At 47.9% G+C, this 57671-nt stretch carries 60 protein-coding genes and 1 pseudogene (2 of these 61 cut by a window edge); 55 read left to right on the top strand and 6 right to left on the bottom strand.

Annotated features, from left to right (window positions below):
- Both bcp and KNP06_RS01195 read left to right on the top strand, forming a co-directional pair.
- Nucleotides 1-132: the 3' portion of a thioredoxin-dependent thiol peroxidase gene (bcp, locus tag KNP06_RS01200; RefSeq protein ID WP_214710935.1), read on the top strand. It extends 306 nt beyond the left edge of the window; 132 of the gene's 438 nt are visible here — the last part of the coding sequence; its start codon lies beyond the left edge, outside the window; its stop codon occupies nucleotides 130-132.
- 231 nt (nucleotides 133-363) lie between these two features.
- Nucleotides 364-1726: pseudogene (locus KNP06_RS01195) on the top strand (alanine/glycine:cation symporter family protein).
- 322 nt (nucleotides 1727-2048) lie between these two features.
- Here KNP06_RS01195 and KNP06_RS01190 read toward each other — a convergent pair.
- Nucleotides 2049-3752 (bottom strand): methyl-accepting chemotaxis protein, encoded by a 1704-nt coding sequence (locus KNP06_RS01190; protein ID WP_214710936.1) that lies wholly within the window; start codon nucleotides 3750-3752, stop codon nucleotides 2049-2051.
- A 216-nt stretch (nucleotides 3753-3968) separates the two neighbouring features.
- On the opposite strand from KNP06_RS01190, the gene gatC reads away from it, so the two are divergent.
- The 47 genes from gatC (at nucleotide 3969) to KNP06_RS00955 (ending at nucleotide 49101) form a co-directional block, all read left to right on the top strand.
- Nucleotides 3969-4259: an Asp-tRNA(Asn)/Glu-tRNA(Gln) amidotransferase subunit GatC gene (gene gatC, locus KNP06_RS01185; protein ID WP_021066487.1), complete on the top strand. Its 291-nt coding sequence runs from the start codon at nucleotides 3969-3971 to the stop codon at nucleotides 4257-4259.
- Nucleotides 4260-4270: 11 nt separating this feature from the next.
- A complete protein-coding gene (gene gatA / locus KNP06_RS01180) occupies nucleotides 4271-5713 on the top strand; it encodes an Asp-tRNA(Asn)/Glu-tRNA(Gln) amidotransferase subunit GatA (RefSeq protein WP_214710937.1) in 1443 nt (480 codons plus the stop codon).
- A gap of 12 nt (nucleotides 5714-5725) precedes the next feature.
- A complete protein-coding gene (gene gatB / locus KNP06_RS01175) occupies nucleotides 5726-7156 on the top strand; it encodes an Asp-tRNA(Asn)/Glu-tRNA(Gln) amidotransferase subunit GatB (RefSeq protein WP_214710938.1) in 1431 nt (476 codons plus the stop codon).
- A 61-nt stretch (nucleotides 7157-7217) separates the two neighbouring features.
- A complete protein-coding gene (locus tag KNP06_RS01170; protein ID WP_214710939.1) occupies nucleotides 7218-8186 on the top strand; it encodes a diacylglycerol kinase in 969 nt (322 codons plus the stop codon).
- A gap of 129 nt (nucleotides 8187-8315) precedes the next feature.
- A complete protein-coding gene (gene rlmD, locus KNP06_RS01165; protein WP_214710940.1) occupies nucleotides 8316-9680 on the top strand; it encodes a 23S rRNA (uracil(1939)-C(5))-methyltransferase RlmD in 1365 nt (454 codons plus the stop codon).
- A 160-nt stretch (nucleotides 9681-9840) separates the two neighbouring features.
- On the top strand, nucleotides 9841-11055 hold the full coding sequence (locus KNP06_RS01160; protein ID WP_214710941.1) for a hypothetical protein: 1215 nt from the start codon (nucleotides 9841-9843) through the stop codon (nucleotides 11053-11055).
- Between the two features lie 60 nt (nucleotides 11056-11115).
- Complete coding sequence (locus tag KNP06_RS01155) at nucleotides 11116-11526, top strand: phage holin family protein (RefSeq protein ID WP_214710942.1); 411 nt, start codon at nucleotides 11116-11118, stop codon at nucleotides 11524-11526.
- A 2-nt stretch (nucleotides 11527-11528) separates the two neighbouring features.
- On the top strand, nucleotides 11529-12467 hold the full coding sequence (locus tag KNP06_RS01150) for a GH25 family lysozyme (protein WP_214710943.1): 939 nt from the start codon (nucleotides 11529-11531) through the stop codon (nucleotides 12465-12467).
- Nucleotides 12468-12606: 139 nt separating this feature from the next.
- Nucleotides 12607-12825 carry a hypothetical protein gene (locus KNP06_RS01145; RefSeq protein ID WP_073127413.1) on the top strand — a complete coding sequence of 73 codons (219 nt, stop codon included), beginning with the start codon at nucleotides 12607-12609 and terminating at the stop codon, nucleotides 12823-12825.
- Nucleotides 12800-13117 (top strand): rRNA biogenesis protein rrp5, encoded by a 318-nt coding sequence (locus KNP06_RS01140; protein ID WP_214710944.1) that lies wholly within the window; start codon nucleotides 12800-12802, stop codon nucleotides 13115-13117. Before KNP06_RS01145 ends, KNP06_RS01140 begins: the two co-directional genes overlap by 26 nt.
- Nucleotides 13110-14246, top strand: coding sequence for a DUF2800 domain-containing protein (locus tag KNP06_RS01135; RefSeq protein ID WP_214710945.1), 1137 nt, complete (start codon nucleotides 13110-13112; stop codon nucleotides 14244-14246). The genes KNP06_RS01140 and KNP06_RS01135 overlap by 8 nt, the downstream gene beginning before the upstream one ends.
- A 5-nt stretch (nucleotides 14247-14251) precedes the next feature.
- Entirely contained in the window at nucleotides 14252-14803 is a 552-nt protein-coding gene (locus tag KNP06_RS01130) for a DUF2815 family protein (RefSeq protein WP_003762660.1), read from the top strand.
- A 72-nt stretch (nucleotides 14804-14875) separates the two neighbouring features.
- The gene (locus KNP06_RS01125; protein WP_214710946.1) at nucleotides 14876-16816 is read left to right on the top strand and encodes a DNA polymerase; all 1941 of its coding nucleotides are present in this window, start codon (nucleotides 14876-14878) and stop codon (nucleotides 16814-16816) included.
- 55 nt (nucleotides 16817-16871) lie between these two features.
- Entirely contained in the window at nucleotides 16872-17087 is a 216-nt protein-coding gene (locus KNP06_RS01120; protein WP_214710947.1) for an SHOCT domain-containing protein, read from the top strand.
- Between the two features lie 61 nt (nucleotides 17088-17148).
- On the top strand, nucleotides 17149-18711 hold the full coding sequence (locus tag KNP06_RS01115) for a recombinase family protein (protein WP_214710948.1): 1563 nt from the start codon (nucleotides 17149-17151) through the stop codon (nucleotides 18709-18711).
- Complete coding sequence (locus KNP06_RS01110; RefSeq protein ID WP_046391878.1) at nucleotides 18712-19128, top strand: recombinase; 417 nt, start codon at nucleotides 18712-18714, stop codon at nucleotides 19126-19128. It begins immediately after the preceding gene.
- Between the two features lies 1 nt (nucleotide 19129).
- Nucleotides 19130-20692, top strand: a complete 1563-nt coding sequence (locus tag KNP06_RS01105; RefSeq protein ID WP_483299229.1) for a recombinase family protein — start codon at nucleotides 19130-19132, stop codon at nucleotides 20690-20692.
- A 385-nt stretch (nucleotides 20693-21077) separates the two neighbouring features.
- On the top strand, nucleotides 21078-22295 hold the full coding sequence (mef(A), locus tag KNP06_RS01100; protein WP_214787669.1) for a macrolide efflux MFS transporter Mef(A): 1218 nt from the start codon (nucleotides 21078-21080) through the stop codon (nucleotides 22293-22295).
- 120 nt (nucleotides 22296-22415) lie between these two features.
- Nucleotides 22416-23879, top strand: coding sequence for an Msr family ABC-F type ribosomal protection protein (gene msr(D) / locus KNP06_RS01095; protein WP_214712888.1), 1464 nt, complete (start codon nucleotides 22416-22418; stop codon nucleotides 23877-23879).
- Between the two features lie 49 nt (nucleotides 23880-23928).
- Nucleotides 23929-24531 carry a GrpB family protein gene (locus tag KNP06_RS01090; protein ID WP_251129781.1) on the top strand — a complete coding sequence of 201 codons (603 nt, stop codon included), beginning with the start codon at nucleotides 23929-23931 and terminating at the stop codon, nucleotides 24529-24531.
- A gap of 35 nt (nucleotides 24532-24566) precedes the next feature.
- A complete protein-coding gene (locus KNP06_RS01085; protein ID WP_137206853.1) occupies nucleotides 24567-25205 on the top strand; it encodes a Vat family streptogramin A O-acetyltransferase in 639 nt (212 codons plus the stop codon).
- A gap of 166 nt (nucleotides 25206-25371) precedes the next feature.
- Nucleotides 25372-25866 carry a nucleotidyltransferase domain-containing protein gene (locus tag KNP06_RS01080; RefSeq protein WP_137206851.1) on the top strand — a complete coding sequence of 165 codons (495 nt, stop codon included), beginning with the start codon at nucleotides 25372-25374 and terminating at the stop codon, nucleotides 25864-25866.
- Nucleotides 25867-26092: 226 nt separating this feature from the next.
- Nucleotides 26093-26971, top strand: a complete 879-nt coding sequence (locus tag KNP06_RS01075; protein WP_214712886.1) for an AraC family transcriptional regulator — start codon at nucleotides 26093-26095, stop codon at nucleotides 26969-26971.
- 557 nt (nucleotides 26972-27528) lie between these two features.
- The gene (locus KNP06_RS01070; protein WP_214712884.1) at nucleotides 27529-28956 is read left to right on the top strand and encodes an SIR2 family NAD-dependent protein deacylase; all 1428 of its coding nucleotides are present in this window, start codon (nucleotides 27529-27531) and stop codon (nucleotides 28954-28956) included.
- A gap of 788 nt (nucleotides 28957-29744) precedes the next feature.
- Nucleotides 29745-29999 (top strand): hypothetical protein, encoded by a 255-nt coding sequence (locus tag KNP06_RS01065; protein WP_214712883.1) that lies wholly within the window; start codon nucleotides 29745-29747, stop codon nucleotides 29997-29999.
- A 553-nt stretch (nucleotides 30000-30552) separates the two neighbouring features.
- On the top strand, nucleotides 30553-31581 hold the full coding sequence (locus KNP06_RS01060) for a tRNA dihydrouridine synthase (RefSeq protein WP_214712882.1): 1029 nt from the start codon (nucleotides 30553-30555) through the stop codon (nucleotides 31579-31581).
- A 122-nt stretch (nucleotides 31582-31703) separates the two neighbouring features.
- Complete coding sequence (locus tag KNP06_RS01055) at nucleotides 31704-32030, top strand: PadR family transcriptional regulator (RefSeq protein WP_214712881.1); 327 nt, start codon at nucleotides 31704-31706, stop codon at nucleotides 32028-32030.
- Nucleotides 32027-32557, top strand: coding sequence for a DUF2812 domain-containing protein (locus KNP06_RS01050; protein ID WP_021066499.1), 531 nt, complete (start codon nucleotides 32027-32029; stop codon nucleotides 32555-32557). Before KNP06_RS01055 ends, KNP06_RS01050 begins: the two co-directional genes overlap by 4 nt.
- A gap of 24 nt (nucleotides 32558-32581) precedes the next feature.
- Nucleotides 32582-33073, top strand: a complete 492-nt coding sequence (locus tag KNP06_RS01045; protein ID WP_214712880.1) for a hypothetical protein — start codon at nucleotides 32582-32584, stop codon at nucleotides 33071-33073.
- A gap of 97 nt (nucleotides 33074-33170) precedes the next feature.
- Nucleotides 33171-33851: a response regulator transcription factor gene (locus KNP06_RS01040; protein WP_214712879.1), complete on the top strand. Its 681-nt coding sequence runs from the start codon at nucleotides 33171-33173 to the stop codon at nucleotides 33849-33851.
- 1 nt (nucleotide 33852) lies between these two features.
- Nucleotides 33853-34857 carry a sensor histidine kinase gene (locus KNP06_RS01035; RefSeq protein WP_214712878.1) on the top strand — a complete coding sequence of 335 codons (1005 nt, stop codon included), beginning with the start codon at nucleotides 33853-33855 and terminating at the stop codon, nucleotides 34855-34857.
- An 85-nt stretch (nucleotides 34858-34942) separates the two neighbouring features.
- Nucleotides 34943-35626, top strand: a complete 684-nt coding sequence (locus KNP06_RS01030) for an ABC transporter ATP-binding protein (protein ID WP_214712876.1) — start codon at nucleotides 34943-34945, stop codon at nucleotides 35624-35626.
- Nucleotides 35623-38193, top strand: coding sequence for an ABC transporter permease (locus KNP06_RS01025; protein ID WP_214712875.1), 2571 nt, complete (start codon nucleotides 35623-35625; stop codon nucleotides 38191-38193). The genes KNP06_RS01030 and KNP06_RS01025 overlap by 4 nt, the downstream gene beginning before the upstream one ends.
- A 341-nt stretch (nucleotides 38194-38534) precedes the next feature.
- Complete coding sequence (locus tag KNP06_RS01020) at nucleotides 38535-38708, top strand: hypothetical protein (RefSeq protein WP_214712874.1); 174 nt, start codon at nucleotides 38535-38537, stop codon at nucleotides 38706-38708.
- 22 nt (nucleotides 38709-38730) lie between these two features.
- Nucleotides 38731-39153, top strand: coding sequence for a hypothetical protein (locus KNP06_RS01015; protein ID WP_214712873.1), 423 nt, complete (start codon nucleotides 38731-38733; stop codon nucleotides 39151-39153).
- Between the two features lie 19 nt (nucleotides 39154-39172).
- On the top strand, nucleotides 39173-39823 hold the full coding sequence (locus KNP06_RS01010) for an SIMPL domain-containing protein (protein ID WP_214712872.1): 651 nt from the start codon (nucleotides 39173-39175) through the stop codon (nucleotides 39821-39823).
- Nucleotides 39820-40242, top strand: a complete 423-nt coding sequence (locus KNP06_RS01005) for a hypothetical protein (RefSeq protein ID WP_131435423.1) — start codon at nucleotides 39820-39822, stop codon at nucleotides 40240-40242. Before KNP06_RS01010 ends, KNP06_RS01005 begins: the two co-directional genes overlap by 4 nt.
- Complete coding sequence (locus tag KNP06_RS01000) at nucleotides 40239-41147, top strand: SWIM zinc finger family protein (RefSeq protein ID WP_214712871.1); 909 nt, start codon at nucleotides 40239-40241, stop codon at nucleotides 41145-41147. Before KNP06_RS01005 ends, KNP06_RS01000 begins: the two co-directional genes overlap by 4 nt.
- Nucleotides 41148-41225: 78 nt before the next feature.
- A complete protein-coding gene (locus KNP06_RS00995; RefSeq protein ID WP_214712870.1) occupies nucleotides 41226-41696 on the top strand; it encodes a flavodoxin family protein in 471 nt (156 codons plus the stop codon).
- 110 nt (nucleotides 41697-41806) lie between these two features.
- Nucleotides 41807-42208, top strand: coding sequence for a hypothetical protein (locus KNP06_RS00990; protein WP_214711686.1), 402 nt, complete (start codon nucleotides 41807-41809; stop codon nucleotides 42206-42208).
- Between the two features lie 88 nt (nucleotides 42209-42296).
- Nucleotides 42297-43409 (top strand): M14 family metallopeptidase, encoded by a 1113-nt coding sequence (locus tag KNP06_RS00985; RefSeq protein WP_214711684.1) that lies wholly within the window; start codon nucleotides 42297-42299, stop codon nucleotides 43407-43409.
- Nucleotides 43410-43495: 86 nt separating this feature from the next.
- Nucleotides 43496-44296, top strand: a complete 801-nt coding sequence (locus tag KNP06_RS00980) for an alpha/beta fold hydrolase (protein ID WP_214711682.1) — start codon at nucleotides 43496-43498, stop codon at nucleotides 44294-44296.
- Nucleotides 44297-44700: 404 nt separating this feature from the next.
- Nucleotides 44701-45129, top strand: a complete 429-nt coding sequence (locus KNP06_RS00975) for a CBS domain-containing protein (RefSeq protein WP_131472909.1) — start codon at nucleotides 44701-44703, stop codon at nucleotides 45127-45129.
- A gap of 74 nt (nucleotides 45130-45203) precedes the next feature.
- A complete protein-coding gene (locus KNP06_RS00970) occupies nucleotides 45204-46457 on the top strand; it encodes a hypothetical protein (protein ID WP_214711680.1) in 1254 nt (417 codons plus the stop codon).
- A gap of 84 nt (nucleotides 46458-46541) precedes the next feature.
- Entirely contained in the window at nucleotides 46542-47387 is an 846-nt protein-coding gene (locus KNP06_RS00965; protein WP_214711678.1) for a pentapeptide repeat-containing protein, read from the top strand.
- 323 nt (nucleotides 47388-47710) lie between these two features.
- Complete coding sequence (locus KNP06_RS00960) at nucleotides 47711-48214, top strand: cupin domain-containing protein (RefSeq protein WP_214711676.1); 504 nt, start codon at nucleotides 47711-47713, stop codon at nucleotides 48212-48214.
- Complete coding sequence (locus KNP06_RS00955; protein ID WP_285800860.1) at nucleotides 48211-49101, top strand: aldo/keto reductase; 891 nt, start codon at nucleotides 48211-48213, stop codon at nucleotides 49099-49101. Before KNP06_RS00960 ends, KNP06_RS00955 begins: the two co-directional genes overlap by 4 nt.
- A 14-nt stretch (nucleotides 49102-49115) precedes the next feature.
- Here the strand turns inward: KNP06_RS00955 and KNP06_RS00950 are convergent, their stop codons facing one another.
- Nucleotides 49116-49556: an Lrp/AsnC family transcriptional regulator gene (locus KNP06_RS00950; protein ID WP_214711674.1), complete on the bottom strand. Its 441-nt coding sequence runs from the start codon at nucleotides 49554-49556 to the stop codon at nucleotides 49116-49118.
- A 117-nt stretch (nucleotides 49557-49673) separates the two neighbouring features.
- Between KNP06_RS00950 and KNP06_RS00945 the strand changes: the two genes are divergently transcribed.
- Nucleotides 49674-50102, top strand: coding sequence for a carboxymuconolactone decarboxylase family protein (locus KNP06_RS00945; protein WP_214711672.1), 429 nt, complete (start codon nucleotides 49674-49676; stop codon nucleotides 50100-50102).
- A gap of 11 nt (nucleotides 50103-50113) precedes the next feature.
- Here KNP06_RS00945 and KNP06_RS00940 read toward each other — a convergent pair whose 3' ends face one another.
- Entirely contained in the window at nucleotides 50114-51808 is a 1695-nt protein-coding gene (locus KNP06_RS00940; RefSeq protein WP_214711670.1) for a M3 family oligoendopeptidase, read from the bottom strand.
- Between the two features lie 206 nt (nucleotides 51809-52014).
- On the opposite strand from KNP06_RS00940, the gene KNP06_RS00935 reads away from it, so the two are divergent.
- The 3 genes from KNP06_RS00935 to KNP06_RS00925 all read left to right on the top strand — a co-directional run bounded on the left by KNP06_RS00935 (nucleotide 52015) and on the right by KNP06_RS00925 (nucleotide 53739).
- On the top strand, nucleotides 52015-52515 hold the full coding sequence (locus KNP06_RS00935) for a PTS sugar transporter subunit IIA (protein ID WP_214711668.1): 501 nt from the start codon (nucleotides 52015-52017) through the stop codon (nucleotides 52513-52515).
- An 86-nt stretch (nucleotides 52516-52601) separates the two neighbouring features.
- The gene (locus KNP06_RS00930) at nucleotides 52602-53201 is read left to right on the top strand and encodes a helix-turn-helix domain-containing protein (protein ID WP_214711666.1); all 600 of its coding nucleotides are present in this window, start codon (nucleotides 52602-52604) and stop codon (nucleotides 53199-53201) included.
- Between the two features lie 49 nt (nucleotides 53202-53250).
- The gene (locus KNP06_RS00925) at nucleotides 53251-53739 is read left to right on the top strand and encodes an SMI1/KNR4 family protein (protein WP_214711664.1); all 489 of its coding nucleotides are present in this window, start codon (nucleotides 53251-53253) and stop codon (nucleotides 53737-53739) included.
- Between the two features lie 38 nt (nucleotides 53740-53777).
- On the opposite strand, the gene KNP06_RS00920 is transcribed toward KNP06_RS00925, so the two are convergent.
- From KNP06_RS00920 to KNP06_RS00910, 3 genes are all read right to left on the bottom strand, one after another.
- Nucleotides 53778-54203 (bottom strand): hypothetical protein, encoded by a 426-nt coding sequence (locus tag KNP06_RS00920; RefSeq protein ID WP_214711662.1) that lies wholly within the window; start codon nucleotides 54201-54203, stop codon nucleotides 53778-53780.
- A 63-nt stretch (nucleotides 54204-54266) separates the two neighbouring features.
- Nucleotides 54267-55460 carry an ABC transporter permease gene (locus KNP06_RS00915; RefSeq protein ID WP_214711660.1) on the bottom strand — a complete coding sequence of 398 codons (1194 nt, stop codon included), beginning with the start codon at nucleotides 55458-55460 and terminating at the stop codon, nucleotides 54267-54269.
- Complete coding sequence (locus tag KNP06_RS00910) at nucleotides 55450-56340, bottom strand: ABC transporter ATP-binding protein (RefSeq protein WP_214711658.1); 891 nt, start codon at nucleotides 56338-56340, stop codon at nucleotides 55450-55452. The genes KNP06_RS00915 and KNP06_RS00910 overlap by 11 nt, the downstream gene beginning before the upstream one ends.
- Nucleotides 56341-56456: 116 nt before the next feature.
- Between KNP06_RS00910 and KNP06_RS00905 the strand changes: the two genes are divergently transcribed.
- Nucleotides 56457-57401: a VOC family protein gene (locus KNP06_RS00905; RefSeq protein WP_214711656.1), complete on the top strand. Its 945-nt coding sequence runs from the start codon at nucleotides 56457-56459 to the stop codon at nucleotides 57399-57401.
- Nucleotides 57398-57671 carry the 5' portion of an alpha/beta hydrolase gene (locus KNP06_RS00900; protein WP_214711654.1) on the top strand. Its footprint extends 326 nt past the window's final position, so only the first 274 of its 600 coding nucleotides appear in the window; its start codon is at nucleotides 57398-57400; the stop codon falls past the right edge of the window. Before KNP06_RS00905 ends, KNP06_RS00900 begins: the two co-directional genes overlap by 4 nt.

The raw sequence follows: 57671 nt of genomic DNA, 5'->3' as shown, positions 1-57671 counted from the left end.
TACGGGAAAGAGTACTATGGCATCGTCCGTTCGACGTTCCTCATCAACGAGGACGGCTATATCGAACAGGAATGGCGCAGTGTGAAAGTGAACGGACACGTCGACGAGGTCGTCGCGGCGCTCACGACATGAAACGAGACGGCTTCCAAAACGGGGGCCGTTTTTTTGTGCGCCTCGCATTACAATTTTATTTCAAATACTAAATTCAGAATCAGGGTAAGATAAAGCGCAAAAGTGGTATATTACAAAAATATTACACGACACCGGACCGGATTAATGCCTTGTCAACTTGACGAAGTTGAGAATGTTCTGAAAAATATGAAGGAACAGTGAACACCAGATTTACATAGGGGGCATAAGAGTATGGAGCAATTTGAATCATGGGTGACGAGTCTATCGAATCTCGTCTGGGGCCCACATCTATTGATTTTATTGATTGGGACAGGTGTTTATTTGACGTTCCGGCTCGGCTTTATCCAAGTGACGCGGCTCGGTTTCGGGCTGAAAGAAGCGTTCATCCCGAAACCGAAGACGGGAGCGGAAGCGGAGAAACAGAAAAAACAACGCGGGGACATCTCTCACTTCCAAGCGCTCATGACGGCGCTCGCGGCAACGGTCGGGACCGGGAACATGTCGGTGTCGCGACGGCGGTCGTCCTCGGGGGACCGGGCGCCATTGTCTGGATGTGGCTTTCGGGATGGCGACGAAGTACGCCGAGGCGATCCTCGCCGTCAAATATCGTGTCGTCGATGAGCGGGGCGAGATTGCCGGCGGGCCGATGTATTATTTGGAGCACGGCTTGAAGAAGAAATGGCTCGGGATGACGTTCGCCTTGTTCGCTGCGATCGCTGCGTTCGGCATCGGTAACGGTGTCCAGACGAATTCGATCAGTCTGGCGCTCAACACGTCATTCGGGATTCCGATGCTCGTGACGGGTATCGTGCTCATGGTGCTAACAGGATTCGTCATCCTCGGCGGTGTCAAATCAATCGGGAAAGTCGTCGGCGTATTCGTGCCGGTCATGATTTCCGCGTACGTCGGAGACGGTCTCGTCATTCTCGTCACGAATTACGAGTTGATCCCATCGGCGTTCGCGACCATCTTCTCGAGCACGTTCAGTGCGGAGGCCATCGGTGGCGGGGCGCTCGGTGCGGCCATCCGTTACGGGGTCGCCCGCGGCGTGTTCTCGAACGAGGCGGGTCTCGGCTCGGCACCAATCGCAGCGGCTGCGGCGAAGACCGATTTCCCGGGACGACAGGCACTCGTCTCGATGACGCAAGTATTGATTGATACGCTCATCATCTGTTCGATCACCGGGTTGACGATCGTCATGAGCGGTCAATATACGAGCGGGCTCCAAGGTATCGAGTTGACGCAAGCATCGTTCGCGTACTTCCTCGGGCCGATCGGAGAACTGATCGTCACGATTTCGCTCGTCTTCTTCGCCTTCTCGACGTTGATCGGCTGGTGTTATTACGGGGAACGGTCGGTCCATTACTTGCTCGGGGAAAAAGCGATCATGCCGTATCGTGTCGTCTATATCCTCGTCGCCGGACTCGGCGCGATGACGACGAATTTGAACTTGATTTGGGCCATCTCGGACGTCTTCAACGGGCTGATGGCGATCCCGAACTTGATTGGTCTCTTGTTCTTGTCGGGTGTCGTCGTCGCCGAGACGAAGCGTTTCGAGCTCGAACGGCAAAAAGAACTGCGGCAAGCGGCTTAACCAAAAGGAAGCATCCTCAAGCGAGGACGCTTCCTTTTGCCGATTCATACATGTTTTACGGCTCATCCTTTTTGGCGCCTCCGCTTTCCTAGGGGCGAGCAGGGAGCCGCATCGCTTAACGCTGCTGGGTCTCCCTTCGTCCGCTGGTCCCTCAGGAGTCTTCGGCGCCGTCGGATGAGCCACGCAAACGGTCGTTTTCGGGCGGCCGTTTGTCATGTTCTGAGGCGTCGAGAGACCGTGTTCCAATCATGACTGAAATGCTCACACCTAGACTGAAAAAAGATGCACCGACTCGCTGTTCGCGAATCGATGCATCAACCGTTTACACTTTGAATTGACCGATCAACTCGTTCAATTCATCCATTTTCTGTTGGGAGGCTTCGGTAACGCGGTTCAACTCGCTGAAGCGGTCGACGGACATGGTCACTTTTTCGGCGATTTCTTGTGTGCCAAGCGCCCCGTTGTTGACCGTGACGGCGACATCTTGGATGACCCCGATCATGTTCGACGTCAACTGTTCGAGTTCGACGGCGGCATCGGCGAATTCTGATGCGGTCGTCTCGAATCGGCCGGCGTCCTCACTGTAATGCTCGGCCGCTTCCTCAAGCTGGTCATAGTCTTTCAACACGTTCGTATCGAGGAAACCGAGCATCTCGCTCGACGTGTCATTTAAATGGTCGACGGAGTGGAGCACGGTCGTCGAGATGGCTTGAATCCGTTCGACGGTCGTCCGGCTCGTCTCCGCCAGTTTTCGAATCTCATCGGCGACGACGGCGAACCCGCGTCCCGCTTCACCGGCCCGAGCGGCTTCGATCGAGGCGTTCAAGGACAGGAGATTCGTCTGGGCGGCGATGTCGAGGATGTCATTCGTGAGTGTCGCGATTTCCCGGACGGCTTTGGCATCCTGCATCGCTTTCTCCAAATTGACACGTGTCGATGACAGGACACTGAGTGCGGACGCTTTCGCCTCGACGGCATGGTCACGCAGGGCGACGGCACGGGCATCGATTTGTGCGGCCTCGGCTTTTCGCTCGGCGGCCATCGTCACGATATGGTGGAGCGTCCGTTCCATGTCGGAAGCCGACGCGTTCATCTCTTGGGCACTCGCGGCCGTCTGTTGCATCCCGGCCGTCAAGTCCTCGGTCGTGGCGGCCGTCGTTGTCATGTACGTGTCGAGCTCGCGCAACTCGTCATACATGCGTGCCGACTGTTCGGTCACCCCGTGCGACACACCGTTCACTTGCAAAATCAATTGTCGAAGATTGGCGAGGAACTGGTTGAAGTCGCGGGCGAGTCCCGAGAACTCGTCGCGTCGCTTCACCGGGATGGCGGTCGTCAAATCGCCTTGGCTCGTGGCGAGTTCGCGCATCTTCAGTTTGAACTCTTTGAGCGGTTCGAAGATCGAACGGAAGATGAATACCATCATCAATACTGTAAAGACGACCGCCGCGGCCATGATGACCATGAGCGTGAACTGAACTTGCTCGAACAGCGCCGCACCGGATTCCGTGTCAGACCGAATCGCGTCGCGGTTCAAGTTGACGAGCAGACCGAGCGTGTTCGAGAAGGCATCGGCGGCCGGTGTCGCCGTGTCCCGGATATAGGCATCGGCTGCGGCTTGACCGTCCGCGTTCGAGATGCGGACGAGCTCTTCGATATTCGTTTTAAATGTCGTCCATTGGTCCGTCGCTTGATCGAACAGCTCCTGGTCGGCTTTCGTGATGATGGTCGACTCATAACCGCTCATCTGTTGCTCGAGAATCGTGATGCCCGTGTCGAGGTTCGTTTCGACGTTTTGCTTCGTCACCTCGTCTTCGACCAAGGCGTGACGCATCATCTGTTGGCGAATCTGAAGCAGCTGTTTATCGACTTGATGAATTTGGTCCATCCCCGGCACCCACGAGACGTTCATATCTTGCTGGGCGGCCTTGGACGCGTTCAATGCATAGAATGAGTAGCCGCTCACCCCGAGCAACAACACGAGCAAGACGGTGAAGGCGACGATTAGTTTATTACGGATTGACATAGGAATCCCCCTCGAAAAATAATGCTTCTTTCTAAGCATAATGAGATTAGGGGACGGACCGAATAGGCGTTTTTGGAAACGAGTCAATATTACAGGGACATTCCCTAAGTTTTCAAAAAAGACATCAAGATTGGTGAGATGGGATTTTCTTTTTTGTCTTATAAAAAAGTGGTATGATAATGGACGATGTATTGAAAACTGTTGGAGGTGGAACCTTTGGCTCGAATCACAGAAGCTGAAGTTCGGCACGTCGCCGGACTCGCCCGACTTGCGATCACAGAAGATGAAGTGACGCACTTCACGGAGCAATTGACAAAAATCCTCGAGTTCGCCGAGCAACTCGATGAACTCGATACGACGGGCGTCATCCCGACGACCCATGCCCTAGATTTGAAAAACGTACTACGCAAAGACGAGGTTCGTCCTTCACTTCCACGCGAGGAAGTCGAACGGATGGCACCTGATTGGGAGAACGGCCAAGTCCGTGTCCCAGCGGTCTTTGAATAAGGAGGCCCTTCATGAGTTTATTTGATCACGGTGTAGCCAAGCTGCATACGCTTATAAAAGAAGGCGAAGTCACGGTATCCGACCTCGTCAAAGAATCATTTGACCGCATCGAGGCGACCGACGAGAAAATCGGTGCCTTCTTGACGCTCAACGAAGACGCGTTCGAACAGGCGAAACGGATGGACGAGCTCGCCAAAACCTCGGGCAACCCGCTCTTCGGTTTGCCGATCGGCGTCAAAGACAACATCGTCACGAAAGGGACACGCACGACGTGTGCCTCGAAGTTCCTCGAAAACTTTGTCCCGGCCCATGACGCGACGGTCGTCGAGCGTCTCCATGACGCCGGTGCCGTCACAATCGGGAAGTTGAACATGGACGAGTTCGCGATGGGTTCATCAAACGAGAACTCGGCGTTCAAAGTCGTCCGTAACCCGTGGGACCCAACGCGCGTACCAGGCGGTTCGTCAGGCGGTTCAGCGGCAACGGTCGCGGCCGGCCAAGTCTTATTCAGCCTCGGCTCGGATACGGGTGGCTCGATTCGTCAACCGGCGGCCTATTGTGGCGTCGTCGGGATGAAACCGACGTATGGCCTCGTCTCACGTTACGGCCTCGTCGCATTCGCCTCGTCGCTCGACCAAATCGGTCCGCTCACACGTACGGTCGAAGATAACGCCTACTTGTTGAACGCGATTGCCGGTCATTGCGACATGGACTCGACGTCAGCAACGGTCGACCTTCCGGATTACACGAAATCGCTTCACGGTGATATCAAAGGCATGAAGCTCGCGCTTCCAAAAGAGTTCATGGCCGAAGGCGTGTCAGACGGTGTCCGTAAACAGATTGAACAAGCGGTCGAGACGCTCAAGTCGCTCGGTGCGACGGTCGAGACGGTCTCGCTCCCGACGGTGAAATATGCGCTCCCGACATACTACTTGCTCGCGTCATCGGAAGCATCTTCGAACCTTGCCCGGTTTGACGGCATCCGTTACGGACGCCGCGCCGAGGCCGATGCGCTCGAAGAAGTGTTCACGTACTCGCGCGAACAAGGTTTCGGGGAAGAAGTGAAACGCCGCATCATGCTCGGGACGTATGCACTCAGCTCGGGTTATTACGATGCGTTCTACAAGAAATCACAGCAGGTCCGCACGCTCATGAAGCAAGACTTCGCGAACGTGTTCGCCGACTACGATGCAATCATCGGACCGACTGCGCCGACGGTCGCGTTCAAACTCGGTGACCAGCTCGAAGACCCGCTCACGATGTATGCCAACGATATTATGACGATTCCGGTCAACTTGGCGGGCATTCCGGCCATCTCGGTACCAGCTGGCTTGTCAGAAGGCCTCCCGGTCGGTTTACAAATCATCGGGAACCATTTCAGTGAACCAACACTCTACCGCGTGGCCCATGCTTTTGAACAAGCAAACGGCGGTTTCAAGATGCCACAGCTCTAAGGAGGACGTACGATGAACTTTGAAACGATCATCGGGATCGAGGTGCACGCCGAGCTGAGCACGAAGTCGAAGATTTGGTGTGGCTGCTCGCGCACATACGGTGCCGAAACGAATACACAGACGTGTCCGATTTGTCTCGGACACCCGGGCGTCTTGCCTAAATTGAACGAAGAGGCGGTCAATCTCGCCATTAAGGCCGCGATGGCACTCAACTGCGAAATCGCGACCGACACGAAATTCGACCGCAAGAACTATTTCTATCCAGATACGCCGAAAGCGTATCAAATCTCGCAGTTCGACCAGCCGATTGGTTTCAACGGTCACGTCGACGTCGAAGTCGACGGTGAGATGAAGCGGTTCCGCATCGAACGCGTCCATCTCGAGGAAGATGCCGGGAAGATGAACCACACGGGCGAGAAACACTCGGTCGTCGACTTCAACCGGACCGGGTCACCACTCATCGAGATCGTCAGTGAGGCCGACATGCGTTCACCGAAAGATGCTGTCGCGTACCTCGAGCGCTTGAAAGAAGTGCTCTCGTTCGCGGGCGTCTCGGACGTCAAGATGGAAGAAGGGTCGCTTCGTTGCGACTGTAACATCTCGGTCCGTCCGTTCGGTCAAGAGCCGTTCGGCACGAAGACGGAGCTCAAAAACTTGAACTCGTTCTCGAACGTCTTAAAGGCGCTCGAGTATGAGGAAGAGCGTCACCGCAAACTCCTCATCACGGGCGGCGTCATGCGTCAAGAGACGCTCCGTTTTGATGAGGCGGCGAAGAAGACGATTCTCATGCGTGTCAAAGAAGGGGCGGCCGATTACCGCTACTTCCCAGAGCCGGACCTCGTCCGTCTCGAGATCGATGAGGAATGGAAAGAACGCATCCGCGCCACGCTTCCGGAACTTCCGGTCGCACGTCGCGAACGTTATATGAACAACTACGGCTTGTCGGCTTATGACGCCAAGGCGCTCACGTCGACGCGGGAGTTCTCGGACTTCTTCGAAGCGACGACTGCGGCCGGTGCCGAACCGAAAGCGGCCGCGAACTGGCTCATGGGCGAAGTGCTCGGTCACTTGAACAAATCGGACGATACGATCGAGACGATGAAATTGACGCCGAGCTCGCTTGCGGAGTTGATTCGTTTGATTGGAGAAGGTACAATTTCTTCGAAGATCGCCAAACGCGTGTTCACAGCCATGATCGAAGAAGGCGCCGAGCCGAAGGCGTACGTCGAAGCGAACGGTCTCGCCCAAATCTCGGACGAGAGCTTGCTCCGCGGCTACATCCTCGACTTGTTCGAAGCGCATCCGCAGATGATTGAAGACTTTAAGAACGGGAAAGACCGTGCCAAAGGCTTTATCATCGGGCAGATCATGAAGCAGACGAAAGGGATGGCGAACCCGGCACTCCTCGATGGCTTGTTCCACGAAGAGATTGCCAAACGCTAAACAAGCGGCGAGGCACTTGTGTCTCGCTTTTCGCTCGACTTGAGCATGGGGAGAGAACAGTATGCAACGAAAACGCGCACGGGTCATCTATAACCCGACATCTGGAAAAGAAGTGATCAAACGGGAACTCCCGTACATTTTGAACCGCCTCGAGGATGCGGGTTATGAGACGTCGACGTACGCGACGAAAGCAATCGGCGACGCGACGCTCGAAGCCGTTCGAGCCGCGGAGGCCGAGTTCGACTTGATTATCGCGGCTGGTGGGGACGGGACGCTGAACGAGGTTATCTCGGGACTCGCCCCGCTCGACACGCGTCCGACGATCGGGCTCATCCCAGTCGGAACGACGAACGACTTTGCCCGAGCGATGCGGATTCCGCTCAACGTCGTCGGTGCCCTCGACGTCATCTGTGACGGATTCGAGATGCCGGTCGACCTCGGTGAGATTGAAGGGGAGACAGGGGATATCCACTACTTCATCAATATCGCCGGCGGCGGCATCATGACGGAGCTGTCATACGAGGTGCCGTCGAAACTGAAGACGGCGCTCGGTCAGCTCGCCTATTACGTCAAAGGGATGGAGAAGCTTCCACTCATCAAGCCGACGTATATCGAGCTCGAGCACGACGAGGGCACGTTCAGCGGCGAGGTCATGATTTTCCTCACGTCGAACTCGAACTCGGTCGGTGGCTTTGAGAAGATTTCACCACACGCCTCACTGAACGACGGTCTGTTCGATTTGTTCATCTTGCGCAAGTGTAACTTGTTCGAGTTCATCCACGTCGTCCGTTTGTTGCTCCGTGGTGAGCACTTGTCGAGTCCGCTCGTCGAGCACGTCAAGACGGGACGCGTCAAGATGAAGACGACGACGGAACGGATGAGTCTCAACATCGACGGTGAATACGGCGGCGAATGCACGGGCGAGATGCGAAACTTGTTCCGTCACTTGACGGTGCTCGCACCAAACGCGCGCATCCGTGAGATGGAAGACTTGAACGCCCAGTATGAACGCGAACAGATGATTAAATAGCTGTTCAACGTAGCGAACGAGAAAGCAGAATGATTCGGCTCGGCGTGGCGCACACGCCGAGCTTTTCGTTCGCTTGGAACGGGTATGAACCAATACACACTATTTTTTGAATCGGGAAAGGAGAGACTCATGTTACCAGTCCAAAAGAATGACCGTCTCGATGTCCACATCCACGATCTCACGCATGAGGGCGCGGGCGTGGCACGCGTCGACGGTTATACGCTGTTCGTCCCGAACGCACTTCCGGGAGAGACCGTGGAAATCGTCGTGACGAAGACGAATAAACAGTACGGGTTCGCCCGCTTGCTCGATGTGAAAGAAGCGAGTGCGGACCGCGTCGAGCCACCGTGCCCGATTTTCTATCAGTGCGGGGGCTGTCAGCTCCAACACTTCAGTTACGACGGCCAGCTCCGTCAAAAACGGGACCGTGTCGTCGATGCGTTGAAGCGACTTGGCCAATTCGATGTGCCTGTCCACGAGACAATCGGCATGCCGGAACCATGGCGTTACCGCAACAAGGCACAAGTGCCGTTCAAAGACGAGGCCGGTCGCCTCGTCGCCGGTTTCTATCGTCCACGTTCGCACGATATCGTCGAGATGAAGGAATGTCTCATTCAAGATGAGCGCAACGATGAGGCCGTCCAAGTCGTCCGTGACGTGCTCGCGGCGCACGGCGTGCCGGCATACGATGAGAAGACCGGGCGCGGCGTCATCCGCCACGTCATGGCCCGTTACGGCTACCATTCGGGTGAATTGATGCTCGTCCTCATCACGAAGACGACGAAAATCAAAGGCGTCAACGAGATTGTCGCCGACATCTTGAAACGTCTGCCGGACGTGACGTCGATCATGCAAAACGTCAACCCGGACAAGACGAACGTCATCTTAGGGTCGACGAACAAACTGTTATATGGCCATGAGACGATTGAGGATAAGATCGGTGGATTGACGTTCACGATTTCCCCGCACTCGTTCTTCCAGGTCAACCCGGTCCAGACGGAGAAACTGTACGGCAAGGCGCTCGAATACGCGCAACTCACGGGGACGGAACAAGTCGTCGACGCCTATTGCGGCATCGGGACGATCAGTCTGTTCCTCGCCCGGAAAGCGGCGCACGTGTACGGCGTCGAAGTCGTACCGGAAGCGATCGAGGACGCGAAACAGAACGCGCTTGTCAACGAGATCGACAATGTGACGTACGCGTGTGGCGCGGCAGAAGATGTGTTGCCACAGTGGAAGAAGGATGGCATCAATCCGGACGTCATCGTCGTCGACCCGCCGCGTAAAGGTTGTGCCGAGTCGTTCCTCGAGACGATGGTCGAGATGGCACCGAAGCGGATCGTTTACGTGTCGTGTAACGTCGCGACGCAAGCGCGCGATATGCGTTACCTCGCCGACCGTGGCTACAAATTAGTCGAAGTCACCCCAGTCGACATGTTCCCGCATACGGCGCACGTTGAGACGGTAGTATTGATGTCAAGGGTAGATAAGTAAGGATGTAATAAGATAAGTAAATAAAGGCTTTCCGTGATTTGAGGTCTGGTTCTAAGCCGGAAGGATAATCGCGGATTTTTACTATGAGGGAAGTTATCCAAGATTGGTGAATTTTTCTGAAAACAGACTGTGGTGGCCTTATTGGAGAACGACTTTCTGGATGGTACTGAAAAAAGGAGTGAGCCTTTCTCAAGGAACACATACCATCACCATTTCGCTTGGGGCAAAGGGTGCACAGTTTTATGGATTTAGAGTCTGTTCTTCATTTTCTGAGGAGCCAACAGTTGGTGAAGCAGAATATACCCTTGCTCCTAGACATTTCAAAGATATAAACGGAGATATGGTCGGGCCTGCAACAGGTTTTAAGTTGACATTCGAGATGCTTAGAAGAAAAGCAGATTCAGCCCTTGTGTGGTATGAGGATTTTAGAGATGAGAACCCTCTCCCCCAAAGCTACTGGACAACCTTATCGGGTGAATGGAGTGTTTGGCAAGATACAAGCAGTTCGATGAATAGACCCTATTCCCAACTGGAGGGTAAGGGGCAGTTAGCATGGAACTACAACAATTTTTCAGATATCCACTTAAGGGCGCAGATTATTTTTCCTGAAACCTTTAGTGGCAAGGCAGGTGTTTTTATTGGAACGATTTATTGTTGCTTTAATTATGATAACCAGCGCATTGAACTGTATGAAGGTTCTACTTTAAAAGGTAGTTATGCCACCAGCTTTTCAAAAACATCGGCCGCAAACATTCGATCGAATCCAAGCTTTTATACTCTAGAAATTCGAAAGCGTGGCAATCAAGTGCGGGTCTATTCCTCTGCATCCAATACACTGCGCTTTACAGCCACTTGCTCGGATGTGACAGGGTATGCAGGTATTCGTTCGGATAATAAAGTCCATTGTCAGTTGCTTCGCTTAGGTGATGCCTGGACCTATGAGCCTTATGAACGCTTTGACGTGCTTATGCCCGATGGAACATTTAAATCTTATGGCAGGCTATCAAGAAGTAACTGTTCTTGGGATGATGAGTTTCAAGTGTTTACTTTAACAGCAGACATTGAAGAATCAGCCACAAGAAGTGAAAGCATCTCTCTTGATTATGACTTTTTTCATTCGGATATGATGCCGTCCATCCAGTGCGGAAAGGACTACAGTGTCACCATCATTCCAAGGGATATTAACATCTGGATATCTCGTATTTTCTTAGGTGATGGTGACGGATTTTCCATTCTTTATTATCAGGATGTGGATAGCCTTGTGTACTGGGCAAATGAAGCAGCTTATCGGTGGAAACTTCGAGGCATGTGTATGTGGTCACTAGGGCAGGAGGATTTAAGACTCTGGGAGTGGCTACCAAAACAAATAGAGTAATCAAAGGAACATCTGCAAAAGTAGGTGTTCTTTTTATTTCATCAAAAGGAGGAATTTTAAATGAAAGAAATATGGAACTGGATCCAAGTTGTGATAACAGCAATCGGTGGATTCTTCGGATGGTTTTTAGGAGGAGCAGACGGATTTTTATATGCGCTACTAGTCTTTGTAGTCATCGACTATCTAACAGGTGTCTTATGTGCAATCGCTGATAAGACCCTATCAAGTGAAGTGGGATTTATCGGAATCAGCCGTAAAGTGCTGATTTTTGTTTTAGTGGGTGTGGCCAATATTTTAGATGTCTATGTGATTGGTGATGGGAGCGTACTAAGAACAGCGATTGTTTTCTTCTACTTATCGAATGAGGGGATTTCGCTGTTAGAAAATTCAGCTCACCTTGGACTACCTATCCCAGAGAAACTAAAAGATGTATTAGAACAGCTTCATAACAAGAGCGAGAAGGAGGAATAATCATGAAAACTAAAGGAATCGATATCAGTACGTGGCAAAAGCCAAGTCAGATAAACTATGACATGCTTGCAAAAGAGGTTGGTTTTGTCATTCTACGTGCAGGATACACCGGTCACGGTACAGGAGTGAGTTTACACAAAGATGATGCCTTTGAAAAACACTACAAAGCCTTTCACGAGAGAGGTATTCCTATCGGTGTTTACTGGTACAGCTGTGCGAATACTAATGCCAAAGGCGTAGCAGAAGCGAAGAAATGCCTTGAAATTATCAAAGGCAAGACCATCTCTTATCCCGTTTTTATTGATACAGAGGATAATTATCACCAGCGACCAAGTGGCAAGAAAGCCATTACCGATGCTTTAGTAGGCTTTTGTGAAACCGTAGAAAATGCAGGCTATTATGCCGGTATCTATGCGTCTAGTTCTTGGTTTCAAGATTTGACAGAACTGGATCGTCTAGCACCTTATGATTTCTGGGTCGCTCAGTGGTCGAGTAAAGAACCGACACTTCGTCATGGTATCTGGCAGTATTCAAGCAAAGGTAAACTAAGTGGTTACTCAGGTAACCTAGATATGAACTATGCCTATAAGGATTACAAAACGATTATCCAAAGGGCTGGGCTAAATCATCTTGCTAAAGAAGAAAATGCACCTGCTCCTACAGAAAAGAAATCGATCGAGACGCTGGCCAAGGAAGTCATTCAAGGCTTGTGGGGTAATGGTGAAGAACGAAAGAAACGCTTAACGGATGCAGGCTATGATTATGTGGCAGTGCAATCAAAGGTCAATGAAATGCTATCTAGTAAAAAGTCGATTGATGCCATCGCAAAGGAAGTCATTCGTGGCGATTGGGGTAACGGACAAGATCGAAAAAACAAACTTACAAATGCCGGTTATGACTACATTTCGGTACAAAAAAGGGTCAATGAACTCTTGAAATAAGAACTAGTAAGATTGCCTATCAAGGAGTATTTCTCTTTGGTAGGTATTCTTTTTTTCTAAACCGTCAGATTCTATTACCTCCCGTGGCTACTAGGTAGAGGGCAACAAATAAATCGCCCTTTGGAAAGAGGTGATGGATATGAAACACAATCTCAAAATTAGTGTTTCTAAGAAGCCACAGACAGGCGGACTTGTTACCTACCGTAATGTGTCCGTAAGGGAACGAATTCTTCGCTTTCTTTTAGGGAGTAAACAGCGTGTAACGATTGTGATCCCTGGAGATAGCATCGAGGAACTATCTATCTGTGAAATGACGAAAGGAGGTACTGACCTTGAGCAAAATAAAATTACTGCTTGAAGTGGTAAATGATATGCGAAGTCTTGCTGACAGCATACAGGCGGTTTGTAATGCAATGGCAGAAAGTGATTCTGCTCCCAAAGAAGTGCCTGCCACAAAGACAGAAACAGCAAACGAGCCGGATATCCCACTGGAAAAAGTGCGTATGGTACTTGCTGAAAAGAGCCAGATTGGGTTTACTGCCGAAGTGCGAGGACTCATTCAAAAGTATGGTGCAGACAAGTTAAGTGCGGTTGACAAGGCTTACTACGCTGACATCTTGAAAGATGCGGAGGGTCTTGGAAATGGGTAATCATGCAATATTATCTGCATCCTCATCCCACAGGTGGCTTAACTGCCTACCCTCTGCAAGACTTGAACTGGAGTTTGAAGACCAAAGTGGTGAGGCAGCAAAAGAAGGCACAGCGGCTCATGACCTGTGTGAACACAAACTAAAAAAGGCACTTCATATGAGAAGTCAGCGACCTATCTCTGAGTATAACTCTGATGAGATGGAGGAATGTACAGATGCTTACGTGGACTTTGTTATGGAGCAGGTGGAACTTGCAAGAAAGTCTTGCACAGATCCTATCGTTCTTATTGAACAACGTCTTGACTTCTCTTGTTATGTTCCAGATGGTTTTGGGACAGGAGACAGTGTAATCATTTCAGATGACAGACTTCACATCGTAGACTTTAAATATGGACTGGGTGTGCTAGTTGATGCAGTGGACAATCCACAGATGAAACTGTATGCCCTAGGAGCACTTGGAATCTATGATCACCTGTACGACATTAAAGAAGTGTCCATGACGATCTTTCAGCCAAGAAGAGAAAATGTCAGCACCTGGACAATACCGGTGGAAGAACTAAAAGGCTGGGCGGAAGAGGAACTAAAGCCTAGGGCGGTCAAGGCCTTTAATGGTGAGGGTGAATACATCCCCGGTCCATGGTGTACCTTCTGTAAAGCGGCAAACAGATGTCGGGCCAGAGCCGAAGAAAAGCTAAAACTTGCAGAGAAAGAATTCAAGATGCCACCTCTGCTGACGGATGCTGAGATAGAAGAAATCTTACTTATTCTTCCCGACCTTACCAAGTGGGCGAATGAAATAACAGCCTATGCCACTGATGCAGCAGTCAATCACGGTAAAGAGTGGAACGGTTTTAAAGTTGTGGAAGGTCGCTCGGTTCGTAAGTACAAAGATGAAGGAGCCATTGCAGAAAAAGCCGTGGCAGGTGGATATAAGGATATTTACAGAAAGAGCCTTATTCCACTGACAGAGATGCAAAAACTGATGGGTAAATCCAAGTTTGAGGAACTCCTCGGTGACCTCATTTACAAACCACCGGGTAAGCCGACTCTTGTTCCAAACTCAGATAAAAGACCGGCTATGAACGTAGCAGATGCTAAAAACGAATTTAACGAAATTATGGAGGATTAAATATTATGGCAAATATGCAAAACAAGACAAAAGTTATCACAGGTGTAAACTCAAGATTTTCTTACTTCCACGGTTGGGAGCCTGTATCCATTAATGGTGGTGCGGAAAAGTACAGCGTATCCGTCCTTATTCCAAAGGATGACAAGGAAACCATTAATGCTATCCATGCAGCAGTTGATGCTGCCATAGAGGAAGGTATCGCAAAGTTTGGTGGTAAGAAACCAAATAAGGCAGCCATTAAACTACCGCTGCGTGATGGTGATGTAGAGCGTGATGATGAGGCTTATAAAGGCCATTACTTCATCAATGCGAATAGCAAGACAGCGCCACAGATTGTAGACAAAAGTGTTAAGCCGATACTGGATCGTAGCGAGGTATACAGCGGTTGTTATGGCAGGGTTTCTCTTAACTTCTATGCTTTCAACTCAAATGGTAATAAAGGTGTAGCTTGTGGTCTTGGTAACATTCAAAAAATTAGAGACGGAGAACCTCTAGGCGGTAAGACTTCTGCAGTAGATGATTTTACGACTCTTGTCGATGATGACTTCCTTGCCTAAAAGGAATAGAAAACTTGATGGTGGTGGAGGACTTCCCTCTGCCACTTTTTTCATTTAGGAAAGGTGGTAGCTATGAAGAACTTAGAAATTGATATCGAAACTTATTCATCTACCAATCTACAAAAAAGTGGTGTTTATCGTTACGTAGAAGCAGATGATTTTGAGGTTATGCTGTTTGGTTATGCGGTTGACGGTGATGAAATTAAGGTCATCGATTTGATGAATGGAGAAAAGATTCCAAAAGAAATCCTAGATGCCTTAACCGATGAAACCATTACGAAGTGGGCATTTAATGCTCAGTTTGAGCGAGTATGCCTTTCACGTTATTTGGGCTATCCCACTGGGACTTATCTAAATCCTTCCTCATGGAAATGTTCCATGGTTTGGTCTGCCTATATGGGTTTACCTCTTTCTTTAGAAGGTGTAGGTGCAGTGCTAGGACTTGAAAAGCAAAAGCTGACGGAGGGTAAAGACCTGATACGATATTTTTGTCTTCCATGTACTCCAACAAAAATAAATGGTGGTAGAACCCGTAACCTACCCACTGATGAAATCGATAAATGGCAGCAGTTCAAAGCATATAACAAGCGTGATGTGGAGGCAGAAATACAGATACAACAAAGATTGATCAAGTTTCCAGTGCCAGAGGATATCTGGGATGAGTATCATCTCGACCAAGAAATCAACGATCGAGGCATAAAGGTGGATATGGATTTTGTTAAACAGGCCATCGCCATGGATGACATATCTCATGAAAAACTACTAACCGCCATGCAGCAGATAACGAACCTTGATAACCCAAACTCTGTACAACAGATGAAAGGCTGGCTTTCTGAAAACGGTCTAAAGATGGAGACTCTCGGTAAAAAAGCTGTCGCTGAGAAACTTAAGGAAACCGATGGTGAACTAAATGAAGTTCTTTCGCTACGTCAGCAACTGGCAAAATCCTCGGTAAAGAAATATACAGCGATGGAAAATGCGGTCTGTAGTGATTCTCGCGCCAGAGGAATGTTTCAGTTTTATGGAGCTAACAGAACAGGACGCTTTGCCGGAAGGCTTGTGCAATTACAAAACCTCCCTCAAAACCATATGCCAGACTTAAAAGAGGCGCGAAATATTGTTATAAATGGTGATATTGAAACACTAGAACTGCTCTATGAAGATATACCAGATACCCTCTCACAACTGATTCGTACAGCCTTTGTACCTAGAGTGGGTCATAAGTTTATTGTGGCTGACTTCTCAGCCATTGAGGCTCGTGTGCTTTCATGGCTCGCAGGCGAAACATGGCGAACAAAGGTATTTGCTAGTGGTGGCGATATCTACTGTGCATCTGCCTCCCAGATGTTCAGTGTTCCCGTTGAAAAGCATGGTGTGAACGGTCACTTGAGACAGAAGGGTAAAATTGCTGAATTGGCACTTGGATATGGTGGTTCTGTTGGTGCGCTAAAAGCCATGGGTGCATTAGAAATGGGACTTGAAGAGGAAGAGTTAAAACCGCTTGTGAATGCCTGGAGAATGTCTAATCCCAACATCACACAGTTCTGGTGGGATGTAGATCGGGCGGCTAAACAATGCGTGAAGGAAAACAAATCACAAGAAACCCATGGCATCGAGTTTCATTGTTTTAGTGGCATGCTTTTTATCGTTATTCCCTCCGGCAGAAGGCTTGCCTATGTAAAACCTCGAATCGGTGAGAATCAGTTTGGTGGTGAGTCTGTTACCTATGAAGGAGTAGGTGGAACAAAGAAGTGGGAGCGTCTTGAAAGTTACGGTCCTAAGTTTGTAGAGAATATTGTTCAAGCCATCTCCCGTGATATTTTGATGCACGCAATGAAGATGCTTAGCACTTATCGTATTGTGGCTCATGTCCATGATGAAGTAATTATTGAAGCCGATCCTCAAACATCTGTTACTGAAGTATGTAAACAAATGAGTCAAGTGCCACCTTGGGCAAAAGGGCTGCTCCTTGATGCCGATGGCTATGAATGTGACTTTTATCAAAAAGATTAAAGAAATCATCAGATTTCACCTCCTGCCGTGGCTACTAGGTAGGAGGTGTTTTTCTATGAACATTTATGAAGTAAAAGATGGTTGTCCGTTAAAGGGCAAAACCGATCAGATGACAGAGGAAGAATTACAAAAGGAATATGACTTTCATATAGCCGAGAGTATTGTCGCAAACCTATATAAAGAAGGAAAAATCACAGTGGATGAATTACACAAAATATCAGCCTTGAACAAGCAGAAATTCTCTCCTCGTTTAGCCGAGATTATGTCCTAAAAAGCTTGCTATTAATAGCTTTTAGAGTGATGTATGTAATGGGCGAAAGCGAGGTGAGATGATGAAAAAGATAACAAAAATAGATGAACTGCCCCAGGGACAACTACCTACTACGAAACTTAGGGTTGCCGCTTATGCGAGGGTATCAACCGATAGTGATGAACAGCTTGAAAGCCTTAAAGCACAGCGTGAACACTATGAGCGCTATATTAAGTCTAATCCAGAATGGGTGTTTGCTGGTCTTTATTATGATGAAGGCATTTCCGGTACCAAGATGGAGAAACGAACTGAACTGCTCCGCATGATACGAGATTGTAAGCAAGGTCGGATAGATTTTATTATCACCAAATCAATCAGCCGCTTTGCTCGTAATACAGTAGATTGTTTAGAGTTAGTAAGAAAACTGATTGATATCGGTGTTTATATTTATTTCGAAAAAGAGAATCTAAATACGGGTGATATGGAAAGTGAACTCATGCTTTCTATTCTTTCAGGATTTGCCGCAGAAGAGTCTGCATCTATTTCACAAAACTCAACATGGTCCATTCAAAAGAGATTTCAAAACGGCAGTTATGTAGGTACTCCACCCTATGGATATACCAATATAGATGGTGAAATGGTAATCGTCCCAGAAGAAGCAGAAATCATCAAACGTATTTTTGCAGAGTGCCTTTCAGGGAAAGGTGGAGGTACTATAGCAAGAGGTTTGAACAAAGACAAAATCCCTGCAAGTAGAGGTAATCACTGGAGTGCAGGCACGGTGATAGACATGCTTCGAAATGAAAAATATATGGGTGATGTCCTACTACAAAAGACTTACACCGATAGTAACTACAATCGCCATCCAAATACAGGTGAAAAAGACCAGTACTATTACAAGGACAATCATGAACCTATTATAAGTAGAGAAGACTTTGCTAAGGCACAAGATCTCATTGATGAAAGAGCCAAGATGAAGTGTAAGGGCGTGAAAAAGAACGTTTATCTTAATCGATATGCTTTAAGTGGCAAGATTGTCTGTGGAGAGTGTGGTCGCACTTTTAGGAGGAAGACAAACTACTCAGCTGGTAGGAGTTACATTGCTTGGAGTTGCATCGGTCATATCGAAGACAAAGAGAGTTGCTCCATGTTGTTCTTGCGAGATGGAGAAATAAAAGCCACATTGACAACCATGATGAATAAGCTTGCTTTCAGTCATAAGCTAATCTTAGAACCGCTATTCAAATCAATTAGCCAAATTGATGAAGAAAGCGACCGTGAAAGAATGGATGCTATTGATAAGCGAATGGAGCAACTCATGGAAGAACGCAACACCCTTATTACACTGATGGCCAAGGGTTTCCTTGAGCCAGCTCTTTTTAATCAGGAACGTAATGTCTTGGATAGTGAGATAAAAAATCTTACAACTGAAAAAACAAACCTGGTAACGAACTCTACGAGTGGGGTTTTACGAGCAAACGATATAAAGGACATCATTGATTACGTATCAGCAGATAATTTTAATGGTGACTACACAGAAGAATTATTTGAAGAATTTGTAGAGAACATCATTGTAAATTACAGGGATGAGCTGACATTCAATTTGAAATGCGGTCTTTCCCTGAAAGAAAAGGTGGTGAGATAAATGGCATATATTCCATATGGATACAAAATTCAAGACGGAGTGGTTACTGTCGATGAAAAGGCAGCAGGTCAAGTAAAGGTATTCTTTGAGAAATACATATCAGGACTATCCCTTACAGTGGCTGGCGAACAAGCAGGTATTGATAAGACACACTCTGTGATGGGACGCATTTTGAAAAACGTCAACTACCTTGGAAATGATACGTATCCAGCAATTATTGATAAAGAGATATTTGATAAAGCTGAAGAAGTTAGAGATAAGCGTGCAAAGGATTTAGGACGAGTGGTAGAGCTTGCCGCTTTCACCTCTCCCCCTCCCAAAGAACGATTTAAAATGAGAAAGGCAGATAATAAGATGCCAGTTGATCCTTTTGAACGAGCAGAATACTTATATAGTCTGATAGAAAGCGAGGAATAAAGTGACAGAGAAAAATATAATGGTTATTCCTGCTCGTAAAAGAGTAGGAAGTACAGCCGCAAAAGAAAAGATAAAGAAACTTCGTGTTGCTGCCTATTGCCGTGTTTCTACAGAAACAGAAGAACAAAACTCTAGTTATGAGGTTCAGGTCGCACACTATACAGAGTTTATAAAGAAGAATACTGAGTGGGAGTTTGCTGGCATCTTTGCAGATGATGGTATCTCCGGTACGAACACTAAAAAGCGTGACGAATTTAATCGCATGATTGCAGAGTGTATGGACGGAAACATCGACATGGTTATTACAAAATCCATCAGCCGATTTGCACGTAACACCCTAGACTGCCTTCAGTACATTAGACAGCTCAAGGATAAGAACATATCCGTCTATTTTGAGAAAGAAAACATCAACACAATGGACGCCAAGGGAGAGGTTTTACTAACCATTATGGCCTCTTTAGCACAACAGGAAAGCCAGAGCCTTTCACAAAACGTTAAGCTTGGACTACAGTACCGATATCAACAAGGAAAGGTACAGGTCAACCACAAACGGTTTATGGGCTACACCAAAGATGAAGATGGAAATTTAATCATTGTCCCCGAAGAAGCTGAGATTATCAAACGCATCTACCGAGAATACCTTGAAGGTCAGAGTCTAGTGGGCATTGGTCGAGGCCTTGAAAAGGATGGTATTTTTACAGCAGCGGGAAAACCAAGATGGCGACCAGAATCAGTTAAGAAGATACTTCAAAACGAAAAATACATCGGAGATGCCCTTCTGCAAAAGACTGTCACAGTAGATTTTCTGACCAAGAAACGAGTGAAAAATGAAGGGCATGTTCCCCAATATTATGTTGAAAATAGCCATGAATCGATTATTCCTAAAGAATTATACTTGCAAGTTCAGGAGGAAATTCATCGAAGAAGCAATATCTACACAGGAGCAAGCAAGAACAAACGAATTTATAGTAGCAAGTACGCTTTAAGTGCCATCACCTTCTGTGGAGATTGTGGCGATATTTATAGGAGAACCTATTGGAATATTCATGGCAGAAAAGAATTTGTCTGGCGATGTGTGACTAGAATCGAGCAGGGTCCTGAGGTATGTAAGAACCGAACCGTAAAAGAAGATGAACTCTATGATGCTGTAATGACTGCAATTAATAAACTGCTTGCAGGTGGTAACAATATGATAAAGACACTGGAAGAGAACATTCATGCTGTGATTGGTGAAACGACAGAATACCAAATTTCAGAGATTAACAACTTACTGGAGGAAAAGCAAAAAGAACTTATCAAGCTGGCGAATAAGGGTCAAGACTATGAACACCTAGCAGATGAGATTGATGAGCTGAGAGACAAGCGACAGATCCTTTTAGTAGAAGATGCCTCCCTCAGTGGCGAGAACGAGCGAATCAATGAGCTGATTGAATTTATCCGCAAGAACAAATTTCGCACCTTAGAATATGATGATAAGCTTGTAAGGAAGATAATCCAGAGCGTTACAGTCTATGAAGACCACTTCGTCATAGCCTTCAAATCTGGCATCGAAATGGAAATATGAGACTCATTCCATAATTTTTATATTGAACATATCATCTTGTTGTGTTATTCTATAAATTGATATAAATAAAGATGTAGGAGGAACCGAAACTATGACAGCCTCAATGCGTTTAAGATAAGCTGGCAATAAAAAAAGCAGAATCTATCCCCGATGATAGGCTTTTTTGTTGTGCTTATTTATACGATATTGAGCATTCATTAGTTACGGTGAGGATATAGGTCATTTAACTATACCTTTATTTAACTATGTCTTTATTATGAATGTTTCCATATTGTATGTATGCAGACCAAAAGCCACATTGTGGATTTAGGCCTGCATTTTTTATTGCCTAGAATGCTATTCAAAATAGAAATTCAAGCAAAATAATATGCAGGAGATAATATAAATGGAAAAATACAACAATTGGAAACTTAAGTTTTATACAATATGGGCAGGGCAGGCAGTATCATTAATCACTAGTGCCATCCTGCAAATGGCGATTATTTTTTACCTTACAGAAAAAACAGGATCTGCGATGGTCTTGTCTATGGCTTCACTTGTAGGTTTTTTACCCTATGCGGTCTTTGGACCAGCCATTGGTGTATTAGTGGATCGTCATGATAGGAAGAAGATAATGATTGGTGCTGATTTAATTATCGCAGCAGCTGGGGCCGTGCTAGCTATTGTTGCATTGTATATGGAGTTACCTATCTGGATGGTTATGGTAGTATTGTTTATCCGTAGCATTGGAACAGCTTTTCATACCCCGGCTCTCAATGCGGTTACTCCACTTTTAGTACCAGAAGAACAGCTTACGAAATGTGCAGGCTATAGTCAGTCTTTGCAGTCTATAAGCTATATTGTTAGTCCGGCGGTTGCAGCATTGTTATATTCTGTTTGGGAATTAAATGCTATTATTGCCATCGATGTATTGGGTGCTGTGATTGCGTCTATTACGGTAGCAATTGTACGTATTCCTAAGCTTGGCGATCAAGTGCAAAGTTTAAAACCAAATTTCATAAAAGAAATGAAAGATGGAATTGTCGTACTGAAACAAAACAAAGGATTATTTGCCTTATTACTTTTAGGCACACTATATACATTTGTTTATATGCCAATTAATGCACTATACCCTTTAATCAGTATGGAATATTTTAATGGGACACCGATGCATATTTCTATCACCGAAATTGCGTTTGCCTCTGGTATGCTGGCAGGAGGCTTGATATTAGGAAGATTGGGAAGTTACGAAAAGCGTGTACTATTAATAACGGGTTCATTTTTTATGATGGGAGCTAGTTTAGCCATTGCAGGATTACTTCCTTCAAATGGATTTGTAATGTTTGTAGTCTGCTGTGCAATAATGGGGCTTTCGGTGCCATTTTATAGCGGTGTGCAAACAGCTCTTTTTCAGGAGAAAATTAAGCCTGAATATTTAGGACGTATATTTTCTTTGACCGGAAGTATTATGTCATTCGCTATGCCGCTTGGCTTAATCCTTTCTGGGTTTTTTGCTGATAGAATCGGTGTAAATCATTGGTTTTTACTATCAGGTATTTTAATTATTGGCATTGCAATAGTTTGCCCGATGATAACTGAGATTAGAAAATTAGATTTAAAATAAACAATATTGGAGGGATATTTATGTATCTTATTTTCATGTAATTCTTCCTGCTTAAATCGCAGGGTTTTCCCTGCGTACAAGCAAATGAAAACATGCGATTATAGACAGGAGGAAAATGTTATGGAATTGATATTAAAAGCAAAAGACATTCGTGTGGAATTTAAAGGACGCGTTGTTTTAGATATAGACGACTTAGAAGTATATGATTATGACCGTATTGGTTTAGTAGGAGCAAATGGTGCAGGAAAAAGCACTTTATTCAAGGTGCTTTTAGGAGAATTAACTCCTCCAGGATGTAAAATGAATCGTCTGGGTGAACTTGCCTATATCCCTCAGTTGGACGAAGTAACCTTGCAGGAGGAAAAAGATTTTGGACTAGTAGGCAAGCTTGGTGTTGATCAATTAGATATTCAGACCATGAGCGGCGGTGAAGAAACAAGGCTTAAAATAGCACAAGCTTTATCGGCACAGGTTCACGGTATTTTAGCGGATGAACCTACGAGTCATTTAGACCGTGAAGGAATTGAGTTTCTAATTGGACAGCTAAAATATTTTACAGGTGCACTGTTAGTTATTAGCCATGACCGCTATTTTCTTGATGAGGTAGTAGATAAAATATGGGAACTGAAAGATGGCAAAATCACTGAGTATTGGGGAAACTATTCTGATTATCTTCGCCAAAAAGAGGAAGAACGCAAGAGCCAGGCTGCAGAATACGAACAATTTATTGCGGAACGTGCCCGATTGGAAAGGGCTGCGGAGGAAAAGCGAAAGCAGGCCCGTAAAATAGAAAAAAAGGCAAAAGGTGCTTCAAAGAAAAAAAGTACTGAAGGCGGAGGGCGTTTAGCTCATCAAAAATCAATGGGAAGTAAGGAAAAAAAGATGCATAATGCCGCTAAGTCCCTAGAACATAGGATTGCTGCCTTAGGGAATGTAGAAACTCCGGAAGACATTCGCAGAATTCGTTTCAGGCAAAGTAAAGCATTGGAGCTTCATAATCCATACCCTATAGTCGGTACGGAAATTAATAAAGTATTTGGGGATAAGGCACTGTTTGAAAATGCATCTTTTCAAATTCCTCTAGGAGCAAAAGTGGCGTTAACTGGTGGTAATGGAACCGGAAAAACAACTTTAATCCAAATGATCTTAAACCATGAAGAAGGAATTTCTATTTCACCTAAGGCAAAAATAGGTTACTTTGCACAGAATGGTTACAAGTACAACAGTAATCAGAATGTCATGGAGTTTATGCAGGAGGATTGTGATTACAATATATCAGAAATTCGTTCAGTGCTAGCATCTATGGGGTTCAAACAGAACGATATTGGAAAAAGCTTATCTGTTTTAAGCGGTGGAGAAATTATAAAATTGTTGCTAGCTAAAATGCTCATGGGTAGATATAACATCCTACTAATGGATGAACCCAGTAACTTCCTTGACATACCAAGTTTAGAGGCTTTGGAAATACTAATGAAGGAGTATGCCGGAACTATCGTGTTTATCACCCACGATAAACGCTTACTCGAAAATGTAGCTGATGTAGTTTATGAAATTAGAGATAAGAAAATAAATCTGAAACATTAAATTTAAGGTAGTCGCTGGTCAGTATAGTCTGTTCTGGCTGGCGGCTCCATTGTTAAAAAGTATAAAAGACTTTATTCTAAAAATATTATTCGTTGAGAATGAGATTGGAAGGTTTATATTGTTTATACGAGTAGTTCCGTACGACCCCTTTTGGGAAGTAGAGTATGAAAATGAATCACAGAAGATAAAGAATATATTGAAGGATATATTGGTGGAGGTTTACCATATTGGCAGTACAGCAGTCAAAGGGTTAGCCGCTAAATCAATCATTGATATAATGCCCGTAGTGACAAATATTAGTTTGGTTGATAAGCATAACAAAGAATTTGTAGCGATTGGTTATGAGTGTATGGGTGAGTTTGGTATTGAAGGACGTAGATATTTCCGCAAAGGCGGCGATAACAGGACACACCAGATTCATATTTTTGAGCAAAGCAATCACAAAGATATTAATAGGCATATAGCAGTAAGGGACTTTCTGCGTACACATCCAGACATCGCTTTAGAGTATGGTGAATTAAAGATGGAGCTGGCTTATCGATTCTCGGAGGATATTGAAGGCTACTGCACTGGTAAGGATGCATTTGTAAAGCAACTAGAAAAGGATGCTTTGCTATGGTATCAAAATAATGAATCATATAAAACACGATAGAAAACATATAAAAGTATGAAAGAGAGGTGTATCCTATGATAGGACCAGATAAGAAAAAACTATATCCAAATGAAAACATAAAAACTGTTTGTTATTTAAGTAACCTACCGAAAAGACCTAATGTTGAGATTGGAGATTATACCTACTATAGTGATCATAAAAATTCACCAGAGAAATTTTATGATAATATAGAGCATCATTATGAGTTTCTTGGAGATAAACTGATAATAGGCAAGTTCTGTGCAATTGCAGAGGGTGTTAAGTTTATTATGAATGGTGCAAATCATAGAATTGATGGAATTACAACCTATCCCTTTAATATCTTTGGCTGTGGTTGGGAGAAGGTAACTCCAACAATAGAGCAGTTACCATTCAAGGGTGATACAGTGATTAGAAATGATGTATGGATTGGACAGAATGTTACCATTATGCCGGGTATTAAAATTGGTGATGGTGCGATTATTGCTGCTAACTCAACAGTAGTAAAAAGCGTTGAACCATACACAATATATGGTGGGAATCCAGCTAAATTTATCAAAAAACGATTTAGTGATGAAAAGGTTGAATTCTTGCTAAAGCTCCAATGGTGGAACTGGGGCGAAGAGGAAATATTTAATAATCTTGAAATGTTAACATCCGAAGAAGGGCTAGAGCAATTAATGAAAAATCATTAGACACGGGGCATTTCTACCACGGCACAAAAGGGGACTTAAATCTGGGGGATTGCTGGAGCCTCGATTTAGTTCTAATTATGGCGAGCAAAAAAAGGCAAACTTCATCTTTAGCATAATAGCTTCGAGATTTATCGCTTATAAATTTTAATTTGAACGGAGGGGTTGCATGGTAAGTAAAACTGATGCCATTGAGATAATAACATACGCTGAAGAAAATGGAATTAACATATGGATTGATGGCGGTTGGGGAGTAGATGCATTATTAGAAGAAGAAACAAGAGCACACAACGACATTGATTTATTTGTGGAAGAAAGTAATAGTAAAAAGTTTATTGAAATATTAAAAGAAAAAGGCTTTGCTGAAGTTACCGAAGCATTTACCACCACATCTCACACGGTTTGGAAGGATAGTAAAGGCAGGATAATTGATCTTCATATATTTAAATTCAACGAACAAGGATACATTGTTTTTGAAGGAGAAGCATATCCTCCAGAAGTGTTTAGCGGCATTGGGAAAATAGGCGATAAAACGGTAAGATGTATTGATGCTGAAAACCAAATATTATTTCACTTGGGCTATGAGTATGATGAAAATGATGTGCATGACGTAAAACTATTGTGTGAGAGATTTAATATTCCTGTTCCGAGTGAATACAGGTAACCAACAGATTCTAATTTAAATAGGCAAAAATTTAAGTTACGAAGGAAAGCATGTGGTCTTCCTAACTAATGGGAAACAGGCAATTGAAAAGCTAAGCATGAATTAGATTTCGTTTCTTAAGTCTCATAAGAAAATATTTTAAATAATAGCCGACTATACTGTGCACAGATTGTCGGATTAGTAAGCACATCCTTTGATAATATTGATGATGAAAGGAGGTTATTCAATGGATTCTTTGAAAAGTATGAATAATGCATTAGCATATATTGAAGAACACTTAACTGAGGAGATTGATTATAGTAAAATTTCTAAAATTGCTTACTGTTCAGAGTATCATTTCAAGCGGATGTTTTCTTTTTTATCAGGTATAAGCTTATCAGAATATATTCGAAGAAGAAGATTAACGCTGGCAGCACTTGATTTGAAAGATAAGGATTTGAGAATAATTGATGTAGCCGTAAAATATGGCTATAATTCGGCTGATTCATTTTCTCGTGCTTTTCATTCCCTGCATGGTATTCTCCCTTCTGAGGCAAGGAGTGAGAATACACAATTAAAAGCTTATCCTCGAATGACCTTTATATTATCAATACAAGGAGGATGCGAAATGAACTATCGTATTGTTGAAAAAGAGGCATTTAAGTTAGTAGGATTTAAGAAGAGAGTTCCAGTTATTTTTAAAGGTGTTAATCCAGAGATTGCAAAAATGACTGAACTTTTAACCCCGGAGGTTATTAAACAATTAAAAGTAATTTCAAATGTAGAACCAACTGGTATTATTAGTGCTTCCACTAATTTCTCGGAAGGAAGAATGGAAGAAAGAGGAGAACTAGATCATTACATCGGTGTAGCAACATCAAGTGATGAGACAGCGGAATTTGATGTATTGAAAATAGATGCTTGTACCTGGGCAATATTTGAATCCATCGGTCCATTCCCAGAAACACTTCAAAATGTATGGGGGAGGATCTATTCAGAGTGGTTTCCATCTTCAGGATATGAAGCAGTTGAAGGTCCTGAAATTTTATGGAATGAGAGTCCAGACACTGGAAATCCAAAGTATCGAAGCGAAATCTGGATTCCAGTAAAGAAAAAAGACTATTAATTACATTAATGTTTATTATTGAGGGCGCTCCTAGTAAGAGTGCCCTTTTCGTAAACGGGTACGATTGGTGAATATGTTCCCGTCTACCGATAGCTCCAAAAACGCAGTGGATATGTTTCCGAGAACGGGCAGGTTCAAATGACATTCATTCTGTCCTCTCGAGCCATGTGGAGACGGTGGCGTGGATGGAGAAAGTATAGGGATGTTTTGATTCTGTATTATATTGAATTAAAAAGCAGATCATGGAACACAACTCGTTCGATGATCTGTTTTTCGTATATACTATACCTTTTATATGTTGAGAAATAGACATTGATAACTGATTCAGCTTATTTGAGAAATGTTATGGGATAATACACTTATCCGTTTATACTTAAATTATACTCTGAGCAATATTCAATCAAAAGGCAGGTGGAAGTACATGTCGAAACTTGAAGAAGTAGTGCAACGATTTAGTGCAACTCCAATCCTATTCGTAGGTTCGGGAATGTCTCGAAGATATTTAAATTTACCCGATTGGAAGGGGTTACTTGAGCGTCTTGCGAAAATCGTAAACGATGATGAATTTACATATAGCTCATATGAAAGTAGAGCAAAAAAGTTTAGAATTGAAAGCGGGTTTAATGCCCAAAGTGGCCGAATTAATTCAAATTGATTTTGATGAGAAGTGGTTTACTAATCCGTCAATTAGAACTGTAGAGAAGCCCGTTTTAGAGAAAATCAAAAGAAATGGGCTCTCACCATTTAAGGCAGAAATTGCAGCTCTTATTCAAAAAGAAACGGAAATTAATCAAGAATATCTAGAGGAAATAAAGAAACTAGCTCAAATCTCTGAAAAAAGTATAGCTGGTGTGATCACTACAAACTATGATTCGTTTCTCGAAGATACGTTAAATGGCTTTACAACATACGTTGGACAGACACAATTGATCTTTTCATCTATTCATGGAATTGCCGAAATTTATAAAATTCACGGGTCTGTTGAAAATCCTGAGAGCATTATCATCAATGAAAAGGATTATTTTATGTTTGAGGAAAAAAGTGCTTATTTAGCTGCAAAATTAATGACGATATTTATGGAATACCCAATTATTTTCATGGGGTATTCAATTGGCGATACAAACATTCAGAAAATTATTAAGTCAATAGTAGACTGCCTAGACGAAGAACAGGTAGCTATACTTGCAGACCGGTTTATTTTTATTGAGTATAAAGAAAATATGAATGGCGTTGAAATAAGTCCATTTACTATGATGATTGATCAGAAACCATTGATCATGAAGAAAATTGTACTTTCTGATTTTATGATGCTATATAATGCATTAAGCAAAAAGAAAACAAAACTTCCTGTGAAAATATTAAGGCGTTTTAAAGAAGAACTTTATAATTACACAGTAACAAATGTTCCAACTGCTAATATAAGAGTAGCTGCTTTAGATGATACAAGAGTAGATGATGAGGAGCTTGTACTTGCTATTGGAAAGGTATCGGACTTAGGTTTAAAAGGTCTGAAAGGAATAGATGGTAACGAATGGTATCGTGACATTGTACTAGACGATTTAGAGTTTACAGCAGATGAAATGTTGGAATACGCCTTTCCGAAAGTTTCACGACAGAACTCTGCAAGACTACCGATCCATAAGTACTTAAAGCGGGTCACTAAAGAATTTCCGGAATGCCGAGAGTTGGCAAATAAATTAAATTTTGATTTGATTATATCCCCTTCATTGAAAAAACAGCGTAAAAGTGGCTGGGAATATACATCCGTAGCGCAGATTTGGAGCCATGAAAAAGGATCTCTTGAAAGAGCTACCAGACTACTCGCTCTTCTTGAAGAAGAACAGTATGACATTAATGAATTAGAGAGCGTACTGAAGGAAATTTTTTCAGAAGACGTTAATGCTCTTCAAAATGCGAGTTCGCCGGAGCGTACAAATATTAGACGATTGATTCTAATATACGACTACTTAAAATGGGGAAAATAAAAAGAGCCTCTTGACTCAAGCGTTTGGAAACAAACACCGTACAAGAAACCCTTTTTTGTCTAAACACACCTCACATACCTAGCATTTATAAATAAACACCTGTCAGTTTAGCGTGATGTTAGTAAGTTTATATACACATTTTAATATAAGTTGTGTGCATTGTACACTACTACATCGTTCTAGATGATGCATTTTCTCCTTTGATAGAATATTCGGTACGGACTTCGTATCGAGGCATCGATTGATTATCATTTGTTTAGACTGTTCTGAAGTAATTTCGTACTTCTCATATTAATTCAGTAATCTTTGTGTGAAATAACTTGGTTTTTCGCCATAGACTGTAGCCATACTGACGACGAATTTACTTGCTTTTAGATGTTTGATATGTAGTTCTTATCTACTTGTAACACTTTTTTATGAGCTGAACATGCTTATTCGTCATCACGGTGTACTGGCGTGTCAACCTATAATTGAAGCGCTATTTAGAGCGTGTTAACCATTAACAGGGTCATACTTTCGATTATGAATGGGGAACCTTGATGATAAAACATGAAAGGAAGGATATGTCGCACTCTTTAAAAAATTCTTCGATTTTGAATTGGAGGATTTTTTTAGGTGTAGATTTTTTACTGCAAAGGAAGAAAAGTGCCCGTTATAGGCTCTTAAACGCTTGAAAGACCGAGTGAGGAGGACACGATCTTTTAAAATGTCTTATTGTTTTGCTAAAGGTGCGGTATGATTTAATATGAAAAGCATGAAACATATTCAAAACAAATAGGAGGAATCATATGACAAACTACATTAAAATAAGTGGTCCTGTCACAGCCACTACAGGACCACTTACTATAATTGATGCAAGCGATTTTTCAATTGTAGCCGAAGCAATTGAATACTCACAAGTTTTGAATACTTCAAATTCAACACCGTCTACATCCCATCTACCTATTCCAGTAGTATTTGCTGAAATGAAGAATTATGTTGAGAATGGCATGAGAATTAATAATTATACTATTTCAGAAGATGGCCGCACAATTTCATGGTAATTAAAAAAGACTAGTTAATTGTTCTTAATTGAACTAGTCTTTTTTAATTTTATATAATTGTATAATTATGAAGAAAGAATTTAATTTATGAAAAAAGATTATAAACATAGAATTTAAATGAAATATAAATTCTGTTACATCGCCCTGTTCGTACTTTATATACTTATTAAACTGTGTAAAATAAGTTTTGAATATTAGAGTGTCTTACAAAATTGCGCTTTACAATCATGACAAAATGATAATAGAAATAATAGATGAATCTGGGATGAAACGAATTGCTAAAATTATAAAATGGTGTAAAAAGGATTAAAATGCAATTAATAAAAACCACTTAGCTATTGTTCCTATGAATTTGTTGAAGGAATTTTTTTTTGTTTGAAGTAGATAGTTTTAGTTGAAGAATTTAAATGTCTAGGTAAATGTATTTCGTTATTTTAATTTAATGAATCAATCCAATGATAAGGCATTTTAGATTTTTTCAGGAAAGATTAAAAAGTTGATACATTACCTGGTCCATAATAGAATAGATGAGTGATTTTGTTGGACTGTATGAATGAAAGGAACTGATTTTTCGATGAATGAGAACTTCTGGCGCGATCTGCCGCGTCCATTCTTTATACTTGCCCCGATGGAAGACGTGACCGATGTCGTCTTCCGCCACGTCGTCGCCCATGCCGGCCGACCTGACGTCTTTTTCACTGAGTTCGCGAACTCGGACAGCTACTGCCACCCGGAAGGGAAAGGTAGCCTGCGCGGACGCTTGACGTTCACCGAGGACGAACAGCCGATGGTCGCCCACATTTGGGGTGACAACCCGGATTACTTCCGTGAGATGAGCATCGGCATGGCCGAGATGGGCTATAAAGGCCTCGACATCAATATGGGTTGCCCGGTCCCGAACGTGGCCAAGCGTGGGAAAGGGAGCGGCCTCATCCTCCGTCCTGACGTCGCAGCCGAACTCATTCAAGCGGCGAAAGCCGGCGGCATCCCGGTCAGCGTCAAGACGCGTCTCGGTTTCGCGAAGCTCGACGAGTGGCGTGACTGGTTGACGCATCTTTTGAAGCAAGACATCGCCAACTTGTCGATTCACTTGCGCACACGCAATGAGATGAGTAAAGTCGACGCGCACTGGGAGATGATCCCGGATATCGTCAAACTGCGTGACGAGATTGCACCGGACACGCTCATCACGATTAACGGTGACATCCTTGACCGTCAAATGGGATTAGAACTCGTCGAGAAATATGGCGTCGACGGCGTCATGATTGGCCGCGGGATTTTCAAGAACCCGTTCGCGTTCGAGAAAGAGCCGCGTGAGCACTCGATGGAAGAGTACCTCGACTTGCTTCGTCTCCAACTCGATTTGCAAGACAAGTTCCAAGAAGAGGTGCCGCGTTCAATCTCGAACTTGCACCGCTTCTTCAAGATTTACGTGAAAGGGTTCCGCGGGGCGAGCGACCTCCGTGTGAAGCTCATGGACACGAAATCGACAGACGAAGTGCGGGCGCACCTTGATGCGTTCGTCGAGAACTATCATAAAGAAGAAGCTGCGCTTGCCGAGGCGGCGTCGACAGTTGAATAAGTTTTTGAAGGGATTCAGTGTATACTGGGTCCCTTTTTTTCTTGTAGTCATCCACCAATTTTTAGGATATACTAATTATATCGGAAGCCGATATATCGTTAGACGAAGTAAAGGGGACAACTATGGCACAATCAGCTGGAAGCATCGCCTTGACGGAAGCGGTTTATTACATTTTACTGTCGCTACAAATTCCTAGACACGGATACGGCATCATGCAGTTTGTACAAGAATTGAGCCACGATCGCGTTCAATTGGCGGCGGGGACCTTGTATGGGGCACTCAGCAGCCTGGTAGAAAAGGGATGGATTGAGGCGGTCGAAGGAGCAAGCGGACGAAAGAAGGAGTATGTCATCACCATAGATGGACAATCAGTGCTCGAAGCCGAACTTGTTCGCCTTGAAGAGCTCCTCGCAAACGGGAAACAGTGGATTGGAGCAAACCGATCATGAAAACAAAAACAGTTTATCGTGTATATGTCGATTATGAAAAAGAAGAGAAATGGTTGAATAAAATGGCGGCACAAGGATGGTTTCTCGAACAATTTAAGTTAGGTCGTTATGAGTTTAGGCAGGGGAATCCGAATGAGTACACGTATCGGATTGAGTTACTTGAAGAATTGCCTAACAGCCCGAAGTCAGATGCTTACTTTGAGTTATTAGAGGAGATGGGAATTACGATTGTGGCGACCTCGTATCGTTGGATTTACTTAAAAAAACGAACCGAGGAAGGTCCGTTCCAGCTCTATTCGGATATTGATTCGAAAATTCGTCATGAAAAACGTATCTATCAACTATATAGTTTTGTGCTGTATCTCAACTTATTTGTGACATTTCTTAATATAGCGAACGATGCCGTCCCGTTCATATGGATTTTGAATTTCACTGTAAGTGTACTGTTTATTGTATTCGTGGTGAAACAATATCGAAAACTAGTAAAGTTGAAAGAAAAACGACAGCTGGTCGAGCGTGATGTATAAATTAAAACATGAGGAGGTTTTTTCATGAGTGAATTCCAATTTATAACGAGCGACCGGCTGCTGAAAGAAGTCGAAAATCCGTACATCAAGTTCTTATCCATCAACGAGGCCATCAAAAAAGGTGTCATCTTGCCTGACATGCTCACAGACGACGAAGACCTCGATCGTGACGAAAAGATATTGATGAACGTCGAGTCGGAAGAGCAGCTCGACGAGATCGAGATCAAGCGAGACTTGTACTATGACGTGGAGAACGTTGAGGCGTACTCGGAAAAACCGCACGTCGTGGAGTTGCGTTGGCGCTATTCCGATGCGAGAGCAGAACAGCTCGTTAAGTATATCGTCGATCATCTCGAGACCGCGGATGAGGTCGAAATCTGGAAAGTGTGGGTCGATGAACAGACGAAACCAAGCGTCAAGACGATCGCGCGCGACGAGTTGACAATTGATGCGCTGCGATTTTTAGGAGACGTCGGATTCGAACGACCGGAGTGTCTTCGGGTGACAAAAGCATAATCTGACCGAACGAGTCCTTTCGTTCGGTTTTTTTGTTTTGTCTCCTCACTTGAAAAAGACTGCTATATTATGAGAAGAAGGGTCAGGAGGGAATACCATGCATATTTTAATCGTCGAAGACGACCGGACGATCGCATCCGGTCTCCAATATTCGCTCGAACAAGAACAATTCACGACGACGTTGTGCCATAATGTGACCGACGCCACACGTTTGATCGAACAGCAGTTACATACGATCGACCTGTGTCTATTCGACTTGTCGCTGCCAGATGGGAGCGGCTATGACTTATGCCGGCTCGTGAAACAAAAACAGGACATACCTGTCATCTTTTTGACAGCGTTCGATGATGAAGTGAACGTCGTCATGGGACTCGATATGGGAGCGGACGACTACATCACGAAACCGTTCCGGGTCCGTGAACTCATCTCGCGGATTCACTCGGTGTTGCGCCGCTACCATAAACAGGTCAGCTCGCCCATTTTGACAATCGGGGCGGTTGAAATCAATACCCAAGACGCGAAAGTCAAAAAAGATGGAAGCGAGATCCTGTTGACGGCGCTTGAATATCGCCTATTGCTCATCTTCGGCAGACATACAGGACAAGTGTTGTCCCGAGCGCAACTACTCGACCAAATTTGGGACATGGGCGGGGACTTTGTGAACGACAATACGTTAACCGTCTACATCAAACGATTACGCGAGAAGCTCGAGGATGACCCGCAGCGGCCGACGTTGATTAAGACGGTTCGCGGGATTGGCTATAAGGTGGAGGGATAATATGCTACGAAATCGAGAAATCCGTCTCTATTTGCTCAGTCTGCTTCTTATAATCGGGTTGGCCTCCATCGTCGCAGCGTTGTTCCTATCGATGGAGGCCGTCGTTCTCGTCCTCCTTTTGTCGATCGCGTTCTTGATCGTGACATATCGGTTCACGACGTGGCGCTATCGGGAAATCAATCAGCTGTCGAGTTACCTGCAAGAGATCAGCAACGGCAATTATAAACTCGATGTCCGCGACAACCGTGAAGGCGAGCTCAGTCTATTGAAGAGCCAAATCTATAAAGTGACGAAGATGCTGTCCGAGCAAGGGACGCATCTCGAAGAGGATAAGCAGAAGTTGACGGATGCCATCTCCGACATCTCCCATCAGCTGAAGACGCCGCTCACATCGATGACCGTCATGGCGGACTTGCTCAGTGACCCAAGGCTGTCAGATGACAAGCGTCAAGAGTTCACGCATAACGTGCAGGTGCAGCTCGAGCGGATGGAGTGGCTCGTCTCGTCACTGCTCAAGCTGTCTAAAATCGATGCCGGGACGATTCAGTTCAAACGGGAACCGGTGTCCGTTCCCGTGCTCGTTAAAGCCGTGACGGAACCGATGCTCGTGCCAATCGATATTAAAATGCAACGGCTCCAAATCGCGGGTGAGGGCGACGTCACGTTCGAAGGCGATTTAAAGTGGACGACCGAGGCGCTCATCAACATCTTAAAGAATTGCGTCGAGCATACACCGGAACAAGGCGAGCTGTTCATCGATTACAGTGAGAACACACTGTATACGGAAATCGTCATTCGCGATACGGGGAATGGCATCGCCAAGCAAGACATCCCGTATATTTTCCAACGTTTTTATAAGGGTATGAATGCGAGTGACGACAGCGTCGGCATCGGGCTCGCCATGGCCCACAGCATCATCACAAGCCAACAAGGTGAACTGAACGTACGTAGTGAACGCGGAGCTGGGACTGCGTTTCAAATTCGATTCTACAAAGCAATCGTCTAAGTGACGAAACAGTCACTTTCGAGTCACGGACGTGTCACACTCGCTCGGTACACTCAAAGTAGATCAAGTACTGGAGGGTGCAACCATGAATATATTAGAAGTGCAAAATTTATCAAAAGTATACGGGAAAGACGAGATGGAAGTGCGGGCGCTCGATGACGTGTCGTTCACGGTCAAAAAAGGCGAGTTCGTCTGTATCGTCGGACCGTCGGGCTCGGGAAAGTCGACGTTGTTACATTTGCTCGGCGGTGTCGATGTCCCGACGAGTGGACAGGTGTTGATCGACAATACGGATATTTATAAATTGGACGAGACGCAGCTCGCCATCTTCCGTCGTCGTCAAATCGGTTTGATTTATCAATTTTACAACTTGATTCCGATTTTGACGGTCGAGGAGAACATCACACTACCGATGTTGTTGGACGAACAAAAAGTCGACGCCGCCCATTTAGAGCGCATCATTGGCATCCTTGGGCTGTCGAACCGGATGACGCACCTGCCGAACCAACTGTCTGGCGGGCAGCAACAACGCGTCTCCATCGGCCGGGCACTCATCAGCAACCCGGCCATTATCTTGGCCGATGAGCCAACGGGGAACTTGGACAGTCAAAATAGTGAAGAAATCATGAGCCTCTTGAAACTGTTCAACAAAAAGTTCAATCAGACGCTCATTATCATCACGCATGACGAACGAATCGCCTTGCAGGCCGACCGGATCATCTCGATCGAGGATGGGAAGATTGCAAAGAACGAGGTCGTCCGCGCATGAACATCATCCATAAAATGACGCTTCGACACTTGCGTGAAAACAAGCGGCGCTCGCTCGTCACCATCATCGGGGTCATCATCTCGGTGGCGATGATCACGGCTGTGACGACACTCGGTTCGTCGTTCCTGGACTTGATGATTCGTCAAGACATCGCGGACAACGGGGAGTGGCACGTCCAATATGTCAACACGAACGAAGACCAGGTCGAGGCGATCCGGAATGACGCGGCCACGAAGGATGTTATCCTATCGAGTGACGGCTATGCAGAATTAAAGGATTCACAGAATGCCTATAAACCGTACTTATACGTCCGGAACTATAATACGTCGGGACTGAAGAACTTTCCCGTCGACTTGACGGAGGGACGCTTGCCAAACAAAGAAGGAGAAGTCGTCATTTCAGAGGCCATCCGTCAAAATGCGCAAGTCACGTACAATATCGGGGATGAATTGACGCTTGAGATCGGCGAGCGTATGGACGAGTCGTCCGGTCGGGTGTTGACCCAAAACGATGGTTTGGTCCGCGACAGGGAGACGATGCTTGAACAGTTGAACATCGAGGAGACAGTGACGTTGACCGTCGTCGGCACGATGACGCGCCCAGCCTGGGAGCCGACTTGGTCGCCGGGTTACACGGTCGTCGGATACATTGACGACAGAGCATTGAATGGTGCGACCGTCGATACGTTCGTCGCCTTGAACGACGTGAACGGTTCAATTTATGAAGATACGAAACAACTGATGCGCGAACAACAGATTGAAGGCATCGCGTATAACTCATCGTTGCTCCGCTATTATGGGGTGACGGATGATGACGGCTTGCGCAAGACGCTGTACGGGTTCGGTGGCATCATCATGGCGGTCATCGTCATCGGCTCGATTTCGCTCATCTATAACGCCTTTGCCATCAGTGTATCCGAGCGTTCGCGTTATCTCGGGATGCTCGCGAGTGTCGGGGCGACGAAACGGCAAAAACGGAACTCGGTCTTCTTTGAAGGATTGATTATCGGTGGGATTAGCATCCCGATTGGTATCATCGCCGGGGTGACCGGGATTGGGGTCACGTTCCTGTTCATCAACGCCTTTGCTGAGAAAGCGCTCAATGTGACCGAGAAGTTTGAGGTTGTCGTCACACCGGTCACGCTCCTGTTGACGATTTTGATTTCGAGCGTAACGATTTTCATCTCGTGTTATCTGCCGGCGCGCCGCGCTTCCAAAATTTCTGCGATTGACGCGATTCGTCAAACCCAAGATGTTCGACTGACGTCGAAGAACGTCAAGACGTCAAAGCTCGTTCGACGGATCTTCGGTTTGGAAGCGGAGATCGGGCTGAAAAATACGAAACGCAACCGGAAACGGTATTTGGCGACGGTGTTCTCGCTCGTCATCAGTATCGTGCTGTTTTTAGTCGTCAGCTACTTCACAGACCGGCTCGGACAGTCACTCGAGATGTCACAAGGCACGTACGAGTTTGACATTCTCGTGAACGGGTCGAATCTCAGTAAAGATGACTTACGTCGCTATGAGACGTTGGACCATGTGACGAGCGGGACGTACTTCGAGAACACGACTGTGCAGACGATGGTCGACGAAGCACGGTTACCGAGCGCAGTCACCGAGAACGAAGACTTGGCATTCAACTTCGGTGATGGGAAATTCATGTATTACGTCTGCCTTTATCAATTGGATGACGCCAGCTTCGATGCGTACTTGAAGCAAATCGGGGCAGACGCTAGCAACTTTGAAGACGGAGAGATGCCCGGTGCCGTCTTGATTGATGAAATTTCATATCAAGACGTCGACAAGAAAAAGTTCGTCAACTCGAAGACGATTGAGACCGAAATTGGTGATACGCTCGAACTCCAAAACGAGAACGCAACGGACGGCACGACACCGCTCAAAACAATCAAAATCGCGGCCATGACCGACGTCGCTCCGACCGGTGTGATGACGAAGTCACTCGGGTGGCTCGATGTGATTGTTCGAGAAGGGACGTTTGAAGACGATGCGATTGGTAAATTGATGCAACAATCGAGCCCGTCGATCGCCTTGAACACAAGCAATCCTGATGCAACGCAACAAGTGATTGAGGCGGAACAGAACATGGACCAATACATCTTCAACGTGTCGGAGCAACGTGAACAACAAGAGCAAGTGTTGTTGCTGTTGTCGATTTTCGTCTACGGGTTCATCGTCTTGATCTCGCTCATCTCAGTGGCAAACATCTTCAATACGATCTCGACGAGCGTCTCGCTACGGCGCCGCGAATTCGCGATGCTCCGTTCGGTCGGGATGACACCGAAAGGGTTCAACAAGATGGTGTACTATGAGAGCATTTTCTACGGCGTGAAAGCATTGGCGTATGGAATCCCGGTCAGTATTCTCATCATGTACCTCATTTACCGGGCACAGATCAACACGTTCGAAGCAGCGTTCACGTTGCCGTGGGGCGACATCTTGTTCGTCACGGTCGTAATTTTCCTCATCGTTGGTTCTTCGATGCTGTACGCGATTTCGAAAGTGAAGTCGGATAATATTATCGACCGATTGAAGCAAGAGAACAATTGATGATTGGCGCACAGTCGCTCAAAAATAGATGTAACGGGATTCAGTGTCTACTGAGTCCCTTTTTTTGTAAAACGAGTACGAAGAAAGAGGTAGGAGAGTGGACATCGGAGAATTTATAAGTGTTCAGAATTTGTGCACAGTCGATTACGTAGATGCGATGGAGAAAATGACGTGCCAACATCCGGAGATTTAAGCGTATCAAACGTCCCTGTTCCAGCAACTGTATCGTGCCACCCAACAAGAAGTGAGGTAACACTTAGCCCAGTTGATAACAAGACGGAAGCATTCATGATGGAACGGTTCCGTTAACGGGAAGGGATAAAAAAGAGAGGAGGACTACGATGACAGAGCAGAATTGGCGAGCGTCGGGTGTAGGACTCGGACTGGTGTTTGGAGCCGGAATGGGCTTCATCGGATCGCTCCTATTTGATTTTGAACTGGTGTATGGGATTGCGGCAGGTGCGGCACTCGGCTATCTCATTGGACTCGTGATCTCATTGGCCGGAAAGAGATAACTAAATAATAGGAGTGACGAGGATGATCACAAAGAAAATTAGGCAGTGGTTTCGAACAAAAAAAGTTCACGAGGAGAGGGAAGAAGTACTTGAAATCACATTCCGAGTAGGAGGATTCGGAATTGCAAACGAATCCAAACTGACATTTTTTCCAAACGGGACGGCTGTCCGATCTATTGACCGGCAAGAATATGAACTTCAGCCAGGCGATACGTTCGTCAGATATAAGGAAGCAGAAGCACAAGGTGTATACGCGGCGTTTATAGCGTTAGGGACGGAGGAGTGGCCGTCTACGTTTGAAGACGAAGACGAGTGGCTGACCCGCGACGGGACACAATGGAGCTTGACCATTACACAGCCAGACAGCACCACACGGACATACGACGGCAGCAACGCTTATCCGGATAACTGGGAGGACGTCATAAAACTGTTCGGCATTTCGTGAATCAAAAGGAGGAAATCATATGGACCGCACGATCACCGTCAAAGGTACAGGAAAAGTATCGGCTAAGCCCGATTTGATTGTCGTGAGAATGGATTTAACATCAAGAGCCGTTCGTTATGAGGAGACGATGAACGGGGCGGCGATTGCCGTCACGCGGCTGCAAAAAGCGATTGAGCAGGCGGGCTTCGCGAAGACGGATTTAAAGACGACCGACTTCTCGATTGACACGGACTATGAGAGCTACCGGGACAAACAAGGCAATTACAAGTCTCGGTTCCGAGGTTACGTCTGTCAGCAGAAGACGAAACTCGAGTTTCCGCTCGATACCAAACAGTTGTCCTCGGTCATCGAACACGTCAGCAATTCGCTAGCCGAACCGAAGCTGTCCATCTCGTTCACGATCAAGGATGCGGATGCCGTTCAAGACGAACTGCTTGCGAGTGCGGCGGCGAACGCGCGCCATCGGGCCGAACTGTTGGCAAAGGGCGCCGGGGCGACGCTCGGCGATTTGCTTCAAATCGACTATACGTGGGGCGAGCTCCATCTTTATTCGCCGACGCGTCTCACGCTTCATGACGAGGTACTCTTCTCGGAGGCGGCGATGCCGGAACTTGAACCGGACGAGATTGACTTGAGTGACTCGGCGACGTTCGTGTGGGCGATTCGATGAGGCGCGTCATCGGATTGGTGTTGCTGCTTCTGTCTGTCTCTTTGTCGGCTCAAGCCTTATCGTGGGCGTATGCGTTCGTCGTGTTGGACGGACGAGTATATGAAGTGATGGATGTTGCCGTATTGGAGGCTGATTTGGGTGAAGTCGTCGGCGAGGTGAAGACGATGGCCGACGATATGGATGGCAGCTATTACGGGGATGCCTCGAACATGTATCCGATTGGGACGACCTATCGAGAAGTGAACGGGGAAGCGATAGAGGATGTACTCGCGGTCGAGGACGAGTCGGGATGGAAGCGGGCCGAGTATCGGCATGATGCCCCGTTCAGCATGCGTGACCATCTGGATAAGGTGGCGTATGGATTCGTCGGACTCGGCCTCGTGGTTTTCGTCATGTATCGATTTAGGAGGACAAGATGAATCTATTCGAGTTTGAAAGATATGTATCACGGCGAATCGAGGACCGTGGCTGCAGTTACTATATGAGCGGGAACCTCGAATTAGTGTCACAAACTCGAAATACGTACTTGTTTGATGTAAATGGCAGTATCGTTTATCGAGTGGAGGTTACATGTGCGAATGAGTGGATGATTCAATCGTCATGCGATTGCCCTTATAATCAAGGCACGTGTAAACATGAAGTCGCAGTTTATTATTGGTTACGCGATCGGCTTACACCGGGGTCACCGTTTGATTTAGCAAAAGAACTCGGTAAGTTGAAAAAGGTCGAGCTCATCGATGTGATTTTGAAGCTGGCGCATGACTCGGATATTCACCATCGATTGGCACACGACTTCGCACCGCCATCAAGCAATCCAGAAACATTCGTTCAAGTATGTGAGCGAGAAATTGTCGGAAAGTTTTCAAATGGCACGATTCATCAACAGGAAATGAAGACCTTGAAACGTTATCTGTTTCGTAAAATAAATGTGATTCAGTCAGACGAAAATCCTATATCACGCTTATTCAATAGTATTTCATTTCTTGATATCGTCACTCCGACAATCATGAGATGTGATACGTTTATCCATCTGTTGTTCGCTGTGCGAGACGAGATCACTGATTTGATGGTGTCAGCCATTGAGGAAATCCCGAAGGCGGAACGAGACATGGTTCTTCAACGTTTCATTTTGATGTGGCATGAACTGCATCTGGCCGTTTACAATGACGTTCATGTTCAATTGTTGAAAGGGATTGTCCCCATCTATGAAGGGGATAAGACGTTTCTCATTGACCAAATCGATCGGTTCAGAAACACGCACGCCGAGGCTAGTGACTTGGAGCACCTGGACGAGTTCACGAAAGTGTTAACAGAAGAAAGTTGATAGGGTGATAATCAAGTATGGAAATAGGGAACAGACTCATGTAGGGGTCACCCAGTCTTGGAGAGAGAAGGGACAGACATGAAAATCCTCATCATCTTTGACTCGATGTACGGGTGTACCGAAAAAGTCGCATATGCCATCAAGGACGGGTTCGGCGACTTACACCGCGTCGACATCATGCAGATCAGCCACGTCGGATACGGCGACCTCGCCAACCTTGATTTGTTCATCGTTGGTTCGCCGACGCATGGCGGGCGCGAGACTGAGGACGTGAAAACCTTTTTAGACGGCCTGTCGGACCATGCGCTCCGAGGCATCCGTGCTGCGGCGTTTGATACGAGCATGGCTGAAGAAGACCAAGGCTTTTTCGTCGGGAAAATCGTCAAATGGTTCGGTCACGCCTCGACCCGCATGGAGCAGTTACTGCTCGAAAAAGGAGCGGAACCGGTGTTGAAAGAGTCGTTCATCGTCCTTGATAAAGAAGGTCCACTCAAAGACGGAGAGCTCGAGCGGGCGACCAAATGGGCTCGTCACTTGATGGACAAATAATCTGGCGTGTTCCTTACGGGACGCGTCTTTTTTGACGCATAATTGTCCGAAGCGTTCGCAAAACGGGTAAATATAAGGGGAGCTCTTTTGTGTGGAACGGAGGGAGAACAATGAAAAAATGGGAACGTGACGTCCTCATCGGTTGGATTGTCGTCTTGTTGGTACTCGTCGCGCATTATGTGATCACGGTATCACTCGGCAACACGTATTTTGCCGAGTCCACGATGAACCGGATGCTTTGGCTCAGTAGCTTCCCGGCCATTTTGATCGCCTTTCTCGCGGCCCTCTTCCAAAAAACGAACACGCTCACGCTCGCTGTTCGTCGTAGTGTCATTTGGACGGCCGAACTCGTCGTCGGCCTCTCGCTCGTCGCCTGGTTTTTCCGGGCGTTCGAGATGTTGTTTGTGAGCCCGGGCGCGTATTGGGTGTTCGGCGCCGTTCTGCTCGCTCCGCTCGTCTACTTGTTCGAGTTCCGGCGTCAAAACCGTGGGACGAAAGCCGGGGCCCACTAAATTTAGAAAACGTCTCCGGCATGGAGGCGTTTTTAGTCTGGTCTGGAATGGGAATGGGGTACAGAAGATTAGAATGGAGGGAATCACCATGAGTCATTATTTTTCATCATCATACGAAGAGTCGCGTGAGAAGTTTCTCGCCTTACTCGACAACGTTAAAACCTATTATCCGACGGCCCGCGTGATGTCCCACTCGATCGGCGAGGACACGATCGACTTGATCATCGGTGAGCCGGCGGGGTCACGCGAGGCGGTGCTCCTCATGACAATCGGCGAGCATGGCATCGAAGGGTATGCCGGTGCCGCTGTGACGCATCAGTTCGTCGAGACGCAACTCGAAAACCTTCGGCACGAGTCGACAGGGATCTGTCTCATCCATGCGGTCAATCCGTGGGGGATGAAGCACTTCCGCCGCGTCAATGAACATAACGTCGACTTGAACCGGAACTACGTCATCGACCGGGAATCACTCCCGCGTAACGTCAATAAAGAGTATGAAGTCATGCGGCACTTGTTCGTCCCGGACGGCGTCATCGATGACTACCATGAATCGCGCGAACATATCTACTCGTTCCTCGGTTCTGGTATCAAGCTCGACGGCTTCGAGGCGATGACCGAGGCGAAAGGGATGGGACAATATCAGTTCCCGAAAGGCGTCTATTATGGCGGTGAGTCGGATGAGCCGTCCGCCATCTTTTTGAAGGAGATTCAACATGACCTGCTCGATCGCTATCACCGCGTCGTCCACATGGATTGGCATACGGCGCTCGGTCCGACGAACGAAGTGACGATGGTCATCAGTGAACGGGACGGGCGTGATGCGGACGAACTGAAGCGGACATACGGACTGAAAAATATCCAGACGTATGACCCGACCGACGTCCTCGGAGACTCGACGAACCATTTCTATTACGTACGGGACACGCACTATCCGGACAAACAACTCGTCTCGGCGTTGTTCGAGTTCGGGACGTTCGGGACGTCGACGAAAGCGACGATTCGCGAGTTCTTGACGATCATCCTCGAGAACCGGCTCTACTTTGAAGGAACGAAAGACCCGGAAGCCCGCAACGGCATTCGAAAAGAGTTCATGGCGATGTTTTATCCGGAAGACGAGTCGTGGCGGACGTCCGTATTACGCGAGGGAGCGGCGGCGATTGAGCATGTCTTGAAAGGCGAATCGCTTTGGCGCGACAGTTGATAGGTTTCCACTTCGGTCAAACGGGAAAAGTTGGGTTGTGGGCAAACAAGCATGCCGCTCAACAATCCAACTGGGGGTTTTGACCAATGGGGAATTATATTACCGCACATGACGGAACGAGTATTTACGTGGAAGACGTCGGGACAGGCGATGCCGTCGTCTTCTTGCACGGCTGGCCGGCAAACAACAACATGTTCGAGTATCAAAAGAATGCGTTGCTCGAAGCAGGCTATCGCTACGTCGGGATCGACTATCGTGGCTACGGCAAGTCCGATGCACCGGCGACAGGTTATGACTATGCGACGATGGCGTCGGACGTGCACATGGTCGTTGACGGGCTTGGCATCAAAGATTTCACGCTCGTCGGCTTCTCGATGGGCGGGGCCATCGCCATCCGTTACGCCGTCGATTTCCCGGATGACGGGTTGAAGAAACTCGTCCTCTCAGGCGCAGCGGCACCAGTGTTCACGCAACGTCCGGACTATCCGTACGGGATGACGCAAGCCGAGGTCGACGCGTTGATTGAGGATACGCTGAAAGACCGTCCGAAGATGCTCGAAGGGTTCGGTGAGATTTTCTTCGAGAAAGAACATTCGAAACCGATGCAAAACTGGTTCCATCATCTGTCGCTCGTCGCGTCGAGTCACGGGACGATTGCTTCGGCGAAAGCACTCCGTGATGAGGATTTGCGCGAGGACTTGCCGAAAGTCAATGTCGAGACGCTTATCATCCATGGCGTCCATGACAAGATTTGTCCGTTCGAGTTCGCGCTCGAAATGGAAAAAGACATCCCGAACGCTCGTATCGAACGGTTCGAGGAGAGCGGTCACGGTACCGTCCTCGACGAGATGGACAAGTTCAACAAGACGTTGCTCGGATTTATTTGACTGTGTGACAAGCCTAGGACGTTCCTAGGCTTTTTTTGATGCTCATCTGTAGCACGTTTGTTACGGATTTTGAGGCTAGAACGACTTGTACACGGGTATAGCTAAAATGAAGCACTTTGTTCGAGTTGAGATTGAACAAGTTTGCTGTATGTCGAGGTTTTGACATAGAGTCGTTGGTGTTCGTCACACGGTCAAGGATGGCTATGGAAAAGCCGCTCGGGACAGTGCCTATTTTTGTGTTCTCACACAATTCGAACAGCTCGTCTGGAAACGCTTCACAAGAAAAAAGAAATAAGCCTCCTTTTGCTAGAACGGATGACATTTAGATGGTCAATTTGTGCTGACTAGACCTTAATACATGGTACAATGGAGAGGTGGATTTTTAGATTGAGGAGAGATTGTACATGAATATCGCTTTCTTTTTATATCCGAAAGAAGACGTCAAATATTTAGACCCGGAATCGACGGTGCGTCAAGCGCTCGAGAAGATGAAACATCATCGCTTCACCTCGGTGCCGCTCGTATCCGAGAACGGCTTTTACGCCGGGACGATGACAGAAGGGGATTTGCTCTGGGCACTCGCCGAACAGCTTCGCGGGGAAGAAGACTACGAAAAAGTGCTCCGGACACCCCTGAAAGACATCAAGCAACGCGTACGGTATAAGCCGGTCGCCATCACGGCGCAAATCGAGGAGCTCGTCGATGCGATCACCGATCAAAACTTCGTGCCGGTCGTCGATGACGGGAAATATTTCATCGGTATCATCCGGCGCCGCGACATCATCGAGTACTATTCGACGAAGTTGCAACAGCTCGAGAATAAAGTGAACTGAACGAACGGACCAACCTGTGAAAGCGGGTTGGTTTTTGTATGCGTTAGTACAAGCAACGGGGAGGCGGACTATAGATGGAAGCACGAGTCATTGAATCGATTGAGCTATGGTTTCAAGAGGCAGGGTCTGAGGAAGCGGTGAACTTCATCGATTTCATGCTGTTTATGAATGAATCGGCTTGTTCTTTGCTTCACCGAGACACGTTACATGGCATCTTCACCTATCAGGTCCGCTACCAAGACGGGACCACTCAGTCCGTTTCGTACGATAAAGACGAGTGGGTCGCCTATGAACGGAATGAATGGCAAACCGGTATGAACGGCGGTGAGTGGGTATGGTGGTTCGTCGAGCGATGGCGTTTTGTCGTGGAGTGGTGGAGCGGTCGGGACTTCCGGACGGGTGACGAGATCGAGGAAAACTTCTATGGAATAATCCCATACGGTGAAATTCAAGACCTCGATATTCTGCTATATACAATTATTGAAAATGATGCCCTCAACACAAAAGCATTGATCAAAGAAGGTTATTACCACGACCCGCTGCTGAATGAATGGATTGTCATTCCCGATTCGACGGACAGCCTACGACCGCTCGTCTTGGCCGTCTGTTACAACGAAGGAATCATTGAGACACCCCGAACCATCGAGCGGATTGAGGTGACGTTCACCGATTTGACGACAGGAGCGGTCCAATCACTTGCGAGTGCACTCGAAGCGTATGAGAAACCGGCAGATCTCGATTTAGATGATATGAGGTATCGCCATGACATGTTTTATCGCGACGAGTCCATTCAAGGGACGATTCGTTATGAGGTGACGTATCAAGGCGGAAGGGTCCAATTCGTCGAGCATGACAAATCAGAAATGTTCATGGATTGGGACATGGCGTTGATCAATTGGTTTTTCGAGCATTGGCGAAAACTGTACGAAGCTTATGCCGAAAAATCGTTTCCATCAGGCCGACCGTTGCAACGCTTTGAATCGGGCTATGATTATTGGAAAGCCAGACTGTCACCGGAAGCGTGGGACGAGCTCATTCATTCAACAGACCCTTTTGACCAGCGGCGTTTAACTGATCGGGAACCGCATGACGAGATTCAAAGAGCAAAAGAGCAGTTTGAAATGATGTTCAATCAAACAGCGGAACTCCATCTCGAAGATTTACGTCACGGATTCTATGGAGACCAACTGTTGGAACAACGCATCGACGTCGAAAGCTCGTTCGATGCCGTGATTGCGCTTTACAAAGAAATATCCGAGGCAGAGCAGAAAAGGCGAACGAGGGAGCAACTGCTTTATGGGGAAAAGGATGAAAGCAACGCTAATTGATTGAATAAAGACTATGGAAAAATAGGGACATTCCTTATACTTATACGTATAGAGTCAAGACATACAAGGAAGGAGTGACAATGAATGGCGATGCCCGATCTGCATATGTTGCGTGAATCGCTCAAACCGGATTGTGCGAATTGTTTCGGTCTCTGTTGTGTGGCGTTCCACTACTTGAAGTCTGAGGATTTCCCGATTGATAAACCCGCAGGACAGCCGTGTGTCCATTTGGCAGATTCGTATGCCTGCAACATCCATTCCGAACTGCGTGAGCGGGGCTTCAAAGGATGTACGGTGTACGACTGTCTCGGGGCCGGGCAGTTCGTGTCACAAGTGACGTTTCACGGACAAAGCTGGCGGGAGGCGTATGTCGACGATACGCGTATGTTCACGGTGCTACCAATCATGAGTCAAGTCCATGAGCTGCTGCTCTACATAAGCGACATCCTGAGCCGAGTAATCCCAAAGCACGATGCACGATTACTCGAGACGTTATTGGAAGACCTACTGGCTTTCCGTGAGTTACCGCCTGAACAGTTGAGCGGTACGGCACTGATGGCATTCCGACAACGGGCCCGCCCATTGTTCGTCCGACTCAGTCGGCACATTCGAGCGGAAGGGTTGAAACATAACGGCCTGACGTTGACGTCACGCCACGAGCAAGACCGGGCCGATTTGATTGGTCGAAACGTGAGTCAGCATGACGTGAGAGGGACGTGTTATCGAGGCGCCTTGTTGATTGGTGCTAACTTACGTGGGCAAGACCTGTCCTATGTCGATTTCATGGGGGCCGACGTACGAGATTTGGATGTGCGAGGAGCAACGTTGACCGACAGTCTGTTTTTGACACAGATGCAAGTGAACGCGATGAACGGGGACCGGCAGACGAGACTGGCGCCCGTGTACACGCGGCCGAGCCATTGGCTGTAACGCAAGTGACGACTTCCACAATGGAAAGTGTCTTTTTGATGTGCTTGTGTTACGAGAGCGGCGAGAAATGATTCACCGAGCTCCTCGATGACCTCGTCTGGGTCATACCCCAAATTGAAATTGAGTCTGACCTGAATCGTGCCAATCACTGAGCACTTGTTGCTGGGAAAATGGGGACTGGGATAATACTTCCAACCGATTTTGAATATGATGTGTGCCTGGGGAAGACGTGATTTCCTGACGAAACGGTTGCTCGTGCCGAGCAGCCGTTTTTTGTTGCCTCATGTCGGGTACAGTCACAAGAGACAAAGGAGGGGACAACCATGGATGTGAAAACATACCGATTTGAAGATGATGGGTCAATCCCGAACAATCCAGATTTTCCGGTGCTGTTGTACCGGGGCGTATTTGATGAGACGGACGGCATGCAGGCGACGTTCGAACATAACGGTTGGGGCAACAGTTGGGTCAACGGGGTGTTCGATTATCACCATTACCATAGCAATACGCATGAAGTGCTCGGCGTGAAGTCGGGCCGGACGACCGTCCAACTTGGCGGTGCGACCGGGGACCTCGTCTCGCTTCAAGCAGGAGACGTCTTGATTTTGCCGGCCGGGACGGGACATCGCAGTCTCGAGGCGAGTGAAGACTTTGCCATCGTCGGTGCCTATCCGGAAGGACGCGATTATGACACGTTGACAGGGAAACCGGAAGAACGACCGGACAGTGTGCAACGGATCGAACGAGTCGACAAACCGGCGACTGATCCCGTCTTTGGGACGACCGGACCGTTACATGAACAATGGACGAAGGAGGAGATGGCATGAACCGCATTCCACATACATTAATTTTGGCGGCACTGAAACAACACGTGGCTGAATTGCCAGACGGGCGTGAAATGAGGGCCCTCGGGCAAGGCACATGGCGCATGGGAGAAGACGAATCGAAACGGGAAGCCGAGATCGAGGCACTCCGGACGGGACTCGACTGCGGGTTGCACGTCATCGATACGGCGGAGATGTACGGGGAAGGGAAATCGGAGTCGCTCGTCGGTGAAGCGATCCAAGACCGGCGGGAAGACGTATTCCTCGTCTCGAAAGTGTATCCGCATAACGCCGGGGGCGACAAACTCGTCCAAGCTTGTGACGCGACGCTCGAACGGCTCGGTACGGACTACCTCGACTTATATCTCCTGCATTGGCGCGGGAACATCCCGCTCGAGGAGACGGTCGACGGGCTCGAACAGTTGAAGGAGGACGGTAAGATCCGAGCGTGGGGTGTCTCGAACTTTGATGTCGACGACATGAAAGAACTGCTCGCCTTGCCGAAGGGGAAACATTGCGCGGTCAACCAAGTGCTCTATCATCTCGGCAGCCGCGGCGTCGAATACGACTTGTTGCCATTTTTACAGGAGCAAGGAATCCCGATGATGGCTTACGCCCCGCTCGCCGAAGGAAGCGACGTGAAAGAGAAAGTCTTCAACGACGAGACGGTGAACCGGATCGCCGAGGCGTACAGTGCGACGCCGGCCCAAATCTTGCTTGCGTGGACGGTGCGGAGCGGAAACGTCATCGCCATCCCGAAAGCGGGGCAGAAAGCGCACGTCGAAGAGAACGGCGCGGCGTTGCTCCTCAACTTGACCGAGGACGACTTCAATGCGCTCGACGAGGCGTTCCCGCCACCGAGCCAAAAAGAACCATTAGATGTGATTTGAAGACACAGGTGGGCTCACGGGCTCACCTGTTGTTGCGTCTTGACCTCGGAGAAGATGAAATGTGTAACGGTCTGGGCGTAAGGGATGGCCGCATCGATGAACTGCTCGGCCTCGGCGAACGTCGCAAATTGCATCTTCAGCATATAGCAGGCGCTCCCGGAGATGCGATAACAGAATGACACGTTCGACTGCTGACCCAAAAACTGAGTGAACGCCTCATAGTTCCCGTTCTTCACGGTCGCCTCGATGAGACATTGAATCGGTCGACCAAGCAATTCATGATCGATATCAATCGTGTAGCCTTTGATGAAGTCAAATGACTCGAGTCGGCGGACGCGTTCGCCGACGGACGGAGCCGATAAATTGATGCGGCGCCCGAGTTCGCTCATCGAGGGGCGGCTGTCGTTTGTTAGTTCATGTAAGAGGAGACGGTCGATATCGTCGATTTTTAGCATGAAATGAATTCTCCTTTTTTTTCGTATTATATGGCATGTATTGTATCTGGATTCCGTTATGAATGAAATGGGAAACACTGTAATCACCTTCTATACTTATATACAGGAGGTGTTGAAATGAGTCGAATCCAACCAGCTGTCATCGGAAAGACACCGTTCGAACGATTGATTGGGCATGACGAGGGCGTGATGCGACAGTGGTCAGCGCTCGGAGACACGTTAACGGGCGAGGGGAGACTGTCCGCCGAGTTGAAAGAACAGGTACGACGGACGCTCGCCCAACAAAACGGCTGTGACTACTGCCAGGCGAAAGGAAAGCCTGAACCGCATATGTTCGACGAACGGACGGCACTCGCCGTAGGGTTCGCCGATGTGTTTTTACAACTGAAAGGCGACACGCCGGCCTCATCAATTCGTGTGCTGCAAGACGTCTTCACGGATGCCGAGATCAGTGAACTTTGCGCTTTTATCGCCTTCATGACGGCCTCGCAATACGTCGGCGCCATGCTCGGGCTGGAACGAGAAAACCCACTCACGCTGACGTGAGTGGGTTCGTTTTAGTGCGCGAGCGGGTGTTTCAATAGATAGTCTTCAATCTGTCCGACCGTCTGTTTCAACACGCCGTCCTCGAACGGCGACTTGAGACCGGCCAATTCGACGAGCTCGAGGAACGAGCGGCTGCCGCCGGCTTGGCAGAGCGTGAGGTAATCGCTCCACGCCGCCTCACGGTCCTCATGCATGCGCACCCAGAACTGGAAGGCGCACACTTGCGCGAGCGTGTAGTCGATATAGTAGAACGGGCTCTGGAAGATGTGTCCTTGTTGGTGCCACCAAGCGCCTGTCTCGAGGTAGTCGTTCGTCTCATAGTCACGGTGCGGCAAGTACACCTTCTCAAGGTCACGCCATGCCTGGCGACGCTCAGCGACCGTCATGTCAGGGTTGCGGTAGACGACGTGCTGGAACTCGTCGACGAGGACGCCGTACGGGAGGAACGTGATGCTTCCTGCCAAGTGATTGAACTTGTACTTGTCGACTTGGTCGCCGAAGAACAGTTCCATCCATGGCCAGCAGAAGAACTCCATCGACATCGAGTGAATCTCACACGCCTCGTAAGTCGGGAACGCATATTCCGGCGTCGTCAAATGACGGCTCTCGTACACTTGGAAGGCGTGACCGACCTCGTGCGTGAGCACGTCGATATCGCCGGCCGTCCCGTTGAAGTTCGAGAAGATGAACGGCAGACCTTCCGACGGGAGGTACGTGCAGTAACCGCCGCCGGCCTTGCCCGGTTTCGCCGTCAAGTCGAGGGCGCCGCGCTGTTGCATGAACTGGAAGAACTCGTCCGTCTCTTTTGAGAGTTCACGATACATCGTGTTGCCGCCTTCGATGATGAACGCCTCGTCGCCCTGTGGCGTCGCGTTGCCGTCTGGGAAGACGAACGACTCGTCGTAGTACGTGAGCGAATCGACATCGATCCGCTTCGCTTGCTTCTCTTTTAACGTCGTCGCGAGCGGGACGATGACGTCGCGCACTTGTTTGCGGAAGTTGTCGACGTTCGACTCGTCATAGCCGACGCGTTGCATACGGGCGTAACCGAGCTCGACGAACGACGGGAAGCCGAGCGCGTGCGCGATGTCGGTCCGGACGCGGACGAGTTCGCCGTAGATGCGGTCGAGTTCGTCCCCGTTGTCGGCGAGATATGTATAACGGGCCTCGGATGCCGCTTTTCGTACCGAACGGTCAGGGGACTGAAGATACGGGCCGAACTGGGACAAGTTGAGCGTTTTGCCATCGAATTCGATTTGGGCCGCCGACATGACTTTCTGATAGGCGGTCGTCAATCGGTTCTCTTCCTGCAGTTTCGGGATGAGCGATTCTTCGAACGTCTTGAGCGCGCGCTCGGCGAGTTCGAACAACTGGCTGCCCCATTCCTGTTCGAGTTGGCTGCGCAGGTCGTGCTCGGTCAAGACGCGGTAATACGCTTGGACCTCTTTCTCGTACACCGGCAACGCATCGTCAAAAAATGTCTGCTCGGCCTCGTAGAACGCATCACGCGTATCGATCGAGTGGCGGATTGCGACGAGTTGACTTTGCGTCTCGAACGCGTTCCGTTCCTGGTTGATTTGGCGAATCAATTCGTTCGCTTCTTCGAGTGTGCTCGCTTGTTGCAATTCGACTGAATAGTCCGACAATCGGCTGTTCAAAACGTCCAAATCGGGCCGTTCATATGACAATTTTGTGAAAGTCGTCATTGTAAGCGCCTCCATCATGTGAAATTTTTATAAAGTGTAAAAAGGGCTTGCAAAAGCGATTGCACACTCGTATTCTTACGATGTGTAAACGAATTCGCACTACCTTATTACAACTATACCGTTTATAGGGTAGGGATTGAAGAGGAAGCTTTTCGGGTATAAAAGCTAAGACTTTGATTAACAGAACATGTTGGAGGGATTAAGCTATGGGATTCTTTAAAAAACTATTTGGTGGTAAAGAAGAACAACTTAACGCGGTTTCACCGCTTACAGGGAAGGTCATTGACATCACGAACGTTCCTGACCAAGTGTTCTCGCAAAAAATGATGGGTGACGGCATCGCCGTCGAACCGACAGACGGCAAAGTCGTCTCGCCGGTCAACGGTACAATCGCGACTGTCTTCCCGACAAAACACGCGATTGGAATCAACGCTGACAACGGTGCCGAGTACTTGATTCACATCGGTCTCGACACGGTCAATCTTAAAGGTGAAGGCTTCGAAACGCACGTGACAGAAGGTCAAGCCGTCAAAGCTGGCGACACGCTCGTCACGTTCGACCTCGACTTCATCAAAGCGAACGCGCCTTCGACGATCACACCGGTGATCGTCACGAACCACGACAGCTTCGGCGTGAACAAACTCGTTGCTGAAGGCGACACGGTCACAGCCGGTTCTACAGAAGTCGTCGAATTGACGAAAAAATAAGTTGAACATTTTACTCGGAGGCGTATGCTTCCGAGTATTTTTTTATGGATTCGGGAACTATACTAAGAAGAGAGGGGGAGAGAGACATGGATGGAAAAAACGCACCGTACCGGGGTTATGGGGATCGGATTCGAATATTACGTGAGCGGGCTGGCATCTCGGTCGAGGCACTCGCCGACCGCATCGGCGTCGCCCCGTACTTTATTCGCCGGACCGAACTGAGTGAAGTCTACCCGACGATGCCTTACATAGAGGCGCTCGCCGAGGCGCTCAAGATCGACGCGAACTATTTGGCCCGCCATATTTGGACAGGCGAGTCGCTCAAAGTGCTCATGAAAGGGACGGTCCCTGAGCTCGAACAGATGAAGCTCGCCTACGATGAGGCGATGCACGGCAAGTCGACCGAGGACATGCAGCGGCAGCTCGAGGCACGCATGCGCATCTTCGACCTGATGCATGAGGAAGAACTCCGTCGCATCTTCGCCGAGGACGAGGAACCGACGACACATCATGCGCTCGAGGCGCTCGTCGATGCTGTGCTCGACCTGGGACGCTCGCACGAACCGACGCATCGGATCGTGCCGTTCGCTCGCTATATCGAGCAGCTCGTACCGGACCAGTTCGTCGACAACTCGTTCCAATATACAGAGTTCGGGGTCGTCGCTAAATCGTATAAATTGCAGTGAAGGCCGTGGGGGACCACGGTTTTTCATTATGGATGAAAGGAACAATGTGATGATTGCTGTTCAAGTACTGAAACGACGATTGGTGAACAACCGGCTCGATGTCCAGTTAGAAGAAGGATACGTGAATCAACTGACATTCTCCTTCAACGGTCCAGCTACTGCGACGGAGTTAGAGCGGTTGCCGAAAGAAACACCGGCAGCGGTCCGTGCATGGTTAACCGAACAGAACGGTGCCAAACTGTTCGAAGACCCGGAATACGGCGGAGCAATCGAATTGTTCTCGATCGAGGACATCCTTGAGCACCAACAATTATGGAACTGTCCGGCGCGTTTTCTACCGATAGGGGCGGGGCGTGACGGAGAATGGATGGTTTGTGAATACATAAGTGAGACGGACAATCGGATGTGGATTGGAGAATTTTTGAGCTTTGACGAAGAGGACGCTAAATTGAACCGCTTGCCGTTCAACTTTTCACAATGGTTGGACTATGTGATTGTGGCACAAGGTGCTTCATTTTGGGATTGGTATCGAGCATAAAAAAGAACGGCCGCCCATTTGGGTGGCCGTTCTGTCGTTCAGCGCACAGAACGTGCGTCATATCTTACTTTCGGTCGTGTCCCGGCAAGTAGGAAGCCGAGCACGATGTTGAGGATCGTGAGCACCCAACCGACGTAACCGAACGTGTAGGCGAGGCTCGCGAGCATCGTCTGCCAGTCGAGTAAGGACGCGGCGTCACCGCGAACGGTGAAGCGGATCACGGTGAATCCGATGAGCGTCGTCGTCGTGATCAAGATGCCGATCCACGCGCCGCCGAACCGCGACGTCTCTGGACGCCGGCTGACCGGATACCAAAAAGCGAGCGTCCCGAGGAACGTGCTTCCCGCATATGCGAGCAAGATTTGCCACAGCGCATCAGCGTCCAAGAAGACGGTATAACAGATGAACGTCGTGAGCGTCGTCATGAAAGTAAAGATTAAAGCTGCGAGTAATCGTGATCGCATTGTTCGTTTCCTCCTCATTTTGCACATTCTTTAGAGTATACGAAAACGAAAATGCTGTAAACGTTATTGTCGATTCTGTAATATTTGTCGCCATTGTTTAATCGCGTTGTTGCCGTAGAATAGGACGCCGCCGCGATAAAATTTCGAGCCGACCCACAAAATCACACCGATCGTGGCAATCATGATGCCGATTGACAACGCGACTTCCCATACCGGCACATCGACGAGCATGACACGAAGGAACATGAGCATCGGCGTGAAGAACGGGACGTACGACAAAATCGTGACGATCGGTGCTTCTGGGTTGTTCAAGCCGAACATGGCGGCGAGGAACCCGGCGACAAGGAGCATGATGACCGGCATCGTCATCTGTTGCGATTCTTCGACCCGGCTGACGAGTGAGCCGAGTACGGCGAACATGGCCGCATAGAGCAGGTAGCCGAGCGTGAAGAACGTCAACAGGTAGACGACGGCCCGGACGTTGCCGGCGTTATCGATGACCGACTGGGCCATCTCGTTGCTGCGGGCGCTGAAGTACCCGAAGCCGAGGAAAATCGCGATTTGAAGTAACGCGAGCGTCCCGATGGCCGAGATTTTGGCGAGCATGTGCGTCACCGGATGCGTCGTCGAGATGATCAGCTCCATGACGCGCGACGACTTCTCGGTCGTGACCTCGGTCGAAATCATCGAGCCGTACGTGATGATTGAGACGTAGAGCAACATGAGCATGACATAGACGAACGCGAACGACGAGAACAGCTCGTCCGAGTTCTCACCGCCGCGGCCGAGGTACGATTCTTCGACCGTGACAGGCTCATTCAATGCCGCGAGGACGGCCGGGTCGATGTTCGACGTCTCGATCAGTTCGGCGTTCCGGATTTCGCGGAGTGCCGTCTGGAGGACCGTCGTGAAGTCCGGTTCTGGCCGTTCCGATAGAACGCGGGCCGAATCCCCCTCGATGAAGGCGACGATCTCATAATCCCCGTTGTCGAGACCAGTACGCGCCTCGGACTCGGAGATCGCGGCCGATTCGATGTCTTCATAACCGAGCGACTGCATGAGCGTCGTCAGTTCATTATTGTCGGTGACGAGGATAGCTTGGGCCTGGTCGGTGTCCTCGAAATTCGCGAGCAATCGGTCGATGTTCGTGAAACCGAAGATGAACAGGATCGTCAACAACGTCGAGATGAGGAACGCCTTTGAGCGCAGCTTCGAGCGTAACGTGAACGAGTAAAGTGGTCCGAAGTTATGAAACATGTTGGCCGACCTCCTTGATGAAGATGTCGTTTAATGAGACGGGCTGGCGCATGAATGTCGTGATGGCGGCACCGTTCGAGACGAGGGCACCGAGCACCGCATCGCTGTCGTCGAACGAGTCGAGCCGGACGAAGTGGCCATCCTTATGTGGTTCGACCGCCCGGACGACCGGGAGGGCTTGGAGCACGTCAGGTCGGTCCGTCTCGATAAAGAGCACCGGTTCAGCGTAACGTTCCTTGATCGTCGGCACGTCGCCGCTGACGACCGCGCGGCCGCCTTTCAAGATGCCGATGTGTTGGCACAGCTCCTCGACGTGCTCCATCCGGTGGCTCGAGAAGACGATCGTCGTCCCGGCGTCGCGGAGGGCGAGCACTTCACGTTTCAAGATCTCGACGTTGACCGGGTCGAGCCCGCTGAACGGTTCATCGAGGATGAGCAGCTCCGGGTTGTGGAGCAGGGCGGCCACGAGTTGAATCTTCTGCTGGTTCCCTTTGGACAGTTGTTCGACGCGCATCGTCTCATACTGCGGGATTTCGAGTCGTTCGAGCCATGACTTGACCGCCCGTTTCGCCTCGGCTTGGCGCATTCCTTTCAAGCTTGCTAGAAAGACGAGCTGGTCCCGGACGGGTGACTTCGGATAGAGGCCCCGTTCTTCCGGCAGATAGCCGACGATGCGGTGGTCGACTTTTCGGCCGTCCCAGAGGATCGTCCCGTCACTCGGTTTTAGAATGTCGAGAATCATGCGGAACGTCGTCGTCTTCCCAGCCCCGTTCGCTCCGAGCAGGCCAAACATTTCGCCTTTCGGGACGTGGAAGCTCAAGTCGTCGACAGCGGTGAAGTCACCGAACTGTTTTGACACACGATCGATTTGTAACGTCATATATGTACCTCCTTATAGGTGTCTACTATTAGCGTACGCCATATTGAGCAAAAAGTTTCACATTTCTTCGAAAATGATTTATCTTGAAATCAAGATAATAAAAAGGAGGACATGAGATGACGAAGCAATCAGCGGGTATCCATCACATCTCGGCGATGGTGAAAGACCCACAACGCACATTAGACTTTTACGGGAATGTCCTCGGACTCCGGTTCGTCAAACAGACGGTCAACTTCGATGACCCGGGCACGTACCATTTCTACTTTGGGGACGAGCAAGGGTCACCGGGGACGGTCATCACGTTCTTCCCGATTCCAGGGATCGGCAAAGGCAGCGTCGGCAGCGGACAAGTCGGGGTCACGGCTTATCTCGTCCCGGAAGGCAGTCTCTTATTTTGGGAGAAACGATTGAACGACCATGGCGTCGGCACGGTCGCGACCGAACGGTTCGGCGAGCCGTCGCTCTTGTTTGAAGACCCGGACGGACTCGTCGTCGAGCTCGTCGCCCGGGCGAGTTCGAAACAGACGAGTTGGGTCGTGCCGGGCGTGACATCAGCTGAAGCAATCACCGGTTTTGCCGGGGCGACGCTGTTGTCGAAAGACCCTGAGGCGACGGTCCGCTTGTTGACGGGACTGTTTGGCTTTGAGACGGTAGGGGAAGATTCAGAATGGATTCGCCTACAAGCCTCGGCCGACTACGGCAACGTCATCGACGTGAAAAAGACCATCCTGCCGAACGGGGTGCCCGGTTCGGGGACGGTCCATCATATCGCCTGGCGCGTCAATGACGGGGAAGACTACACGATGTGGCAAGACGCCATCTTCGAGCTCGGGCTCCGTCCGACCGAAGTGAAAGAGCGCCATTACTTCCGCTCGGTCTACTTCCATGACGCCGGCCGAATTCTCCATGAACTGGCGACCGATGCGCCCGGCTTTTTGATCGATGAGAGTTTGGAGGGCCTCGGCTCGACGCTCAAGCTCCCGGCATGGTTTGAACAAGACCGTGACGCGATCACCCGTACGTTACCGACGATTACAATCCCGAGAGGAGATATGACATGATACATCAATTCATTCAAGGCACGACCGAGACGACACTCGTCTTATTGCACGGCACAGGAGGGACGGAGCAGGACTTAATCCCGCTCGCACGAAGACTCGCTCCCGAGGCGAACATTTTGACGCTCCGCGGGGACGTGCTCGAGAACGGCATGTCTCGCTTCTTCCGCCGTCACGCGGAAGGGGTCCTTGACCTCGATGACTTGAAGCAGCAGACGGAACGGTTCTTGACGTTCTTGGATGATGCGGCGGCGGAATATGGCATCGACCGCG

Origin of the sequence: Exiguobacterium sp. s21 (genome assembly GCF_018617975.1) — a bacterium.
Lineage (GTDB): Bacteria > Bacillota > Bacilli > Exiguobacteriales > Exiguobacteriaceae > Exiguobacterium > Exiguobacterium mexicanum_A.
Note: the sequence above shows the minus strand (reverse complement) of the source record. Positions and strands in the feature narration are given on the sequence as shown.

What these genes read in the sequence shown, in the direction of transcription:
- gatB (WP_214710938.1), top strand. Translation starts at nt 5,726, where the DNA reads ATGAACTTTGAAACGATCATCGGGATCGAGGTGCACGCCGAGCTGAGC.
- KNP06_RS00910 (WP_214711658.1), bottom strand. Translation starts at nt 56,340, where the DNA reads ATGACGTTACAAATCGATCGTGTGTCAAAACAGTTCGGTGACTTCACC.
- KNP06_RS01085 (WP_137206853.1), top strand. Translation starts at nt 24,567, where the DNA reads ATGATAGGACCAGATAAGAAAAAACTATATCCAAATGAAAACATAAAA.
- KNP06_RS00970 (WP_214711680.1), top strand. Translation starts at nt 45,204, where the DNA reads ATGGAAGCACGAGTCATTGAATCGATTGAGCTATGGTTTCAAGAGGCA.
- KNP06_RS00965 (WP_214711678.1), top strand. Translation starts at nt 46,542, where the DNA reads ATGGCGATGCCCGATCTGCATATGTTGCGTGAATCGCTCAAACCGGAT.
- KNP06_RS01115 (WP_214710948.1), top strand. Translation starts at nt 17,149, where the DNA reads ATGAAAAAGATAACAAAAATAGATGAACTGCCCCAGGGACAACTACCT.
- KNP06_RS01035 (WP_214712878.1), top strand. Translation starts at nt 33,853, where the DNA reads ATGCTACGAAATCGAGAAATCCGTCTCTATTTGCTCAGTCTGCTTCTT.
- KNP06_RS01075 (WP_214712886.1), top strand. Translation starts at nt 26,093, where the DNA reads ATGGATTCTTTGAAAAGTATGAATAATGCATTAGCATATATTGAAGAA.
- KNP06_RS00985 (WP_214711684.1), top strand. Translation starts at nt 42,297, where the DNA reads ATGAGTCATTATTTTTCATCATCATACGAAGAGTCGCGTGAGAAGTTT.
- KNP06_RS01030 (WP_214712876.1), top strand. Translation starts at nt 34,943, where the DNA reads ATGAATATATTAGAAGTGCAAAATTTATCAAAAGTATACGGGAAAGAC.
- KNP06_RS00960 (WP_214711676.1), top strand. Translation starts at nt 47,711, where the DNA reads ATGGATGTGAAAACATACCGATTTGAAGATGATGGGTCAATCCCGAAC.
- KNP06_RS01015 (WP_214712873.1), top strand. Translation starts at nt 38,731, where the DNA reads ATGATCACAAAGAAAATTAGGCAGTGGTTTCGAACAAAAAAAGTTCAC.
- KNP06_RS00905 (WP_214711656.1), top strand. Translation starts at nt 56,457, where the DNA reads ATGACGAAGCAATCAGCGGGTATCCATCACATCTCGGCGATGGTGAAA.
- KNP06_RS01190 (WP_214710936.1), bottom strand. Translation starts at nt 3,752, where the DNA reads ATGTCAATCCGTAATAAACTAATCGTCGCCTTCACCGTCTTGCTCGTG.
- KNP06_RS01145 (WP_073127413.1), top strand. Translation starts at nt 12,607, where the DNA reads ATGAAACACAATCTCAAAATTAGTGTTTCTAAGAAGCCACAGACAGGC.
- KNP06_RS01020 (WP_214712874.1), top strand. Translation starts at nt 38,535, where the DNA reads ATGACAGAGCAGAATTGGCGAGCGTCGGGTGTAGGACTCGGACTGGTG.
- KNP06_RS01040 (WP_214712879.1), top strand. Translation starts at nt 33,171, where the DNA reads ATGCATATTTTAATCGTCGAAGACGACCGGACGATCGCATCCGGTCTC.
- KNP06_RS01155 (WP_214710942.1), top strand. Translation starts at nt 11,116, where the DNA reads ATGAAAGAAATATGGAACTGGATCCAAGTTGTGATAACAGCAATCGGT.
- KNP06_RS01000 (WP_214712871.1), top strand. Translation starts at nt 40,239, where the DNA reads ATGAATCTATTCGAGTTTGAAAGATATGTATCACGGCGAATCGAGGAC.
- KNP06_RS01065 (WP_214712883.1), top strand. Translation starts at nt 29,745, where the DNA reads ATGACAAACTACATTAAAATAAGTGGTCCTGTCACAGCCACTACAGGA.
- KNP06_RS01170 (WP_214710939.1), top strand. Translation starts at nt 7,218, where the DNA reads ATGCAACGAAAACGCGCACGGGTCATCTATAACCCGACATCTGGAAAA.
- KNP06_RS00950 (WP_214711674.1), bottom strand. Translation starts at nt 49,556, where the DNA reads ATGCTAAAAATCGACGATATCGACCGTCTCCTCTTACATGAACTAACA.
- KNP06_RS01055 (WP_214712881.1), top strand. Translation starts at nt 31,704, where the DNA reads ATGGCACAATCAGCTGGAAGCATCGCCTTGACGGAAGCGGTTTATTAC.
- KNP06_RS01005 (WP_131435423.1), top strand. Translation starts at nt 39,820, where the DNA reads ATGAGGCGCGTCATCGGATTGGTGTTGCTGCTTCTGTCTGTCTCTTTG.
- KNP06_RS01080 (WP_137206851.1), top strand. Translation starts at nt 25,372, where the DNA reads ATGGTAAGTAAAACTGATGCCATTGAGATAATAACATACGCTGAAGAA.
- KNP06_RS01160 (WP_214710941.1), top strand. Translation starts at nt 9,841, where the DNA reads ATGGTACTGAAAAAAGGAGTGAGCCTTTCTCAAGGAACACATACCATC.
- KNP06_RS01070 (WP_214712884.1), top strand. Translation starts at nt 27,529, where the DNA reads ATGATGAATTTACATATAGCTCATATGAAAGTAGAGCAAAAAAGTTTA.
- KNP06_RS00925 (WP_214711664.1), top strand. Translation starts at nt 53,251, where the DNA reads ATGATTGCTGTTCAAGTACTGAAACGACGATTGGTGAACAACCGGCTC.
- KNP06_RS00955 (WP_285800860.1), top strand. Translation starts at nt 48,211, where the DNA reads ATGAACCGCATTCCACATACATTAATTTTGGCGGCACTGAAACAACAC.
- KNP06_RS01135 (WP_214710945.1), top strand. Translation starts at nt 13,110, where the DNA reads ATGGGTAATCATGCAATATTATCTGCATCCTCATCCCACAGGTGGCTT.
- KNP06_RS00930 (WP_214711666.1), top strand. Translation starts at nt 52,602, where the DNA reads ATGGATGGAAAAAACGCACCGTACCGGGGTTATGGGGATCGGATTCGA.
- KNP06_RS01120 (WP_214710947.1), top strand. Translation starts at nt 16,872, where the DNA reads ATGAACATTTATGAAGTAAAAGATGGTTGTCCGTTAAAGGGCAAAACC.
- KNP06_RS01050 (WP_021066499.1), top strand. Translation starts at nt 32,027, where the DNA reads ATGAAAACAAAAACAGTTTATCGTGTATATGTCGATTATGAAAAAGAA.
- KNP06_RS01150 (WP_214710943.1), top strand. Translation starts at nt 11,529, where the DNA reads ATGAAAACTAAAGGAATCGATATCAGTACGTGGCAAAAGCCAAGTCAG.
- KNP06_RS00945 (WP_214711672.1), top strand. Translation starts at nt 49,674, where the DNA reads ATGAGTCGAATCCAACCAGCTGTCATCGGAAAGACACCGTTCGAACGA.
- KNP06_RS00920 (WP_214711662.1), bottom strand. Translation starts at nt 54,203, where the DNA reads ATGCGATCACGATTACTCGCAGCTTTAATCTTTACTTTCATGACGACG.
- KNP06_RS00975 (WP_131472909.1), top strand. Translation starts at nt 44,701, where the DNA reads ATGAATATCGCTTTCTTTTTATATCCGAAAGAAGACGTCAAATATTTA.
- KNP06_RS01045 (WP_214712880.1), top strand. Translation starts at nt 32,582, where the DNA reads ATGAGTGAATTCCAATTTATAACGAGCGACCGGCTGCTGAAAGAAGTC.
- KNP06_RS00990 (WP_214711686.1), top strand. Translation starts at nt 41,807, where the DNA reads ATGAAAAAATGGGAACGTGACGTCCTCATCGGTTGGATTGTCGTCTTG.
- KNP06_RS01060 (WP_214712882.1), top strand. Translation starts at nt 30,553, where the DNA reads ATGAAAGGAACTGATTTTTCGATGAATGAGAACTTCTGGCGCGATCTG.
- gatA (WP_214710937.1), top strand. Translation starts at nt 4,271, where the DNA reads ATGAGTTTATTTGATCACGGTGTAGCCAAGCTGCATACGCTTATAAAA.
- KNP06_RS00995 (WP_214712870.1), top strand. Translation starts at nt 41,226, where the DNA reads ATGAAAATCCTCATCATCTTTGACTCGATGTACGGGTGTACCGAAAAA.
- KNP06_RS01010 (WP_214712872.1), top strand. Translation starts at nt 39,173, where the DNA reads ATGGACCGCACGATCACCGTCAAAGGTACAGGAAAAGTATCGGCTAAG.
- KNP06_RS01125 (WP_214710946.1), top strand. Translation starts at nt 14,876, where the DNA reads ATGAAGAACTTAGAAATTGATATCGAAACTTATTCATCTACCAATCTA.
- rlmD (WP_214710940.1), top strand. Translation starts at nt 8,316, where the DNA reads ATGTTACCAGTCCAAAAGAATGACCGTCTCGATGTCCACATCCACGAT.
- KNP06_RS00935 (WP_214711668.1), top strand. Translation starts at nt 52,015, where the DNA reads ATGGGATTCTTTAAAAAACTATTTGGTGGTAAAGAAGAACAACTTAAC.
- KNP06_RS00915 (WP_214711660.1), bottom strand. Translation starts at nt 55,460, where the DNA reads ATGTTTCATAACTTCGGACCACTTTACTCGTTCACGTTACGCTCGAAG.
- KNP06_RS01110 (WP_046391878.1), top strand. Translation starts at nt 18,712, where the DNA reads ATGGCATATATTCCATATGGATACAAAATTCAAGACGGAGTGGTTACT.
- KNP06_RS00940 (WP_214711670.1), bottom strand. Translation starts at nt 51,808, where the DNA reads ATGACGACTTTCACAAAATTGTCATATGAACGGCCCGATTTGGACGTT.
- KNP06_RS01025 (WP_214712875.1), top strand. Translation starts at nt 35,623, where the DNA reads ATGAACATCATCCATAAAATGACGCTTCGACACTTGCGTGAAAACAAG.
- KNP06_RS00980 (WP_214711682.1), top strand. Translation starts at nt 43,496, where the DNA reads ATGGGGAATTATATTACCGCACATGACGGAACGAGTATTTACGTGGAA.
- KNP06_RS01130 (WP_003762660.1), top strand. Translation starts at nt 14,252, where the DNA reads ATGGCAAATATGCAAAACAAGACAAAAGTTATCACAGGTGTAAACTCA.